General features: G+C 62.5%; 54 protein-coding genes and 7 pseudogenes (2 of these 61 running past the window's edge). 34 read left to right on the top strand and 27 right to left on the bottom strand.

The features are described 5' to 3' along the window. Together ACFQJB_RS05370 and menD are read left to right on the top strand one after the other, a co-directional pair. Positions 1 to 1,374, top strand: partial view of a histidine kinase N-terminal 7TM domain-containing protein gene (locus ACFQJB_RS05370; protein WP_379724794.1) — the 3' portion only. It extends 315 nt beyond the left edge of the window; only the last 1,374 of its 1,689 coding nucleotides appear in the window; its start codon lies beyond the left edge, outside the window; its stop codon occupies positions 1,372 to 1,374. Between the two features lie 48 nt (positions 1,375 to 1,422). After that, a complete protein-coding gene (gene menD, locus ACFQJB_RS05365) occupies positions 1,423 to 3,177 on the top strand; it encodes a 2-succinyl-5-enolpyruvyl-6-hydroxy-3-cyclohexene-1-carboxylic-acid synthase (RefSeq protein ID WP_379724791.1) in 1,755 nt (584 codons plus the stop codon). 1 nt (position 3,178) lies between these two features. Here menD and ACFQJB_RS05360 read toward each other — a convergent pair whose 3' ends face one another. Then, positions 3,179 to 3,571 (bottom strand): SHOCT domain-containing protein, encoded by a 393-nt coding sequence (locus tag ACFQJB_RS05360; protein WP_379724788.1) that lies wholly within the window; start codon positions 3,569 to 3,571, stop codon positions 3,179 to 3,181. Between the two features lie 138 nt (positions 3,572 to 3,709). Here ACFQJB_RS05360 and ACFQJB_RS05355 point away from each other — a divergent pair, with 138 nt between their 5' ends. Continuing rightward, on the top strand, positions 3,710 to 4,153 hold the full coding sequence (locus ACFQJB_RS05355; RefSeq protein WP_379724785.1) for a hypothetical protein: 444 nt from the start codon (positions 3,710 to 3,712) through the stop codon (positions 4,151 to 4,153). Between the two features lie 146 nt (positions 4,154 to 4,299). On the opposite strand, the gene ACFQJB_RS05350 is transcribed toward ACFQJB_RS05355, so the two are convergent. Then, positions 4,300 to 5,643: a hypothetical protein gene (locus tag ACFQJB_RS05350; RefSeq protein WP_379724782.1), complete on the bottom strand. Its 1,344-nt coding sequence runs from the start codon at positions 5,641 to 5,643 to the stop codon at positions 4,300 to 4,302. Continuing rightward, positions 5,636 to 7,213: an AAA family ATPase gene (locus tag ACFQJB_RS05345; protein ID WP_379724779.1), complete on the bottom strand. Its 1,578-nt coding sequence runs from the start codon at positions 7,211 to 7,213 to the stop codon at positions 5,636 to 5,638. The genes ACFQJB_RS05350 and ACFQJB_RS05345 overlap by 8 nt, the downstream gene beginning before the upstream one ends. 460 nt (positions 7,214 to 7,673) lie before the next feature. Between ACFQJB_RS05345 and ACFQJB_RS05340 the strand changes: the two genes are divergently transcribed. The 3 genes from ACFQJB_RS05340 (at position 7,674) to ACFQJB_RS05330 (ending at position 9,234) form a co-directional block, all read left to right on the top strand. After that, positions 7,674 to 8,444, top strand: a complete 771-nt coding sequence (locus ACFQJB_RS05340) for a hypothetical protein (protein WP_379724776.1) — start codon at positions 7,674 to 7,676, stop codon at positions 8,442 to 8,444. A 172-nt stretch (positions 8,445 to 8,616) separates the two neighbouring features. After that, a complete protein-coding gene (locus ACFQJB_RS05335) occupies positions 8,617 to 8,901 on the top strand; it encodes a DUF433 domain-containing protein (RefSeq protein WP_379724773.1) in 285 nt (94 codons plus the stop codon). 6 nt (positions 8,902 to 8,907) lie between these two features. Beyond that, complete coding sequence (locus ACFQJB_RS05330; RefSeq protein ID WP_379724770.1) at positions 8,908 to 9,234, top strand: DUF5615 family PIN-like protein; 327 nt, start codon at positions 8,908 to 8,910, stop codon at positions 9,232 to 9,234. Positions 9,235 to 9,295: 61 nt separating this feature from the next. Here ACFQJB_RS05330 and ACFQJB_RS05325 read toward each other — a convergent pair whose 3' ends face one another. The 5 genes from ACFQJB_RS05325 to ACFQJB_RS05305 all read right to left on the bottom strand — a co-directional run bounded on the left by ACFQJB_RS05325 (position 9,296) and on the right by ACFQJB_RS05305 (position 13,447). Then, positions 9,296 to 9,679 (bottom strand): ArsR/SmtB family transcription factor, encoded by a 384-nt coding sequence (locus ACFQJB_RS05325; protein WP_120103117.1) that lies wholly within the window; start codon positions 9,677 to 9,679, stop codon positions 9,296 to 9,298. 96 nt (positions 9,680 to 9,775) lie between these two features. Beyond that, entirely contained in the window at positions 9,776 to 10,705 is a 930-nt protein-coding gene (locus tag ACFQJB_RS05320) for a permease (RefSeq protein WP_379724767.1), read from the bottom strand. 6 nt (positions 10,706 to 10,711) lie between these two features. Beyond that, positions 10,712 to 10,954, bottom strand: a complete 243-nt coding sequence (locus tag ACFQJB_RS05315) for a thioredoxin family protein (protein ID WP_379724764.1) — start codon at positions 10,952 to 10,954, stop codon at positions 10,712 to 10,714. 539 nt (positions 10,955 to 11,493) lie between these two features. Further along, positions 11,494 to 12,555 (bottom strand): glycosyltransferase family 4 protein, encoded by a 1,062-nt coding sequence (locus ACFQJB_RS05310; RefSeq protein ID WP_379724761.1) that lies wholly within the window; start codon positions 12,553 to 12,555, stop codon positions 11,494 to 11,496. Positions 12,556 to 12,574: 19 nt separating this feature from the next. Then, positions 12,575 to 13,447, bottom strand: a complete 873-nt coding sequence (locus tag ACFQJB_RS05305) for a hypothetical protein (protein ID WP_379727964.1) — start codon at positions 13,445 to 13,447, stop codon at positions 12,575 to 12,577. Positions 13,448 to 13,563: 116 nt separating this feature from the next. On the opposite strand from ACFQJB_RS05305, the gene ACFQJB_RS05300 reads away from it, so the two are divergent. Genes ACFQJB_RS05300 through ACFQJB_RS05280 form a run of 5 tightly spaced genes read left to right on the top strand, consistent with a single transcriptional unit; the run spans position 13,564 to position 17,884 of the window. Further along, positions 13,564 to 15,519 (top strand): aldo/keto reductase, encoded by a 1,956-nt coding sequence (locus tag ACFQJB_RS05300; protein WP_379724758.1) that lies wholly within the window; start codon positions 13,564 to 13,566, stop codon positions 15,517 to 15,519. 48 nt (positions 15,520 to 15,567) lie between these two features. Continuing rightward, on the top strand, positions 15,568 to 15,951 hold the full coding sequence (locus ACFQJB_RS05295) for a DUF7475 family protein (protein ID WP_379724755.1): 384 nt from the start codon (positions 15,568 to 15,570) through the stop codon (positions 15,949 to 15,951). Then, complete coding sequence (locus ACFQJB_RS05290; protein WP_379724751.1) at positions 15,944 to 16,741, top strand: CDP-alcohol phosphatidyltransferase family protein; 798 nt, start codon at positions 15,944 to 15,946, stop codon at positions 16,739 to 16,741. The genes ACFQJB_RS05295 and ACFQJB_RS05290 overlap by 8 nt, the downstream gene beginning before the upstream one ends. 25 nt (positions 16,742 to 16,766) lie before the next feature. Then, positions 16,767 to 17,276: a metal-dependent hydrolase gene (locus ACFQJB_RS05285; protein WP_379724749.1), complete on the top strand. Its 510-nt coding sequence runs from the start codon at positions 16,767 to 16,769 to the stop codon at positions 17,274 to 17,276. 50 nt (positions 17,277 to 17,326) lie between these two features. Beyond that, positions 17,327 to 17,884, top strand: a complete 558-nt coding sequence (locus ACFQJB_RS05280; protein ID WP_379724746.1) for a phosphatase PAP2 family protein — start codon at positions 17,327 to 17,329, stop codon at positions 17,882 to 17,884. Between the two features lie 8 nt (positions 17,885 to 17,892). Here the strand turns inward: ACFQJB_RS05280 and ACFQJB_RS05275 are convergent, their stop codons facing one another. Both ACFQJB_RS05275 and ACFQJB_RS05270 read right to left on the bottom strand, forming a co-directional pair. Then, complete coding sequence (locus tag ACFQJB_RS05275) at positions 17,893 to 18,879, bottom strand: zinc-dependent alcohol dehydrogenase (RefSeq protein WP_379724743.1); 987 nt, start codon at positions 18,877 to 18,879, stop codon at positions 17,893 to 17,895. A gap of 33 nt (positions 18,880 to 18,912) precedes the next feature. Then, entirely contained in the window at positions 18,913 to 19,689 is a 777-nt protein-coding gene (locus tag ACFQJB_RS05270) for a GTP cyclohydrolase III (protein WP_379724740.1), read from the bottom strand. Between the two features lie 93 nt (positions 19,690 to 19,782). Between ACFQJB_RS05270 and ACFQJB_RS05265 the strand changes: the two genes are divergently transcribed. Beyond that, positions 19,783 to 20,586 carry an HAD-IIA family hydrolase gene (locus tag ACFQJB_RS05265; protein WP_379724737.1) on the top strand — a complete coding sequence of 268 codons (804 nt, stop codon included), beginning with the start codon at positions 19,783 to 19,785 and terminating at the stop codon, positions 20,584 to 20,586. Positions 20,587 to 20,631: 45 nt separating this feature from the next. Here ACFQJB_RS05265 and ACFQJB_RS05260 read toward each other — a convergent pair whose 3' ends face one another. Next, complete coding sequence (locus ACFQJB_RS05260) at positions 20,632 to 21,354, bottom strand: metal-dependent hydrolase (RefSeq protein WP_379724735.1); 723 nt, start codon at positions 21,352 to 21,354, stop codon at positions 20,632 to 20,634. An 86-nt stretch (positions 21,355 to 21,440) separates the two neighbouring features. On the opposite strand from ACFQJB_RS05260, the gene ACFQJB_RS05255 reads away from it, so the two are divergent. The 6 genes and pseudogenes from ACFQJB_RS05255 to ACFQJB_RS05230 all read left to right on the top strand — a co-directional run bounded on the left by ACFQJB_RS05255 (position 21,441) and on the right by ACFQJB_RS05230 (position 25,455). After that, the gene (locus ACFQJB_RS05255) at positions 21,441 to 22,181 is read left to right on the top strand and encodes a fumarylacetoacetate hydrolase family protein (protein ID WP_379724732.1); all 741 of its coding nucleotides are present in this window, start codon (positions 21,441 to 21,443) and stop codon (positions 22,179 to 22,181) included. A gap of 44 nt (positions 22,182 to 22,225) precedes the next feature. Continuing rightward, positions 22,226 to 22,489, top strand: a complete 264-nt coding sequence (locus ACFQJB_RS05250; RefSeq protein WP_379724729.1) for a type II toxin-antitoxin system HicB family antitoxin — start codon at positions 22,226 to 22,228, stop codon at positions 22,487 to 22,489. 89 nt (positions 22,490 to 22,578) lie between these two features. Further along, a pseudogene (gene hisC / locus ACFQJB_RS05245) lies at positions 22,579 to 23,666 on the top strand (histidinol-phosphate transaminase). A 32-nt stretch (positions 23,667 to 23,698) separates the two neighbouring features. Further along, on the top strand, positions 23,699 to 24,265 hold the full coding sequence (locus ACFQJB_RS05240; RefSeq protein WP_379727962.1) for an adenylate kinase family protein: 567 nt from the start codon (positions 23,699 to 23,701) through the stop codon (positions 24,263 to 24,265). After that, a complete protein-coding gene (locus ACFQJB_RS05235; RefSeq protein WP_120103137.1) occupies positions 24,262 to 24,864 on the top strand; it encodes a CDP-alcohol phosphatidyltransferase family protein in 603 nt (200 codons plus the stop codon). Before ACFQJB_RS05240 ends, ACFQJB_RS05235 begins: the two co-directional genes overlap by 4 nt. Before the next feature lie 48 nt (positions 24,865 to 24,912). Further along, complete coding sequence (locus ACFQJB_RS05230; RefSeq protein ID WP_379724726.1) at positions 24,913 to 25,455, top strand: multiprotein bridging factor aMBF1; 543 nt, start codon at positions 24,913 to 24,915, stop codon at positions 25,453 to 25,455. Between the two features lie 11 nt (positions 25,456 to 25,466). Here ACFQJB_RS05230 and ACFQJB_RS05225 read toward each other — a convergent pair whose 3' ends face one another. Further along, positions 25,467 to 25,904 carry a DICT sensory domain-containing protein gene (locus ACFQJB_RS05225; RefSeq protein ID WP_379724723.1) on the bottom strand — a complete coding sequence of 146 codons (438 nt, stop codon included), beginning with the start codon at positions 25,902 to 25,904 and terminating at the stop codon, positions 25,467 to 25,469. Between the two features lie 439 nt (positions 25,905 to 26,343). Between ACFQJB_RS05225 and tpiA the strand changes: the two genes are divergently transcribed. Further along, complete coding sequence (tpiA, locus tag ACFQJB_RS05220; protein WP_120103140.1) at positions 26,344 to 26,988, top strand: triose-phosphate isomerase; 645 nt, start codon at positions 26,344 to 26,346, stop codon at positions 26,986 to 26,988. Between the two features lie 12 nt (positions 26,989 to 27,000). Here the strand turns inward: tpiA and ACFQJB_RS05215 are convergent. The 4 genes and pseudogenes from ACFQJB_RS05215 to ACFQJB_RS05200 all read right to left on the bottom strand — a co-directional run bounded on the left by ACFQJB_RS05215 (position 27,001) and on the right by ACFQJB_RS05200 (position 31,061). After that, positions 27,001 to 28,823: pseudogene (locus ACFQJB_RS05215) on the bottom strand (helicase HerA domain-containing protein). A 75-nt stretch (positions 28,824 to 28,898) separates the two neighbouring features. Further along, a pseudogene (locus tag ACFQJB_RS05210) lies at positions 28,899 to 30,310 on the bottom strand (DNA polymerase Y family protein). A gap of 96 nt (positions 30,311 to 30,406) precedes the next feature. After that, positions 30,407 to 30,514, bottom strand: coding sequence for a pentapeptide repeat-containing protein (locus ACFQJB_RS05205; RefSeq protein ID WP_379727960.1), 108 nt, complete (start codon positions 30,512 to 30,514; stop codon positions 30,407 to 30,409). Between the two features lie 25 nt (positions 30,515 to 30,539). Beyond that, a complete protein-coding gene (locus tag ACFQJB_RS05200; RefSeq protein WP_379724720.1) occupies positions 30,540 to 31,061 on the bottom strand; it encodes a pentapeptide repeat-containing protein in 522 nt (173 codons plus the stop codon). 129 nt (positions 31,062 to 31,190) lie between these two features. Between ACFQJB_RS05200 and ACFQJB_RS05195 the strand changes: the two genes are divergently transcribed. The 3 genes from ACFQJB_RS05195 (at position 31,191) to ACFQJB_RS05185 (ending at position 33,429) form a co-directional block, all read left to right on the top strand. Then, positions 31,191 to 31,814: a hypothetical protein gene (locus tag ACFQJB_RS05195; RefSeq protein ID WP_379724716.1), complete on the top strand. Its 624-nt coding sequence runs from the start codon at positions 31,191 to 31,193 to the stop codon at positions 31,812 to 31,814. 86 nt (positions 31,815 to 31,900) lie between these two features. Beyond that, positions 31,901 to 33,148, top strand: coding sequence for a hypothetical protein (locus tag ACFQJB_RS05190; RefSeq protein ID WP_379724713.1), 1,248 nt, complete (start codon positions 31,901 to 31,903; stop codon positions 33,146 to 33,148). Then, positions 33,112 to 33,429, top strand: a complete 318-nt coding sequence (locus ACFQJB_RS05185) for a hypothetical protein (protein WP_379724710.1) — start codon at positions 33,112 to 33,114, stop codon at positions 33,427 to 33,429. The genes ACFQJB_RS05190 and ACFQJB_RS05185 overlap by 37 nt, the downstream gene beginning before the upstream one ends. Positions 33,430 to 33,468: 39 nt before the next feature. Here the strand turns inward: ACFQJB_RS05185 and ACFQJB_RS05180 are convergent, their stop codons facing one another. Both ACFQJB_RS05180 and glyA read right to left on the bottom strand, forming a co-directional pair. After that, positions 33,469 to 33,855: a hypothetical protein gene (locus ACFQJB_RS05180; protein ID WP_379724708.1), complete on the bottom strand. Its 387-nt coding sequence runs from the start codon at positions 33,853 to 33,855 to the stop codon at positions 33,469 to 33,471. Positions 33,856 to 34,019: 164 nt separating this feature from the next. Further along, positions 34,020 to 35,266 (bottom strand): annotated as a pseudogene (gene glyA / locus ACFQJB_RS05175) (serine hydroxymethyltransferase). Between the two features lie 194 nt (positions 35,267 to 35,460). Here glyA and tbsP point away from each other — a divergent pair. After that, a pseudogene (gene tbsP, locus ACFQJB_RS05170) lies at positions 35,461 to 36,275 on the top strand (transcriptional regulator TbsP). A gap of 47 nt (positions 36,276 to 36,322) precedes the next feature. Then, a pseudogene (locus tag ACFQJB_RS05165) lies at positions 36,323 to 38,043 on the top strand (YcaO-like family protein). 29 nt (positions 38,044 to 38,072) lie between these two features. Here ACFQJB_RS05165 and ACFQJB_RS05160 read toward each other — a convergent pair. Further along, positions 38,073 to 39,074: a mechanosensitive ion channel family protein gene (locus tag ACFQJB_RS05160; protein ID WP_379724705.1), complete on the bottom strand. Its 1,002-nt coding sequence runs from the start codon at positions 39,072 to 39,074 to the stop codon at positions 38,073 to 38,075. Positions 39,075 to 39,222: 148 nt separating this feature from the next. Between ACFQJB_RS05160 and trmB the strand changes: the two genes are divergently transcribed. The 3 genes from trmB to ACFQJB_RS05145 are packed head-to-tail and all read left to right on the top strand — an operon-like array spanning position 39,223 to position 41,073. Continuing rightward, positions 39,223 to 40,272 (top strand): HTH-type sugar sensing transcriptional regulator TrmB, encoded by a 1,050-nt coding sequence (gene trmB / locus ACFQJB_RS05155; RefSeq protein ID WP_379724703.1) that lies wholly within the window; start codon positions 39,223 to 39,225, stop codon positions 40,270 to 40,272. A 49-nt stretch (positions 40,273 to 40,321) separates the two neighbouring features. Continuing rightward, positions 40,322 to 40,903 carry an ATPase domain-containing protein gene (locus tag ACFQJB_RS05150; protein WP_379724700.1) on the top strand — a complete coding sequence of 194 codons (582 nt, stop codon included), beginning with the start codon at positions 40,322 to 40,324 and terminating at the stop codon, positions 40,901 to 40,903. A 5-nt stretch (positions 40,904 to 40,908) separates the two neighbouring features. After that, complete coding sequence (locus ACFQJB_RS05145) at positions 40,909 to 41,073, top strand: hypothetical protein (protein ID WP_379724697.1); 165 nt, start codon at positions 40,909 to 40,911, stop codon at positions 41,071 to 41,073. A 77-nt stretch (positions 41,074 to 41,150) separates the two neighbouring features. Here the strand turns inward: ACFQJB_RS05145 and ACFQJB_RS05140 are convergent, their stop codons facing one another. The 6 genes from ACFQJB_RS05140 to ACFQJB_RS05115 all read right to left on the bottom strand — a co-directional run bounded on the left by ACFQJB_RS05140 (position 41,151) and on the right by ACFQJB_RS05115 (position 45,981). Then, the gene (locus ACFQJB_RS05140; RefSeq protein WP_379724694.1) at positions 41,151 to 41,717 is read right to left on the bottom strand and encodes a DUF7344 domain-containing protein; all 567 of its coding nucleotides are present in this window, start codon (positions 41,715 to 41,717) and stop codon (positions 41,151 to 41,153) included. Positions 41,718 to 41,809: 92 nt separating this feature from the next. Beyond that, positions 41,810 to 41,980 carry a winged helix-turn-helix domain-containing protein gene (locus ACFQJB_RS05135; RefSeq protein ID WP_379724691.1) on the bottom strand — a complete coding sequence of 57 codons (171 nt, stop codon included), beginning with the start codon at positions 41,978 to 41,980 and terminating at the stop codon, positions 41,810 to 41,812. Beyond that, on the bottom strand, positions 41,977 to 43,665 hold the full coding sequence (locus ACFQJB_RS05130) for a hypothetical protein (protein WP_379724688.1): 1,689 nt from the start codon (positions 43,663 to 43,665) through the stop codon (positions 41,977 to 41,979). The genes ACFQJB_RS05135 and ACFQJB_RS05130 overlap by 4 nt, the downstream gene beginning before the upstream one ends. After that, complete coding sequence (locus tag ACFQJB_RS05125; protein ID WP_379724685.1) at positions 43,662 to 44,027, bottom strand: signal peptidase I; 366 nt, start codon at positions 44,025 to 44,027, stop codon at positions 43,662 to 43,664. Before ACFQJB_RS05125 ends, ACFQJB_RS05130 begins: the two co-directional genes overlap by 4 nt. A gap of 18 nt (positions 44,028 to 44,045) precedes the next feature. Beyond that, on the bottom strand, positions 44,046 to 45,179 hold the full coding sequence (locus tag ACFQJB_RS05120; protein ID WP_379724682.1) for a DUF5305 domain-containing protein: 1,134 nt from the start codon (positions 45,177 to 45,179) through the stop codon (positions 44,046 to 44,048). 145 nt (positions 45,180 to 45,324) lie between these two features. Continuing rightward, entirely contained in the window at positions 45,325 to 45,981 is a 657-nt protein-coding gene (locus tag ACFQJB_RS05115) for a CheF family chemotaxis protein (protein WP_120103153.1), read from the bottom strand. A gap of 125 nt (positions 45,982 to 46,106) precedes the next feature. Between ACFQJB_RS05115 and ACFQJB_RS05110 the strand changes: the two genes are divergently transcribed. From ACFQJB_RS05110 to ACFQJB_RS05080, 7 genes are all read left to right on the top strand, one after another. After that, the gene (locus tag ACFQJB_RS05110) at positions 46,107 to 46,304 is read left to right on the top strand and encodes a dodecin (protein ID WP_120103154.1); all 198 of its coding nucleotides are present in this window, start codon (positions 46,107 to 46,109) and stop codon (positions 46,302 to 46,304) included. Positions 46,305 to 46,385: 81 nt separating this feature from the next. Next, on the top strand, positions 46,386 to 47,252 hold the full coding sequence (locus ACFQJB_RS05105) for a response regulator (RefSeq protein WP_379724678.1): 867 nt from the start codon (positions 46,386 to 46,388) through the stop codon (positions 47,250 to 47,252). Then, entirely contained in the window at positions 47,239 to 49,638 is a 2,400-nt protein-coding gene (locus tag ACFQJB_RS05100; RefSeq protein ID WP_379724675.1) for a GAF domain-containing protein, read from the top strand. The genes ACFQJB_RS05105 and ACFQJB_RS05100 overlap by 14 nt, the downstream gene beginning before the upstream one ends. Before the next feature lie 94 nt (positions 49,639 to 49,732). Beyond that, positions 49,733 to 51,310 (top strand): cryptochrome/photolyase family protein, encoded by a 1,578-nt coding sequence (locus tag ACFQJB_RS05095; RefSeq protein WP_379724672.1) that lies wholly within the window; start codon positions 49,733 to 49,735, stop codon positions 51,308 to 51,310. A gap of 291 nt (positions 51,311 to 51,601) precedes the next feature. Then, positions 51,602 to 53,131, top strand: a complete 1,530-nt coding sequence (glpK, locus tag ACFQJB_RS05090; RefSeq protein ID WP_379724670.1) for a glycerol kinase GlpK — start codon at positions 51,602 to 51,604, stop codon at positions 53,129 to 53,131. Positions 53,132 to 53,205: 74 nt separating this feature from the next. Continuing rightward, on the top strand, positions 53,206 to 53,481 hold the full coding sequence (locus tag ACFQJB_RS05085) for a ubiquitin-like small modifier protein 1 (RefSeq protein WP_379724667.1): 276 nt from the start codon (positions 53,206 to 53,208) through the stop codon (positions 53,479 to 53,481). A gap of 59 nt (positions 53,482 to 53,540) precedes the next feature. Then, on the top strand, positions 53,541 to 54,071 hold the full coding sequence (locus ACFQJB_RS05080) for a DUF5817 domain-containing protein (RefSeq protein WP_379724664.1): 531 nt from the start codon (positions 53,541 to 53,543) through the stop codon (positions 54,069 to 54,071). Between the two features lie 18 nt (positions 54,072 to 54,089). On the opposite strand, the pseudogene hmgA reads toward ACFQJB_RS05080, so the two are convergent. Both hmgA and ACFQJB_RS05070 read right to left on the bottom strand, forming a co-directional pair. Next, positions 54,090 to 55,315 (bottom strand): annotated as a pseudogene (hmgA, locus tag ACFQJB_RS05075) (hydroxymethylglutaryl-CoA reductase (NADPH)). A gap of 75 nt (positions 55,316 to 55,390) precedes the next feature. Then, on the bottom strand, positions 55,391 to 55,607 hold the end of the coding sequence (locus tag ACFQJB_RS05070) for an alpha/beta hydrolase (RefSeq protein ID WP_379724661.1). It continues 758 nt past the right edge of the window; the window shows 217 of its 975 coding nt (coding positions 759-975); its start codon lies off the right edge, out of view; it ends in the stop codon at positions 55,391 to 55,393.

The raw sequence follows: 55,607 nt of genomic DNA, 5'->3' as shown, positions 1-55,607 counted from the left end.
ATCCCGGTTGTGCTGCTGTTCGTGCTCTCGTGGTTCAACCCCGGGGAGCTGATCTATACTGTCGACGCACCCTATCAGACGAGTGAGATCCTCGTGCCGGCCGAGCCCGGCTCGATTCGGCTGCCGCTCAATATGATCGGGAGCCCGCTGTTGGTGGTGATGGCAGCCGGGTTGGCGGCCGGGGAGTTGATTCGGGCGACGACAACGATACGGCGGCTGCAAGCCGGAACTGTCATGCTGTTGATCACCGCAGCGATGGTTCCCGGGCTGATGAAGGTGTTCGAACTGGTGCCGCCGTATTTCGATCCGACGCCGATCGGCTGGTCGCTCATGGGGCTCGTGGTGGCGGTGACGATCAAGCGATTCGACCTGTTTCGGCTCTCGCCGAACTCGTTGCGTCGGGTCGTCGACGCGCTGACCGATCCGGTTGTCGTCGTCAACTCCGAGGGGATCGTCTCGGATGCCAACGAGGCGGCTTCCGAGGTCTTTCGGCTCGACCTCGGAATGGCCGTGTCGGCATTCAGCGAGGCAAATCCGGCACTCAGACCGGTGTTTGATGGTACTGAAACGCAGGTCGAACTGACCACTGGTGCCACCGAGCGGGTGTTTGATTACCGTGAGCTACCCGTCCCACAGGGGTATGGTACGACCGGTCGCATCCTCTATTTCAGCGACATCACCGAGCAGGCCGACACCGCCGAGGCGCTGCAGGCCAAAACCGACCGGCTGGACGCATTTGCCAGCCGCGTCAGCCACGACCTCCAAGGGCCGATCACGGTGGCAACAAGCTACGTTCAGATTGCCCGGCGGGCCGACGACCCGGCTGACGCGCTCGATGAGATCGAAACCGCACTCCAGCGCGCTGAAACACGGATTCAAGACATTCTTGCCATGGCACGAAGCGGCCAACAGCCAGCCCGTGAGTCGGTCGCCCTCGACACGGCAGCACACAAGGCCTGGGCGATGGTGACGACCGGTGACGCGTCGTTGGTCGTAGCAACCGACGCCACGCTCAGTGCGGATTCACAGCAGTTGTCGCGACTCTTTGAGAACCTGTTTCGCAACGCCGTTGAGCACGGCGGCGAGGGGGTGACCGTCCGGGTCGGGACGACCGATGGGGGCTTCTATGTCGCCGACGACGGCGTCGGCATCCAAGCCGACAAACAGGCGACGATCTTCGACGAACGGGTGAGCCATGACGCCGACGGCACCGGCTACGGGCTGGCGATCGTTCGCGATATCGTCACCGCCCACGGCTGGACGATCACCGCGACTGAGAGCACGGACGGCGGGGCACGCTTCGAGATCAGCGGTGTTGGCGTCGATACGGCTGCGTCAACGGCCGCTGATGACCACGGGCAACCGGCAGAGTGAGCGTCCGAACACGCCGGACATATGAGCGTCGACCCCGACATGTCGGCCATGACTGCACCGAACCGGAACACGCTGTGGGGCCGGGCGATCGCCGCCGAACTCGCCCGCAGCGGCGTTCGTACGGTCTGTGTCTCGCCGGGGAGCCGCTCGACGCCGCTGACGGTCGCCGTCGACGACCACGAGGAGCTACAGACGATCTCCGCGCTCGACGAGCGGTCGGCGGGCTACTTCGCCTTGGGGCGGGCCCGCCGCACGGGCGAGGTGACACCGCTGATCTGTACCTCCGGGACGGCCGCCGCCAACTACCATCCCGCGGTTGTCGAAGCGAATCAGGCACGGGTGCCGCTGCTGTTGCTGACGGCCGATCGACCGCCGGAGCTGCGGGACTCCGGGGCGAATCAGACCGTCGATCAGGAGAAGCTCTACGGCGACGCTGTCCGGTGGTACAAAGACCTCCCCGAGCCCGCCCCGCGGGAGCGCGCGCTGCGGTCGCTGCGAACCGATATCTGTCGGGCGGTTGGCACGGCCGAGGGGACGCCCGCTGGGCCGGTGCATCTGAACGTCCCCTTCCGGAAGCCGTTGGAACCGACCCCGGTCGAGGGCGACGTGCCAACCGATCTCGACCCGTTGGCAGCACTCGGTCGCGACGAAGAGACGCCGTTTGTGCGGCGAACGAGCGGCGAGCCACAGCTTGATGACCGTGACCTGCGACAGCTTGCGGAGACGCTGTCGATCGATCGTGGGCTGCTCGTCGCCGGGCCGGCCGATCCGCCGGGGCTCGACCCCGAGGCCGTGACAGCGTTTGCGCATGCGAGTGGATTTCCGATTCTCGCTGATCCGCTCTCGGGGCTGCGGTTCGGCGGCCATACCCGTGTCGCGCCGGTGATCGGCGGTTACGACGGGTTTGTGAACACCGCAGTGACCGAGGCGTGGCCCGATCCCGAGGTCGTGGTGCGGCTGGGCGCGTCGCCGACTTCGAAACCGCTGCGAAAGTATCTCGCTGGTGTCGATGCGCGGCAGGTGGTCGTCGATCCCGCGGGCGCGTGGCGCGAGGCGGAGTTCACCGCGAGTGATCTCGTCGTCGCCGATCCCGACCGGCTCTGTGGCCAGCTTGCGCAGGTGATTCGGGGCGGTGGGGCAGCCGAGTGGCGGGATCGCTGGGAGACCGCGGAGGCGGCCCAGCAGGCCGTGAGCGAGGCGGCCGCCGATCGACTGTTCGAGGGCGGGATCGTCGCCGACGTGGTCGCCGGGCTGCCCGATCCGGCGACGCTGGTCGTCTCAAACAGCATGCCGGTGCGTGATCTCGATCGGTTTGGTGCGGCCGGGACGACATCGATTACCGCGCTTGGCAACCGTGGCGCGTCGGGGATCGATGGGATCGTCTCGACGGCACTGGGCGCGGCCCACGGGACGACCGACGACGTGACGCTGGTGATCGGCGATCTGGCGTTCTATCACGATCTGAATGGGCTGTTGGCTGTCGGGCGCGCGGAGGTCGACGCGACGGTCGTGGTCATCAACAACGACGGCGGCGGGATCTTCCATAAGCTGCCGATCGAGAACTTCGAGCCGCCGTTTACGCGGCAGTTCAAAACGCCGCATGGGCTGGACTTCGAGCCCGCCGGCGAGCTCTACGGGCTGGGCTTTTCGCGTGTTGAGAGCCGTGAGGGGTTCCGAGAGGCCTACGCCGCGGCGGCCGACCGCGAGGGCAGCGAGATCATCGAGGTTGTTGTCGACGCCGAGGACAGCCACGCGATTCGGGATGAGTTACAGGCCGAAACAGTTGGGAAGCTGATCGAGTAGGCTACTCCTCGATCGGTTCGGGATCGGTGGTCGCCGACTGTGGCGCGTCGCCGACGTCGATATCGGCCGTTGCGACGGCCTCGTCAGCATCAAGTAGTTCGCTGAGTCGGCGTTCGAACTCGGCGTCGGAGAGCTCCCCGGCAGCATACCGGTGTTTGAGCTCCTCGATCGCCGCGCGGTCGGTTGGCTCCGCCCGGCGGATCGCCAGCCATCGCCAGCCGATCCACAGCGCGAAGGCGGCGTTTGTGAGCCCGGTGGTCAGGATGAACACCCAGCGGGAGACGTACCCGCCGAGGTACGCAAACCCCGTCAGCGCCATGAGGTCGGCGGCGAGTACAAACCACAGGCCGATCATCAGATCGGTGATGAGGCCTTCGTCTGGGTCGACAGCCATCGATGGGTCGGTATTGTGACTGCCGGCAGATTACTGCTGTGATTGCCACACCGGCACCCGGTTGAGGGTGTGGCGAGAGCCTGGCGGCGCAGCGCGGTCGGTGACAACAGCTTATAGCCGCCAGCCACAACGATCGGTATGGACGCGACGGAAACGATCTATGAGGGTGAGGCGGGGTCGGTACACAGCTCGGCGGATGTCTCGGTGTACCTGCCGGACTCGCTGTCGATGCCGGTGCCGAAGGCACTCCCGCAGGCGGTCAGTCGGAGCTTAGAGACCCCTGAGGGCGCGGTGCGGCTGGCGACCGATCCCGAGGCCGCTCGATCGCATCCGATTCGGGCGACGCTGTTGGCGGTGCTGTTCGAGCGGCTGCCGGCGTTTCGGTTTCGGCATTCTGATGCCTCGGCGACCAGCCCCGAGACCGCGCGGGTGCCGGTACAGGTCGCCGCCGCCGGCGACCGCCCGCTGGCCTGCTATCTCGCCGTCCAGGGGTTCAGCGACGCCCAGATCGCCGCGGTGATGGGCCTCGATGAGTCGACGGTGGCGACCGCGATCGATGAGATTCACGAGCAAGCGAAGTAGCCGGATTCTCATTTTTCGATCAATTGACGGAGCCTCAATCAGCGTGAGACGAATCGATAACAGCGCGGTCAGGGAGCTGTATCAGGGCGACAGTTCTATTAGAGCGAGATGTTGGCCAAAGCTACCGAGTGGCTACCCAAAGATAACTACAACAATCTGTCTAAGATTACTGGCAGAGAATCAGCGAGTTCAGAAGCTTGTAGAATTCTAATCGTGTCTTGATCTTCAATTGGTGCCGTCGATCGGCTTTCGAAATCTTGGACTACGAGCACACCGTTCCAACCCGATCCAAATGGGGTATCAGGGTCAAACACTAATTCGTTTTCTTGGCGGAGGAATGCGAGATATTCGAGTGTCTCGGTTACGCCTTTTTTCACTGTTTGCTCGCTGGTGGAGTTTTTGACCTCAGTGATCAAGTATTCGTATCCTTCCTCATGTTGTACTTCGAGTATGATAATATCAGGTCGGTTGGTTTGCAGTTGGAACCCTTTGTCAGTAAAGTAGTTCTCAACGATTTCTCGAGCCTGACGGTCTATCTGTTCTGACCGGGTCAGTTCGGCATCCTGTTTTTCGATTGGCTCGGGAACAAACGAGAGGTTTCGGTCATTGGCAGAGCTATCGTGGTACAACACGACATCGGTACCATCCTCGCTCTTTATCCGAGCGACCTCTTGTTTTCCAGATTCAATCGTTTTGACGGAGGTTTCGCTTTGCTGGTACTCCTCAATTGATTCAACATACTGGAACAGGACGTAGAGTTCGAAGAGTGTTTCCTCGTCCTCAGGCGTAATCAGCGTCTCTTCCAACAATTCCCTGAGAGCGTCCGGATTGCTTTCTCTGGCTCGTCTATGATCCTGCAACAACGAAGCAGCCTCTCGATAGACATCGCTACGCGACATGGCTGCTGTCTGAATCATTCGGTCTGTCGGCTCGTAGGTCTCGGGGTCACGAATACGCTTGATGTGGACGTTCCGTTCAAACAACTCTCGCATCTGCTCAACGAGCTCAAGGTTCTCCTGCCAGCGATCAGTTACCCATTCGTATTCCTGTTTGAGATACGTCTCACACTCCTCCAGAGTCGTGTAAATGATCGACAGGAGACGTTTGAGAACGATATTCTCGTCAATGTCATAGCTTTCGTGACGGTTGTCACAGACAAATAACGACGTATCGCCCGGTGCCTGCGAGGAGCGTTGTTTCATCGTCGAAGTCCAATCGATTTGCCCGGATATCTGTCCTCGCGTCGTCTGTTGGACGTTCTTCGTCTGTGTCTTGATACTCCGGAGTCGAGACGGGAGTTGGTCTACGAAATCGACGACTGCTGGTCGAAGAAGAAAATGAAGGTCAACAAGCGCGTCGAAGCTCTCGAAACGTTCATCCAGCCCTGTCGGTTTGAGTTGTGTCGTGACGTGTTGTTCAGAAATCTCTCCGTGCATCACATAGGCAAACAAATCCTCCGAGACAGCATCGATGAGTTCGGATCTATCCATCGATTTCTATCTGTAGCATATCACGGCCGAGTTCGCTGAGTCGACTGGAATCAACAGTATCGATCTGAGAGAGTTGTTTGACGGTCGCTTCTCGGCGAGGTGACCCTTCGAGTTGAGGCAGGACGTAGTTACCCACTGCGTCGGTGACAGCGCGTTCAGTGGTTCGAGAGGGTGAGTTCATGATGCCATCCAGCATGTCTCGAACGATGGCAGGACCGATTTTGCGGTCGCTCCGGCCGTCATTGAGTCTGAGCCAGATTTCAGACACAGCATCGAGCACATCTTCATTCGCCGGTCTGGACAGATCCATCCCCCAAGCGTCTGCGTAATGTTCGAGCAGGTCGATTCGTTCTGCTCGGGTTTCAGGCACTTGTGGGGCATCGACATGAATGAACGAAAACCGCCGCATGAAGGCGTACGACAGTTCGTACAATGAAGTCTTATCGTAGGTGTTCATCGTCGCCAGCAATCGCCACGAATTGGGCATGATATACTCGTGGGGTGCTGGTGTTCCGGAACTGCCGTCAGCCTGTTTGACAACGATCTCGTTGCCATCTCGGCGATAGGGCAATTGTACTTCCTGTCCGGAGAGAAGTGTGAATAACTGCCCGAACGCTTTGTCGATATCAGCGCGATTGATCTCATCAATTACCAAGAGTTCGTTCTCTTGAGTACCATCTTGTTTGAACCGCCGTAGCACCTGCCCAGTCTCGAACGAGAGATTCTCCCCGTCTGTCTCTGTTGGCATGTAGCCACCAACAGTCTCGAAGGTCGACCAATCGGCTGTGGCTGTCGTCATCTCATAGCCAGAATAGGTGTCGTTGTGAGATTTTACGAGCGAATGACAGACTCGTCTAGCGATTTCAGTTTTCCCTGTTCCGGGCGGCCCGGTGAAGATGACATGCTTACCAGCTTTGAACGCTGATTCGATTTGTTCAAGAATCTCGTTTCCGCGGTTGTCCTGAAAATACAACCCATCGAGAAGTCCCTCGTCTACGAGATCGAAATCCGGCGTACTGTGAATCTCGATATCTGTTATCGTCTCCGTGATTTCGGTCTGAGTCGAACCAGTTTCTCCGGAGGCTAACGCTTCTACAGAACCATACTTTCCGCGGATGCCACCAACGCCCATCTCGTTGAGCGGACTGAATCCAAGTGGATAGGAACGGTCGTATCCTGCAAGGTTGTGAATCTCTTCGGAGGATACGTTCATTTCGGTCGGTGGTGCAAGATAGATTATTCTATCCCACGGATCATCCTCGAAGTTCGACCAGACATCTCTACCGAGTGCCTCATTCTGTTCTGTACCGAGAACCCTCGCAGAGTACGTATACGTTCCATTACGGTAGAAAAACAGGTAATCCCCCTGTTCAATATTTTTCCACGTACCAGCTACCGACGGTTTTGTTCCCCATAATCGAATGACCTCATCAAATGCGTCCGGTGGCTGCTCAGTATACTGACGGACACGATCGGCATCGATACCATCCAAAACGCTGTTTTCGACGTTTTCTAGCGCGGCATCATTGCCATACGGTGCTAGAAAGACCTTCGGCCCATCGTATCCCATTAGCCTTCGATTCGTCAATCACCGTTAAATAATATTTGCTGCGAGGATTCAAAACTGAAGACGATTCCACCCTGCATGTGTTCGTGACTGAACTCACAGGGTATCGATGTCGACACTGCGTTGGAAAAGTGGGAACTGGGGTCAAAGAGGAGCCGAGTAGCTGGAAAGTGTATTCTGTTTGCCTAAGTGAGAACAGTGACTGCGGTACCGAGAGAATTGGAACGATTTTTCGTAGCTCTGTGAGCCATACGGATGAAATGAACGAACGCGCTGAGAAGTTAGTCAAAGCAGCGGCCATTGAGAAATAGCATCCGCGAGCGTAGCGAGCGGTTCACTGCCGACCGCAGGGAGGCAGCACTTTTTATCCAGCTTTTTCAAGGAGCGGTGGCCGGAGGCGACCCGACGCAGAAAAAGATGGGATTGAAGCAAATCCCGCATCCACAATGACACACCAAATCGTATGCACGCCGACACCCCAGCGTTCGACCGCGAGACAGTCCGGTCGATCATCGCGGTGCTGACACAGCTCAAAAACACCGACACAGCAACGGGCCACGACGACCTGCTCTCGGCGGCCATCGCCCGCGTCTGGGCATGCTACGACGGCGAGCCATTCGCGGTCGACACCGAGCCCATCACGGCCACCGATGTCGAAACCGCCTACACCGCCCTCACAGCCCACAGCCCGACCCAGCAGGACGCACAGGCCTACCGCGAGTCCCACGGCACGCCACACCCCGACATGCCACTCAAAGTCGGTGCCGAGTTCGTTGATACCGCCTCCCGGTACCGGATCGGCAGTCTCCCGTCGTTTCGCACCTGGAAGGCGATCTACAGTCTCGATGGGACGGTGATCGCCGAGCGCGCCTACGACCACGAGGACGCGATCGCGCTCCGCCCGGTGATCGACGACGTGCGATACACAGCGACGGCAACGAAGCGAGACGCCGACGGCACCGTGCGGGTTACCCTGAAAGAACGCCCGTTCCGACAGGATATCGATGTCTACATTCACGACCACACAGCCGAGACCGTGACGATCGAAGGCCACGATGGCCCAAACGTCCCGAGCGAAACCCACCCGATCAGCACACTGGAAGCCGCCCTCGACAGCGAGGGAGCCGACGACACCGAGATCCGCGTCACCGAATCCCTCGACGACGTGGTTGCGTTCATCGACGATCACGGCTGGGAATACGACGCCGCCGATGATGTCGACCTCCCGGAGTGACGGGAGCACCCGTGTTGGCGACGGCAGCCAGTATACGCACGAACCGACCGCGTCACTCGGCTGTCGCAGTTGTGTCCCGAACCGTGTTGCTGATACCGCGTCACCCAAGCCAGCAGCGCAGTCTGGTCGCTGTTCCCCGAGTATTTTATCGCTACAGCCCCTACACGGTTCTATGAGCACTGGTATCGAGATCGTGCGAACGCCCGATATTCTCCACGGCAAGCCACGAATCGACGGCACACGGATCGGCGTCTACACACTCGGGGCCGCCGCCGAGTCAGGTGCGAGCGTCGACGAGTTACTCGCCGAGTATCCCACGCTCGACCGCCCGCAGATTGAGGCTGCCATCGAATACTACGAGTCCCACCCCGAATTGATGGACTACATCCGGATGCAGAAGGCAGCCACTGAGCAAGCGATCGCGGCCGAGACTCACACCCCCGACACCGACGGCTAAGTGTCGATGCGGGTGCTGTGTGACCAGATGGTGAAAGCGTCGTACGTCGCTGTCCTCGAAACTGAGTCCACCCACACAGTCGACCGCGTTCGGGATGTTCTCAGGCCCACTGCGACCGATGATGCGATCGCCGCCTACGCAACAACTAACGACTGGGTCGTTCTGACTGCTGACGATGACTTTTTCGACGAGACAGTCCCACACGGGCTCTGTTATTACACAGACAGCGACCCACCCCCACCGCGAATCCTTGTTGAGGCAATCAACGCCATTGATACGGCTTACGACGATCCCGCTGCTATCACTGAGTGGGTTCCCGACGGTTGGGTGTGAGTAGAAGCTATCCTCCGTATCAGTAGATGATTGCCCGGTGGTAGGTTTGGAGTGGCTGTGCTCACTCGCCGTCGGGGTCGCCGAATGCAGCCGCGAGATCCAGCAGTTGCAACACGGCTGTATCACCGATCCGGTAGTACGTCCATTTTCCCTGCCGGCGTTTTCTGACGATTCCTGCGTCGGCGAGTTCCCGGAGGTGGCTGGCGACCGTCGACTGTGGCGCATCAAGGACGACCTGGAGTTCACACGCACACATTTCGCCATCGCGGAGGGCATCGAGAATCCGAACCCGAGACTCGTTGGCCAACGCTTTGAATACCGTCAGCTGGGCGTCGACCTGCGTCTCATCTGCGGCGAGGTCAAATAAGGAGGTCAATCGCTCATCGGGGTTCTCATAGAGGCGTTCGAGGGTCTGACGTGTTGATTCCGGGACGGTGTCTGTCATACTCAGATGTGTGTCGACGGCGGTTGTGTTTGATTCGATACTGATCGGGTCGGGCTAAAAGCGTTTGTGACCGTGACCGGGGTGGTCGACGGCGACTCAGAGCACGATGTTGAACAACAACCCGATCACCAGGATCCCCGATGCAAGCGTGCCCGCGTAGGCGGCGATCAGCTCCTTTTGCATCACCTTCTTGAGGATCATGAACTGCGGCAGCGAGAGCGCGGCCACCGACATCATAAACGCGAGGCCGGTGCCGATCGGCAGCCCCTTGCCGATCAGCGATTCGACGACCGGGATCACCCCGAGGATATCGGTGTACATCGGCACGCCGACGGCGACCGCGCCGACGACGCCCCACTGCCCCGAGAGGTAGGTCTCGACCAGCTGTTCGGGAAGGTAGCCGTGAATGAGCGCGCCGACCCCGACGCCGACAATGACATACGGGATGATCTCGACGATGATCTCTCTGGCCTCAACGTAGGCCTCTTCGAGCCGCTCGCGTCTGGTCGGCTCGTCGATCTCGACCCCCGAATCGCCGAACTCGAAGTCGTCAACGTAGCGGTCGAATCCGAGGAGGGTGAGCGAGTAGCCGCTTGTCATTCCGATGGCGATCCCGCTGACCGCATACAGCGCGGTGAGCTCAAAGCCGACAACTCCCGGTAATACGACCAACGCAGCCTCGTTGATCATCGGCGACACTGCCAAGAACGTGATCGTGATGCCGAACGGAATGCCCGCGCCGACCATCCCCAGAAAGATCGGGATCGTCGAACACGAACAGAACGGTGAGACGATCCCCAACAGCGCGGCCAGTACGTACCCGGTAACGGCTGTCTTCCCGTCAAGGTACTCGCGGATCTTCTCCGGCGGGAAGTACGTCCGAAGGTAGGTGACGGCGAAGATCACGGCCGTCAGAATGGCGAGAATCTTCAGCGTGTCGTACACCCAGAAATGCGCGGCGGCTCTGGCCGCGCCGGTAAGTCCGATGGTGTCGACAACCCACGTTGCAAACTGCTCGAAGACCATTCCGGGTTAGACGTGCTCCGTGATGATCGATTCCAGTTCGGCTTCCGACGGTGTTGAGCCGGCAAACACGATCTCATCGTCGATTGCGAACCCTGGCGTCGACATAACACCCTTCTGTGCCAACTTGGTCATATCTGGTTCCTTCGTTACGTCCGCATCGATGTCATTCCGATCGACGATCTCCGCGGCCGTTTCCTTAAGATCCGTACAGTTGCTACAGCCAGAGGGGCCGTAGACGGTGATATTCATTGTGTCACCCCACGAACGGCAAGTCCTGTGAGCCAACTACTCGGAGAACTATCGGTTGTTTCCGGGCTGATTCGTCGATCGATTCCCATCGCAGTACCGCTGGACGCTGCCATACATATCGATAAAAATCGATTTGTATTAAATACGTTTCGGTAAAATTCGAATCGTATCTGACCCGCCATCTTTGCTCAAGTTGGTAGATGCGATCTACCGACAAAGTAGGAGAGCTAAAAACGGCTGAATACGTGGAAAAGCGACCTTCAGACGCATTTTTTCACTGAGGTTCGTTTCAGCCACGCACACTGTGTGTCCAGACAGGCAATCTAATCAATTTGCTGTCCACAATCAAACCGATATAATACGATGTATTTTTCCAGGTATCGCGGTGTCGGGTTCGAGAGTCGAGGAGTCATCAACCTCAACTCGTGACTACGGCGGCATGTGTTGTCCTCGCCGAGGCATCTCACGCATGCGTGGCTAGTAGCTACCTCGGCTTGTGAGCAAGATATCCAGCCGCTCGTACCGATGCCGACACATTCTCAGTCGAGGTCATCATCGATGATCGATTTGAGGAGCTTCCGGACTCGCGATGCCGTCTCCGTCCAGTCTGGTTGAGACTCGTATCGCTTGCGTGCAGCCTGGCCCATCGCCACCAGCCGCTCGCGGGCGGCCGCCAGCGTCGTGATCGCGTCGGCGACAGCGGCCACGTCGCCGGGGTCGACGAGAAACCCATTCTCGCCGTCTGTGACGATGTCGGTCGCGCCGCCTGCCCGTGAGGCGACCGCCGGCAGCCCGAACCCCATCCCTTCGAGATAGACGATGCCGTACCCCTCATACTGAGACGGCACGGCCAAGAGGTGATGCTCGCGGAACGCCGCGGCGAGGGCGTCGTCGTCGATCCCGCCGGTGAACGTGACACGCTCGCTCAGCCCGTGGTCGGCGACGCGGTCGTGACATCCCGAAACGTAGCCCTCGTCGACCGGGGTGCCGACGACCGTGAGTTCGGCGTCGCCGTTGGCGGCTGCCAGCCCGTCGATGAGCGTGTCGACGCCTTTTCGCGGCGTGATGTTACCGACGAACAGCACGCGGAGTGGCTCTTCGCGTGCACGTTCGGCGATCCGATCGGCTGTGATGGCTGGATCGAACCGGTCGCCGGCCGGCGGCGCGACGGCGGTTCGGTCGGCGTCGACACCGAGATCGGTGACGACATCGCGGGTGACGCTGCTGTTACAGACGACGCCGTCAACGCTCCGGAGATAGCGACGCTCGACCGCTCGATACAGCGGCCGCAGGCGTCGGTTCTCACTCGCTCGGAGATGGTGGACGATGCTCACAATCGGCGTCGAGAGCCGTTGGTTCGTCCACACAAGCGAGGGATGAGCGAGTTCGTCCTGCAGCAACACGTCGTAGTCGCCGGTGAGTCGCCGTCGCAGCCGGCGGGAGACGTTGTCGAGGAGGCCGCGGGGGTAGGATCGCCACGGCAGTTCGATGACATCGACGGTATCGCCGGCCGCTCGGAGTTCCGCGATGAGTTGCCGGTCGTAGTGAAAGCCGCCCGACTGGGTGTCGAGTTCGCCGTAGACGACGAGGCCGATCTTCATCCGTGATCCCTCCGTGGCCTCATTCGCGGTACCCCAGCGCGTCCAGTCGGTCGTCGGCCGTGTCGCCCCCGTAAACCCGACTCACCGGCAGCGACTCCGGCGGCTCCAGCGTCGGCGTTCGCGTCTGCTGGTCGGTAGCCCTCGTTTCCGCCCACGGAACGGTGATGAGCGCGGGCACGGGCGTTTCCATCGGGTGGCCGTACAGTCCCCACTCGCCAAAGAGGTTGCCGTGATCAGCCGTAATGGCGACTCGGCCGTCGACGTTCTCGCAGAGCGATTCGACCTCGCTGAGCACGTAGTCGAGATTCGCGCTGTAGGCTGCCCAGACACGGTCGACGCTGACCTCGTTCTGTCGCAGCGCGACCCACGGGTTCCCCGTGTTGCTGTGACTGCCAGCCCGCACCAGTCCGTCGTCGCCGTCGAGCGGATCGGGGACAAAGGGGTGGTGCGGTTGCATATAGTGGACGACGAGGCGGTCAGGCGCGGTTTCACGCGCAAGCGCGATAGCGCGATCCGTGACCGCCGCTGGTGGGATCGTGTTGTGTTCGTCGTCCCACGCGTATTTCCAGACCTCATCGAGGGCGGCGAAGGCGTCGGCATCGAGATAGCGATCCGTCCACGTGTTGGCAGTCACCATCACCGTTCGTTCGGATTCGGGGTGACCGCCGAAGGTGTTTTCGAGCCACTCCGAGGAGGAACTGCCGACCGAGCGGATCGAGCCGATGTCGGGAAGAAAGTCGTAGTCGTCGGCAACGGCGGCCAGCAGGTCGGCTCGACAGCCATCAAGGACGACCAACACGTCCCACGGCCGCTCGAAGACGTTCGTCCCGTACGGCAGCCGCCGGCCGACCGCCTGGATGGCTCGCAGATAGGCCGTCCCGAGCCGGCTCATTCCCGGTTCTACCACGGCGGGATTTCGGCCGAGACTGTCAAAACCCCATCGGCGAGATCCCGGCCCAGCACCCACCATCCCAAGGGAATTTTACCCCTCGCGCGTGCGGTGAAAATGTGCACTGTCTGTTCGTCGGTGCGGGCTCGATTGCGTCGTCGTACGCCGACGGCCTCGCCAAGTCTGAGCTCACGCTGGCCGGCGTCTGCGATCTCGATGCCGACCGCGCCGAAACGCTCGCTGCCGACCACGACTGTCCCGCCTTCGCCGATCTCGATGCTGCCCTCGACGCACTCGACGCGCCGCTGGTCGTCAATCTAACGAGCCACGCGGCCCACGCCGCAATCACCCGAACCGCCCTCGACGCCGGCCGCCACGTTTACTCGGAGAAACCGCTCGCCCTCGACGGCGAGACGGCCGGCGAGTTGGTTGAGATAGCCAGCGAGCGGAACCTCGCACTTGGCTGCGCACCGGCGTCCGTCGATGGCCCGACCCAACAGCGCGCCCGCCGCCTGCTTGGGGAGGGCCGACTTGGGCCAGTCCAGTTGGCCTACGCCCACGCCCACGTCGGTCGGGTCACCGACTGGCACGACCGTCCCGACTCCTTTCTGTCTATCGGGCCACTGTACGACGGCGGGGTCTACCCGCTATCGCTGCTGGTCGCGTGGTTCGGCCCCGTCGACCGCGTCCGGGTCGCTGACAGCCTCAACCCCTGGCCCGAGCGGGAACCCAAACAGCCCGCAGCTGACAGCCATGTCGAGTCGACGCTGGCGTTTCGAGCCGGCCCGACAGTGCGGCTGACAGCGAGTTTCTACGCGCCGCACCGCAGCCGGGAGTTCTACGGGCTGGAACTCCACGGCGACGACGGCTCGCTGTCTCTCGACAACACCGGCCGAATGGAACCCGAATCTGAGGCCGTCCAGTACGGCGGTCTCGGTCGGTCGTACACGACCGTCCCGCCGCAGTCGCCGACCGACGCCCGCGGCTATATCGACGCTGTCGACGACCTCGCGGCGAGCGTCGCTGCCGGCGAGCCGGATCGCCGAACAGCGCGCCGCGGGGCCCACGTCGTCGCCGTCTGCAACGCTATCGAGACGGCTGCCGCAGAGGGTGGCCCGGTCGATGTTTCGAGCCACGGAGTGACGGTTCCGGACGAGACGCAGTCGACGGCGACGACCGCCAGCGATGACCACCCGCTGTCGGTGCCGCCGATTGGGTTCGGCTGTTCGCGCTACCGCGGCGACGAGTACGTCGACCGCAAGGCGTCGATTGCGACCGCCCTTGACGCGGGCTATCGCCTACTCGACAGCGCGGAGCTGTACGGCAACGAGTTCCGAATTGGTGAGTTGCTGGCCGCGCCGGGGTCTCCGGATCGAGACCACCTGACGATCCTCGGAAAGGTTTGGCGAACGAACCACCGACAGGAGCACCTGCTGGCGGCCTGCGAGGGCAGTCTCGACGAACTCGGGATCGACGCCTTCGACTGCTATATGTTGCATTGGCCCGAGGCGTGGGCCCATCAGGGGCGGCTGGATCGGCTGGCCGAGAAACCGGTCGACGAACAGGAGGCCCTGACATTTCCGACCGACGACGACGGCGAGATCCAGACGGCCTCGATCCCGCTCGCGGAGGCGTGGGCGAATCTGGAGACGGTCGTCGAGCGGGGTTGGGCTGAGACGCTCGGCGTCTGCAACGTCTCGCAGCCGCAGTTAGAGACGATCCTCGAATCGGGGTCGATCCCGCCGGCTGTCATCCAAATCGAGCGGCATCCTTACCAGCCGCAGTCTGAGCTTGTCGAGTTCTGTCGCGACCATGATATCGCTGTCGTCGCCCACTCACCGCTGTCGGCTCCGGGGCTGTTGGACGAGCCGGTATTGGCTGAAATCGGAGAAAAATACGACCTCTCGCCGGCCGGCGTCGTGTTGGCGTGGAACGCGACCCGCGGCGTCGCCCCGATCCCATCGAGTACGACCACCGATCATATTGTCGCCAACGCGGCCGCGGTGGCAACGCGGCTCGCTCCGGACGACTGCAGCCGGATCGAAGATCTCCGCGATCCCGAGTTCAGCCGCTAACGATCATTCCGCCGATACGATTATGTGGATTCCGGCCGGTGTAAACGTATGAGCACGGATACGAGCACCCTCTCGCCGGAACTCGGATCGCTGAACGCACTCGCCTACGTCGGCATTATCGCCGCCGTCGTCTCGGCGGTCATTCACCTCCGGCTCGGTGTCGGCTTCATCGACTCGACGCTCGGAATCAGCTTTATTCTGGCTGGTCTCGGCTTTTTTGGCGTGGTCGCTCTTGTCCTCATCAACTACCGCCGCCGGACGGTCTATGCGGTCGGGGTTCCGTTTACCGCGATCCAGATCGTTCTCTGGTACGTGTTCAACTTCGCTGCCGGCGACAAGGCGTTCCCGGCCGATGTCGGCACGCTCGGCGCGATTGATAAGGTCGCACAGGTCGTGTTGATCGCCGTGTTGATCGTCCTGCTTCGTGAGTGATCGCGTGCAGCCGTGGGCGCGAGCCGCATCCAGCCACGTTGCCGTCGGTCGTGTCGCCCTCCCGCTGCTCGCGGCCGCCGTGGTCGGTCTCGGAGTTGCGGTGTTGCTCCCGGCCGAGCCCGCAGCGTGGTCACCGGTGTCGCCTGCCGCTGTCGCCGCCGTGTTCGCCGCCGGACAGCTGTGGGTCGTCGCCCACAACACTGATGCCACAGAACTCGGCGAGGAGCCGATCGGCTATCTCTTCGGCCTTGCAAACGCGATAACCGAGCTTCGAAGTGGCCTCTACGGCGTCGTCGCCGGCCTTGCTGTCGCCGCGCCGATGGCGGCCGTCACGTGGCTGCCCGGTCTCTGCTACGGCGTCGGCATCGTCCTCGACAAACTCGACGGCACCATCGCCCGAACAGTCGGCCGAGAAACCGACCTCGGCGAGCGGCTGGACATGACCGTCGACACCGCCGGCTTCGTCGCCGCGCCGGTCGTCGCCGTGCTTTGGGGCCTGCTACCGTGGTGGTATCTGTCGCTGTCGGCGGCGCGGTACGTCTTCCTCGGGGTGCGGTGGCTGCGCCGCGCCCGCGGGCTACCGGTCTTTGAGCGACCCGACAGCGACCTCGGAAAATACCTCGCGGGCGTCCAGATGGTCTTCCTGACGGCCGTGTTGCTGCCGGCAGTCCCGACCGCCCTCGGCTGGCGGCTCGCGCCGGTCGTCCTCGCGCCATCGCTGGCGGTCTTCAGCCGGGACATTTTGGCGATCAGCGGACTGTATCCGGTTCGCGGAGCCAGGGAGGATTGAAGCCGGTCGCGGTCGTACGTCTCCCGTGCTCTTTCCGACTCACCTCGTCGTCGCCGCCGGCATTGGGGTCGCTGCGCGGCTCCGCGCCGCGTCGTCGACGAGAGGCACGTCTCAGCGACCGCTAGCTATCGGCTGGCTGGTCGTCGGGGCCGCGCTACCCGATGTTGTCGACAAACCGCTGGGGATGGCGGGCGTGACGGAGCTGTTTCACTCGGTCGGCCACAGCGCGCTCGTGCTGCCGGTGATGGTCGCCGTCGCTCTCGCCAGTCGGCGAGGGCTGGCACTCGCTGTCGGTTGGGGGTCGCATCTGTTCCTTGACGCGCTGCACGTCGTCATCAACGGCCGCCCGAGCGACGCGCTGTTTCTCGGCTGGCCGGCCGTGGTGCCGCCGAATCCGCCCGCGATCCCGCCGGGCGAGTTCATCTGGTTCTATCTCGGCAGCCCGTCGTTTTACCTCGAAGTGCTGCTGTGGCTGACCGTTGGCGCGCTCGTCGTGTGGTTACTGCGGCGCAGGGCCAGCGACACACCGAACTGAGTCGATGACGCCGGGGCTTTGTCGCTCCGGCCCGACGTGTCGCCAACACCATGACGGGAGTCCTCACTGAGGTCGGTGCGATGATCGTCGGCCTCGATCAGCTTGCCGCCGATCTGCTCGTCTCGATCCGTGACCCGGCAATCACGAAGGTCATGAACTCGGTGACCGGGCTCGGCTCGGCGACCGCAGCTGGCGTCGTTGTCGGCCTGTTCTATCTGGGCGACTGGCACGAGGAAGTCGCAACATCGGTGCTCGCCCTCGGACTCACCGGGCCCGTCGTCCTGATGCTGATGGGGCTCGTCCAGCGACCGTTTCCGGCGAATCCGGTCTGTGTCACGAGCGGCGAGATGGTCGCCCACTCGTTTCCGTCCGGGCACGCAGCCAGCGTCACCGTTTTTGCGCTCCTCGCCGCGCGCTCCGAGCGGCTCCCGCTTGCGCCCACGGCCGTCCTCGCTGCAATGATCGCACTCTCGCGGATGTATCTCGGGACGCACTACCTCTCGGATACGCTCGCCGGCATCGGAATCGGTGCGGCCGCGTTTTTGGTGGCGACGCGCTGGCTGACCGATAGCCGGCAGGCGATTGTGACCTACATCCAAAACCGGTAGCAAGCAGCTTAGTACGTGAGGACGACCTGCAACACTGACTCCGAGCGGTCGTCAAGCAGTTCGTAGGCGTCGGCCGCCTGCTCGAAGGGGATTCGGTGGCTGATGAGTCGCTCACAGTCGAGGCGGTCGAGCCACTCGACGGCGGTGTCGAACCGCCGCTGGCGATCCCAGCGGCCGCGACGGGCCGGGTCGATCGTGCTCACCTGACTGGAGACGAGTTCGATCCGGTCGCGGTGGAACGAGCCGCCGAGGTCAATAGGGGCCTGTTTTTCGCCGTACCAGGAGCCGACGACGACCCGACCGTCGTAGCCGACGGCGTCGATAGCGTCGTTGAGGACGGCCGGCTCCCCGGAAAGTTCGACGGCGAGATCACAGTCGCTCAGTTCGGCTGCGGCGTCGTCGGGTGTTAGCGTTCGATCCGCACCCATCGCCCGCGCCGCCTCACGACGGCCAGCGAGTGGTTCGACGACGACGAGCTCATCGAGCGGGAACGCCGACAGCAGCCGGGTCGTACAGAGGCCGACGACACCGGCCCCGAACACGACGACCGACTCGCCGAGCCGCGGTTCGCTGTCAAGCACGAGGTTGGTCGCCGTTTCGACCGTCGGCAGCAGGCTGCCGTGAGCGGGCGAAACGTCCTCGGGCAGTGGTACGAGGTCGTCCGGGTCGGCCGTAAACTGGGTCTGGTGGGGCCGAAAGGCGAACACCGACCGATCCAGCCAGTCATCGGCCACGTCGCTGCCGGCAGCGACGACGGTGCCGGCGGCGGCGTAGCCGTACCGCATCGGATACTCGAAGGTGTCGTCGAAGGCTTCGATGTTTTCGTCGACCGGGAGATCGGTCGGCATCTCGTCGCGGTAGACGAGTAACTCCGAGCCGGCGCTGATCGCGGAAGCATCGGTCGCGACGACGACCTCGCTGGGATCGGGATCGACGCTGACCGGGCGATGATCGACTGTCTCTGGGCCAGTGAAATACAGTGCGGTCTCGCTCATAGGCGGGAGGGCGATCGAGCGGGGTGGGGCATCTCAGTCGTCTCCGGTCGCCGCCTGTGGGTGGTCGAACTCAACGATCGTCCCCTCATACCGGCAGTCTTCGAGGGCGTGTTTGGCGGCGTAGCCCGCGTCGTGGGCGGTCGTGCCGCGGCCGACACCAACCTTCAGCTCAACGCCGACGTCGTCTTCAACGTGATCGATCGCCTCACGATAGGCCTCCGGCGACAATTCGGGACAGACGGCGATGATGTTGTCGCCGCCGACGAAGAAAGAAAGCGCGCTGTGGGCCTCACGCATGTACTCCATCAGCGAGGCGTAGCTGCGCTCAATATGGATGAAAGAGTCAAACTCGTTGAGTTGATCGGTGTATTTGCCCGTCGCATCGTTGACATCGAAGTGGGCGATATGTGTCGTGGCGTCGGCATCGGTACTCAGCGGCTCGCCGGCGAGTACCTCGGTACGACCCTCGTCTTGGGCACTGCCAGCGGCTTGAATTTGCTCGGTTGCCGCATCGAGGGCGGCCGCCGGCGTCTCGGCGGTACCGATCCCGAGGCTGACGGTGACCGGATACCGGTTGCGGACACTTTCTTGGAGGGCTTTGTGGCCGGCGCGGCCGATGCCGTTGGTGACGGCGATCATGTTGTCGAACCGGCTGAAGAAGACGTAGCCGCCGCGGCTGCCGATAAACTGGGCGAGGTCGGCAAACAGCCGGGACTGCATGGTCTGGAGATCCATCTCCCGGCGTGGCTCGGGGGTAACCGTCCACGGCCCGTAGTTGTCGATCTGAATGAGAGTCAGCTGGGTCGTCACGCCGATTCATACGTGTCGCTACAGTTAGTGTCTTTCCGTTAGTCGAGGGCGGCGAACCGAGTGTTTCAATTCGGTACGGCGGCGAGACTACCCATGAGCTATCAGGGGATCGTCCTCGATGTTGATGGCACGGTCGTCCGGGAGGCAGCACCGATCGACGGCGCCGCCGAGGGACTGGACGCCGTCGACGATGCGGGGCTCCGACGAGTCTTCTGTTCGAACAATCCCACTGAACGACCCGCGGCCTACGAAGAACGGTTCGCTGAGGCCGGCTTTACCGTCTCGGCCGATGAGGTGTTTACCGCCGGGACGATCACGACCGACTACCTCCAAACCGAACACGCCGACGAGCAGGTGTTTCTAATCGGCGAGGACGGCCTCCGAGACCAGCTCGTCGACGCCGGGCTGTCGCTGACGACCGACCCACGAGCGGCCGATGTTGTCGTCGGCTCCCTGTCGACAGAGTTCGGCTACGAGACGCTCTGTGAGACGATCATCGCCATGGCCGACGAACCCGCCTTTGTCGGCACCGACCCGGATACGGTCATCCCGCAGGATGGCCCTGACCGCCCAGGCTCGGGGGCGATCATCCACGCGATGGAAGGCGTTATCGACCGATCGGTGGATGTGATCTGTGGCAAACCCTCAGCGTACGCCCGCAAAACGGTACTTGACTACCTTGGTGTCCCCGCCGAAGACTGTCTCGTCGTTGGTGACCGACTCAACACCGATATTCAACTCGGCGCGGCCGCCGGAATGACGACGGTGTTGGTGACGACCGGGATCATGGATCGATCGGCTGTGGCGGCGTCAGCAGTCACACCTGACTACGTCATCGACTCGCTGGCCGAGCTTGCGGCGATCATCGAGGAGACGGCCGAGCGATACGTCGCCTGAGTGTAGATCGCGCTGAACGCGGATCTCGTGACTGCAGCCCTATCGTTAGTCGAGAACGACCGATTCCTCGCCGTCGAGGATGTGGGTTGTTGCCTTGCTGCCAGTCGCTTTTACCTCTCGTTCCCACTCGTCGGTATCGACCTCGATCGGTGGGAACGTGTCGTAATGCATCGGGAACGCGTGTTCTACATCGAGCCAGTCGACAGCGATAGCCGCCTGCATGGGCCCCATCGTGAAGTGATCGCCGATCGGGACGGCGGCGGCGTCGGGTTCGAGATACGGCCCGATCACGTCTTTCATCTCGCTCATCAGCGCAGTGTCGCCGGCGTGGTAGAACGTCGTCGACTCGCTGTCGGCGACCTGCGTTGGGTTGGTGTCGCTGATGACGAAGCCGGCGGGCATCCCGCCCTCGTACTCGTGTTCGGTGTTGATCCCGTTGGTGTGGTCGGCCCGTACCATCGACACGAAGGCGTCGTCGCATTCGACGGTGCCGCCGAGGTTCATGCCGATGGCGTCCGTAAAGCCGAGTTCGGCGCTCGCGTAGCTGACGATTTCGGGGGTCGCAACCAGTGTTGCGTCGGTGAACTGTGCGGCGTTGCCGATATGGTCGGCGTGGCCGTGGGTGAGCAACAGGTAATCCGGGGTATCAACGTCGTCGGCTGTGAGTTCGCTGTGTGCGTTGTCGAAGAAGGGGTCGATCAGCAGCGTTGTGTCGTCGACAGTGACGTGCCATGTGGAATGCCCGTGATAGGTGAGTTCGAACGACATAGTCACGCGATACTACCGTCAGCAGGCATATAAAATTCGGCCGCGGTGACCACAACACGTTTTTGCTCACCACCACGACAGCCGGTATGCACCTTGTCCGCTTCAGCGATCCATCGGGTACCATCCGACAGGGCACCGCTACCGAGGATACCGTCGCCTTCGGCGATCAACAGTACGCCCGCGACGATGTCGACCTCCTCCCGCCCTGTGAGCCGACGAAGCTCATCTGTGTTGGCCGCAATTACGCTGACCACGCCGCCGAGCGCGATTCGGCTGTGCCGGATCGCCCGCTGTTGTTCCTCAAACCGCCGAACGCCGTCGCCGCCCCGGAGTCGACAGTGACGCTGCCGGCCGGCAAGGAGCGGATCGACTGGGAGGCCGAGTTCGCGGTCGTCATCGACGAGCAGTGCCGCAACGTCGCCGCGGACGACGCCCTCGATGTCGTTCGCGGGTATACCTGTCTCAACGATATCTCCAACCGCGACGACCAAGACCGCGAACAAAACTGGGTTCGCGGGAAGGCCTTCGACAACGCCGCACCGCTCGGTCCCGTGGTGGCAACGCCTGACGAGGTCCCCGACGACGCCAGCATCGAACTTCGGGTTAATGGTGAGGTCAAACAAGCTTCAGCCATCGATCAGTTTTACTTCTCAGTCTCGGAGCTGATCGCAGAGATCACCGAGTACATGACCTTAGAGCCGGGTGACGTAATTTCGACAGGGACGCCGGCCGGCGTCGGCGCGCTCTCAGATGGTGACCATGTCGAAGTTGAGATCGAGGGGATTGGGACGTTGGAACACGACGTTGCGATTCCCGACAGCGATTGATCGGCCCCCGAAGCGTTTTGATTCATGCCGAGCTACTAACTCGTATGGAACGAGCCGATTCGGGCGATTCGGATGCTCGAACTCGGGAAATCCGTCTGCTGAAAAATCCGGACGGTCGGTGGACAGCTCGTGATCTTCGCGTCGGGGTGACCGCACAAGGCGAGAGCCGTCAAGAAGTCCTCGACAATCTCGACGCCGTTGTTGCGGCGGTCGACGGTGAGGGTGGAAAGACGCCAACTGACGAGGAGATTCAAGAGCTCGGCATCGATCCCGAGGTCGCTCGTTCGCAAAGCAACGCGCATCGATAGGCAATAACAATCACCAAGTTGACAAGCCGACAACCGCCCAATCGAACCCGTGTAAGCACGCTTAAGGCCCGCGGGCCGCTCCCTCGGGTATGCAACCACGGGATCTCTCCGCGACCAGCCCGTACGTCCCAGGGCGGGGGATCGAGGAAGTCGCCCGCGATCTCGGGCTCGATCCGGCCGACCTCATCAAACTCTCCTCTAATGAGAATCCACACGGCTCTAGTCCGAAGGCTGTCGACGCTGTCCACCAGCAGGCCGACGACGGCCTCCATGTCTACCCAAAGGCGTCCCACACCGATCTCACCGAGAAGCTCGCCGCAAAGTGGGGCGTCGCCGACGAGCAGATCTGGGTCTCCCCGGCGCGGACGGCGCGATCGATTATCTCTCCCGCGCGATGTTGGAACCGGGCCAGTCGGTGCTCGTCCCCGATCCAGGCTTTTCGTACTACCGGATGAGCACACGGCACCACCACGGCGAGATCAACGAGTACGAACTCTCGAAGGCCGACGGCTTCGCCCAGACGGCCGACCTCGTCCTCGACTCGTACGACGGCGAGCGCATCATCCACATCACCTCGCCACACAACCCGACCGGCAGCGAGTGGACGCGCGAAGAGATCCGGACGCTGCTGGGTGAAGTCGACGACGAAACCCTCGTTGTCGTCGATGAGGCCTACGGCGAGTACTCCGATGAACCGAGCAGTATCGGTCTGCTGGATGAGTTTGAGAACCTTGCTGTCCTCCGAACATTCTCAAAAGCCTACGGCCTCGCAGGCCTGCGAATCGGCTACGCGGCCGTCCCTGAGTCGTGGGGCGACGCCTATGCCCGCGTCAACACACCGTTTGCGGCCAACGAGGTCGCCTGCCGCGCCGCGCTGGCGGCCCTTGATGATGATGCCCACATCGAGCAATCGGTCGACTCCGCTCAGTGGGCCCGCGAGTACATGCAGGAGAACCTTGAGGCCCCAACCTTCGACAGCGCAGCCAACTTCGTGTTGGCCGACGTTGGCGATGCCAGTCGCGTCGCCGAGGCCAGCCAGCGCGCCGGCGTCATCATCAGAGACTGCAGCAGCTTCGGGCTGCCCGGCTGTGTCCGGATCTCCTGTGGCACCCGCGAGCAGACAAAAACCGCTGTCGAGACGCTCAACGAGATCGTCGCTGAGGTGACGCCGACGTGACAGAGGAGCCGACCTCGACCGATGACCCAATGATGACCGACGACGCGACGACAACTGCATCGACAGCCAGCGACGACGTAGCCGAAACACTGGTTGTCACTGGCACGCCCGGCACCGGCAAAACGACCGCAACCGAACACCTCGCCGGTGACACCGACGCGGAGATCATCCATCTCAACGACGCGATCCGCGAGTTCGATCTCTACAGCGAGCGCGACGCTGAGCGTGACTCGCTGGTGACCGATCTTGACGCCGTCAGAGCGCATCTCGGTGAGTGGCGTGGGATCCTCGAATCACATCTCGCTCACCATATTGAGGCCGACCGCGTTGTCGTCCTTCGGTGTGAGCCGAGCGAACTCGAAACCCGGCTGCGTGATCGCGGCGACACCGACGCCAAAGCCCGCGAAAATGCCGAAAGCGAGGCCCTCGATGTCGTACTCTCGGAGGCGGTCGACCAACACGGCGCCGAAGCTGTCTACGAGATCGACACAACCGACCGTGAGCCGAGTGAGGTAGCCGCCGAGATCGCCGCCGTCCGCAACGGCGACCGCGAGCCGGATGCCGGCGGCGTCGACTTCACGGGGTATCTCGTCGGATGACACTCGATCGACTTCGACCGGTTGCCGACCGGCTGCTGACGCCGTTTGTCACCGGGGCCGACAAAATCGGGTTGACGCCGAACAGCGTCAGCGTCATCTCGCTTGGGGTCGCGGTCGCCGCGGCTGTGGCCTTCGTCATCGCCGATCCGCTGTTCTACGTCGCTGGGGCTGTCTTCGTCTTCGCCAACGGGTGGCTGGATCTGATCGACGGCGCGCTCGCTCGCCGGCAGGAGACCGCCTCTGCCGGCGGCGATCTGTTGGATCACGTGATCGACCGCTATGCCGATCTGACGATCATCGGCGGCCTCGCGGCCGGCGTCGGCAACTTCGCGCTTGGCTTTCTCGCTGTGACCGGCGTGTTGATGACCTCGTATCTCGGCACGCAGATCCAGGCGGTCGGCCTCGGGCGGGCTTACGGCGGCCTCGTCGGGCGGGCCGATCGGCTGGCGTTGATCGGCCTGACTGCTGTCGCGGCTGCCGTCGTCAGCGACCCGATTGTGGCAGGCTACGGGGTTGTTGCGTTGCTTCTGGCCTTCTTTGCGATCATCGGCCATATCACCGCCGCCCAGCGGTTCTGGGGCGCGTGGAACGATCTGTAAGTCGCCGACGGCGCATGCTTTATACCGGGGGATACGGTATCGGTGCGTATGGCCCAATGTGAGATGTGTGGTGCCGAGCAGTCGTCGCTCACCACCACAAAAGTCGAAGGGGCGAAACTGGAACTCTGTGACGAGTGTACGGAGTTCGGGACGGAGGTCAAAACCGAATCCTCGTCGTCGGGATCGAGCAAGTATTCGACCTCCAGCAGTAGCTCCGGCGCTTCGGGCGGGAGCAGCGGTTCCACGTCGACAGGATCGACGGGCAACTCGGGTAGCTCCTCGAATCAACGCCGGAAGGACATGTTCGACGACATGGACGAGATCGCCGGCGATTACGACGACCGCATCCGGGAGGCCCGCGAGGGTGAGGGCCTCACCCAGGAGGAACTCGCCAACAATCTCAACGAGAAGGCGAGTCTCATCCGAAAGCTCGAACGCGGCGACGTCCTGCCAAGCGACGGTGTCCGCAAGAAACTCGAATCGGCGTTCGATATCACGCTCACCGAGGGAGCCGATGTCGACGACACCGAGTGGTCAGGCGAATCCACCGGGTCGATGACGCTGGGCGACGTGGTCGAACGGAAGGACTGATCACGGTCAACTCAGACGACGTGTGAGTCCTCGTCGGCGTCGAGATCGGCCGTCGTTCCAACATCGCCGTAGTTGCCTTTGAGGTAGCCGATCAGGTATTCGACGGTTTTCGGATCGTACGTCCAAAAGCCGTAGAACTCCCGGTCGCCGCGCTCCTCGGCTAACAGCGCACACATGTTTTCGTCGACGCCGTCGCCGTCGTAGGCGACAAACCAGGTCTTCTGAATCTCCTCGTCATTTTCAATGTGGAGGGTGAAGTGTTCGTGATCCGGCACGACCGGGCTGTCGTTGACCGGTGCAGCGTAGGTGTGTACCGACAGCGCGGTGTGTTCACCAAGTTGGTTGTAGGCGTCTGTCTGGCCATCCAACACTGAAAGCGTCTGAAACCCAGCGTGGAGTTCCCCGCTGCCGATCCGCCAGGCGCGATCCTCGATCTCCCGGGAGGCCATAAACATCTCCTCAATCGAGTAGGAGGTAAACAGCGTCTCATCGAGGTGATCAAGGATCGGGCTTCGCTCGACGCCCGTTGCTGTCGACTGCTCTGCCGCTGGGGGCGGTAGATGTCGTCTAAGGAAACCGCGGTCACAAAGGCATCCTCGCGGCTGAGGATCGCAAACTGTTCGGGCTCCTCCGGAAGCGTCCGGGTATCGATAGTGAGATGTCGATCCTCATACTGTTCGCGGAGGTCGTCGACGACGGAATCAGGTGTGTTGACGACCGTCAGCGTCATCGTGCGGGCTTCGATATCCGCGATGAGCTCTCGCAACGACATCCCTACTACCAGCCACCTTACCACGGGAGGTATTTGATAATTTGTGAACAATTCTGACAGGTCGGGCCGGCGGCCGAAAGATGAAGCTATATCACCCCGGCGACAAACCATGAGGTATGTTCATCTTGGTGAACCTGAAAGCGTATCCGTGTGATCCGATCGAAGTCGCCACCGCCGCCCGCGATGTCGCCGAGGACGCCGGCGTCCGCATCGCTGTCTCGCCGCAGGCCGCCCACCTCGAATCCGTCGCCGACACCGGCGTCGAAACGTGGGCCCAACACGTTTCGCCGAACGGCTACGGTAGTTTCACCGGCAGCACGCTCGCGGAGGCCGTCGCCGAGGCCGGCGCGGAAGGGACGCTGCTCAACCACTCGGAAAACCGCCGCAAGCTCGCCGACATCGACGCCGCGGTACGGGCCGCCGAACGCGCCGGCCTCGAAACCTGTGTCTGTGCAAACAACCCAGATCAGATCGCCGCCGCCGCGGCCCTGCAGCCGGATTCGGTCGCCGTCGAACCGCCGGAACTCATCGGCGGTGATGTATCGGTCGCCACGGCCGATCCGGATATCGTCACCGACGCTGTCGCCGCCGCTGGCGGCGTTGACGAGGACGTCGACGTTTACTGTGGTGCAGGAATCTCAACGGGCGACGACGTAACGACCGCCGAAGAGCTCGGTGCCTCGGGGATCCTGCTGGCCAGCGGGGTCGCCAAAGCCGACGATCCGCGGGCCGCCCTCGAAGATCTCGTCTCCGGGCTCTAAGCGACGGTCGCCTTATTCTGGCTCGGACACATCATCGAGAAAGCTGGCTTCGACTGACTGTACCATCGTCGCCAGCTCGCTGTCGGTGAGCGTATCGGCGTAGGCCTCCCGGATGAGTTCTGGGATCGCGTACCGGTAGCGGCCCTCACCAACGTGGCGAATCAGCTGTGACTGTCGGAGCGGCCGGTTGCGGCTGTAGGCGAGTTGGTGGTCGTCGTCGCCGCCGGCCGCGATATGCGCTGAGACGGGGTCGCTTTCTTCATCCTCGCGGTAATGTTCTAACATCCCAACCGATCGCAGCGGCAGGTCGGCGATGCGGTCTTTGAGTTCTGTGACGACCGCCTCGCGGGTGCCGTGTTCGACTGCCTCGACGAACTCCATGGCCTCCTCGGCGATGTCGCTGCGGGTGACGGTACCGAACCGCGTCGACGTGGGCGCGCTCCCACCGGGCGACCCTGTGGTTTCCTCGGGGCCAGTTACCTCCGAGGGATCGACCGGCTGGGGATCGATCGGGGCCGAGCCGTCGTATGCTGTCTCGTCCGTGCTATCGTCGTCACTGGTCGCCTCGTTGGCAATGGCCTCAGCCGCCGTGGCGTCGTCTTCTGCGGCTTCGGCGACCGCGTTGGCGAAATCAGCCGGCGTGAGATCATCGCCGAAGACGCCGTCGGCCGTCATCTCAGCCCCGCTTGTCTCGGTGTCAGTCGTCGCGCTGTCGGCGGGGGCTGTGTCAGCCTCCGAGTCAGCGGCCATGTCGGTGGGCTCATCTGGGCCGCGGTAGGCGGCTTCGGATCGCTGCAACATCGCTTGGGCAAACTGGTCGGCCATCCGGCTCAGGTCGCGGGCTTCCTCAAGTTCGCGTTCTGGTTCCTTGATTCGGGCGTCCTTTTTATCAAGCTCTTGACGGAGGTCAGCCAACTCGCTTTCGCGGCGGGCCTTTTCGTCGGAGATCTGAGTGAGTTCAGAGACCAGATCGTCGCTGACCGATTTGAGCTCCGGCTGTTCGATATCCTCAAGGCCGGGGTTGCCCCGGCGTCGAAGGTTTCCTTGCGGTGGAACTGCACCCGGCGGATATCGTCTGACCAGTCGGCGACAAGGAAGCCCTCGCCGTCAGCCAACTCCTCGACGGCGTCGGCGTACTCCGAGCCAAGAATGCGCCCGACGACTTTGGTGTCGTTGCGCCAGGTGAGCCGGTGCCAGACGAGCCAATCACACTGCGTGATGAAGTCCTTCTTCACATCGGCCGGGCGCTGGCTGATGCCGACGATCCCGAGGCCGTGTTTCCGGCCGCGTTTGCCGATCTTGATCAGCATCTTGCCGGCCTCGCCCATCCCGCCCTGTTCAGGGATGTACTCGTGGCACTCCTCGATGACCAAGAGGAAGGGCTTTTTCAGCTTCTTTTCTTTCGCAAAGAGGTGGCGGGCGGTCTCTAAGAGCAGTTCGTTGGCGTCCTCGTCGTCGAGATACCCCGATACGTCAAGGATGATCGGGATGTTCTCTTCGAGGGCCAAGGAGGCGATCTTCTCGGCATGATCGGCGGTGACCTGGATATCGCATTCCTCGTCGGCCCCGACGTGGAGGATTTCGTAGGCTTCCTTGAGACCATAGTACTCCCCATCACTGTCGACGATGAGGACAGGGAAGTTGTTATCAAGGAGATTTTCCAGCATCACCGAGGCTGTGTTTGATTTCCCGCTGCCGCTTTTGCCTGTGATGAAGCCGCGGCCCGTGAGGAGATCGACGACCGGCAACTCGACGGCTGTCCCGGGGGCGATGGCGTCGGTGCCGCCGGGGCCAGCACTCACGTCCGCGACCGTGATGGTTTCCTCGCTGCTCATTTACCTATTCGTCTGTGTGAGCCCACATAGTTCCTGTTGTCGGTTGTGTCGGTGGTGTCAGCCGGCTGTCTGACGTTAGTCGAACGATCCGAGCGAGGACTGCCCGTCGTCGTTCGTGGTCGGTCGTGTTGGGCCATCAGTGCCCCCACCGTCGCTCTCGTCGTCGACCCAGTCAGTGAGTTGGGCGTCGATGTCGACAGCGTGCTCAACAGGGGCGGGATTCGCCCAGTCGCTGTCGGCGTCGATATCGGCGGCGTCGCCAGCAGACTCACCAGCAGCGAGGCTTGCGGCGTCGAAGCCATCAAGTCTGGCCTGCTCACCCGCGGCAAAGCTGAGATTCGAGACCCGAACGCCGAGTTTGCGAACCGGTGTGTCCGCAAACTCTTCGAGTAACTCAAGGGAGATCGCTTCGACAAGGTCGGGGTCGTCAACCGGCCCGGACAGCGAGGAGGCACGCGTGTTGACATCGAACGGCGGGGTGACGACCTTGATCCCGACGGTCTGGTACATCGCGTCGCGGCTCCGGGCGCGGGCGGCGACATCGGCTGCAAGCGCACTGACCCGCTCACGTTTGGCCTCTGGATCCTCGGTCGCCTCGGTGAACGCCGACTCTCTGGAGAGACTTTTCGGGCGACCGGTTGGTGTCACCTCGCGGTCGTCGTCGCCACGGGCGCGAGCGACGAGTTCCCGGCCGCGCTCACCAAAGCGATCGACAAGGACGGTCGGATCGGCGGCCGCGAGGTCGCCGGCGGTCTCGATGCCCATCTCGGCGAGTTCGCGCTCGGTCACCGGCCCGACGCCGTGGATCGCCGCCACCGGCAGCGGCCCGAGAAAGGCTGCCACCTCAGCGGGCCGGACGACAGTCAGCCCGTCGGGCTTGTCGTGATCGCTGGCAACCTTCGCGGTCGCCATATTTGGGGCGACGCCGACGCTGCTGGCACGCCGACCTCGCGGCTGATCCGCTGTTTGACATGGCGGGCGTACCCCTCCGCGATCGTCCGGGTGTCGTCGGCATCACTGTCGTCGCTATCGGCATCGCCGTCCGCGTCGTCGACGAGGCCCCAACTCGTGCGGTCGGTCACATCGAGATACGCTTCGTCGATGCTGACCTCACGGACAACGGCGGCGCAGTCATGGAGAATCTCCTTCACGTCGCTGGCGACTTCCTCGTAGAAATCGAGGTCGACAGGGCGGTAGTGGCCGGCCGGTTCCGCGTCGGTCTCGGCAGCCCGCGGGAGCGACTCAAGGGCCTGACTGATCGGTTGGGCACTCTCGATCCCGTGGTCGCGGGCCTCATAGCTCGCTGTAGCGACCGCGCCATGGGGTTCGCCGGCCGCATAGCCCATCCCGACGACGAGGGGCTCGCCACGGAGCTCGGGCTCACGGAGCCGTTCACACGACGCATAAAAGCAGTCCATATCGACATGGAGGATGATCCGCGCGTCGCCGTCATCGCTGTCGGCGTCGGTGAAGGCGTCGAACGTCATGGCGAAAGCGTCCCCGTTTGGTCTGCGTTCAGTCCCGTCGTAGCCACTGCTAACGAGTGATTCGACAGCCACCAGCAAGAGCGTGACGGCGGGCGGTCACTGGCTGGCCCACAGCGTCGCCTGCGTGAGGGTCGTGCCGGTGAGATCGGCATCCTCGATGTTGGCGTCGACGAGCACCGCATCGGTGAGATCGGCATCGGTCAGATCAGCCCCCAGAGGAAGGCATCGGTCAGATCCGCCCCGGAGAGGTCAGCCCCGCCAAATTTGTCTGCCACAGCAGGGAATCGGTCAGATCGGCATTCCTGAGATCAGCCCCGCGGCAGTCAGCCCGACTGAGCCCAGCATTGTGGAGATCCGCGCCTCGGAGTGTCGCCTCGCCTAACAGGGCCCCGCCGAGGTCGGCATTCGTCAACGTGGCCCCGGTCAGATCGGCACGGGTGAGGTCGGCCCCGGTGAGCGCGGTATTCGCCAGTGGCACCGCCGTCCCGAGCTGGCAGTCCCGCAGGATCGCACCATCAAGCAGGTGGGCGACGGTGCGGTGCTGTGCACGCATCGCCGGCGACGGGCAGGCCTCGGCCAGCGCGGTCGCTGCCTTCGGTGTTCGATCAGCATGCCAGAGACAGCGATCGGCGTCGGCCAGCGTGGGCCGGAAGCAACACGACTGGTGGATCGGCCGGCCGGTGGCGACTGCCACGCGATCGCAGTCCCGCGGCCACGCGTAGCCACATCGCTCCGCTGGCACCCCATCCATACCACCCCCACGACGGCGCTCCGAATAAAGCCCGCTGATCGACGGCTATGCGACGCCATGGGGTGTGAGTCTCGGGTAAGGTATACTACTAAGTACACTCGTTCGGTAGCGAATGGTAATGACAGAGCGATGGAGCCGATAAACAAAGACGATATCACGGTAACGAAGTCGTACAAGGACTTCGACGACGGCCCGGCCGGCATCGAGTACTACATCCGGTTGTGGTCGCCGGGGCCGAAGACTGTCACCATCCGGGAGCCGATCCCGGCTGCCGCCGATGCCAACCGCGTCGCCTCCAGAGCCGACGACGACCTGGCGTGGACGATCGAAGACGACCAGCTCGTCTTCAGCACCCGGATCGACAGCGACGGGGTTCGGACCGCCTACACCTACGAGGGGGCGTTGAAATCGAACCTCAGCGAGTGGATGCAGGAACCCGAGATCGAGATCACCGATCCCGACGGTGCCGCCGACATCGACGACGAGACAGCTGCGGCGACGGCAGCTGCGACTGACGCATCGAGCGACGTCGACAACGAAGGTACTACCGCGGAGCCCAGCGTCGATGTCGACGGCGAGGAAGATGGTGATGACGATGTCGAGGAGCTGCTGATGACGACAGCGATATCGAGGCGGACGCCGATAGCGAGGCGACCGCTGTCGACGACGCGGCGGTCGATACCGACGACGAGACGGTCGACACCGACGACGAAACAGACGGTATCGACGATGAAGCCGATCGTGATGAGGTAACTGACGCCGAGACAGCGGCCGACGTTACCGAGGAGTCGGCGTCGCTCACCGACGACACTGTCGAGTTAGCGACCGATGCCGAGCCGTTGCATCCCGACGACGCGCTGATCGACGAGGCCGAAGCCGACGTGCTTCGCGTCGTGCTCAACAACCCGGAGCTGTCAAACGCCGAGGTCGCCTCGCAAACCGACACCCGGGTCGCCTTCGTCAGAGACACCCGCGATCAATACGAGGCCGCCGTCGAACTGCCACCCGAGGCGCAGACTGACGAGGCTTCGACGGCCGAGCAGGCCGATTCGACGACCGACGACGTATCGCCAGCCGAAGACACCACCGCAACTACCCAATCTATGACCGACGACACAGCCGACACCACCGACGACGCACAGTCCCCGGACGACGAAGCTGACGCTACCGAGGAGTCGAGTGAGGCCGACGCGGCCGCAACTGAGACCGAGGAGTCGACAGCAACCCACGACGAGGCGTCGCCCGATGAGGACACGGCCGAAGAGCCGGCTGACGACGCAGCCGCCGACGAATCGGACGACGAGGAGGAGCCCGCCGAGGTGCCGGCTTCAACAGCTGATGAGGAGCCTGCACTGTCCGACAGCGACGAGGCCGATGTCGTCGCGGCAGCCGAACGCGCCGAGTCAGCGATCGGGCAGGAACTCCTCGACAGCATCAACGGGATCAAGGAAACCGTCGAGAAGGCCTCCGTCGGCAGCGGCCAATACGAGGCCCGCATCCGGCGGCTGGAAACCGAGTTGAGCAAGCTCCAGGCCTACACCTCGGCCTTAGAGGAGTTCCTCAGCGAGAACGGCACGGGCAGCGAGATCATCGAATCCACCCGCGAAGAGCTCGCTTCGATGCAGGCCGATGTCGAAGCCCTCCAGTCAGAGACGCGCTCGCATGAGACGGCGTTGACCGAACTCAAAAACGACGTCAACGAGCTTGAAGACGAGCTGTGGAGCAACAACAAAACTATCGACAGCATCGAATCCACGCTCGAAACCCACCGCGGCGGGATCGATGCGGTACAGGATCGGGTCGATGCGATCGACGAGGAGATCGATACCGTCGAGACAAATCTGTCGGACGAGCTTGACGCCCACGCCGAGGAGATCGAGGGACTCGACGAGACAACCGACGCTCACGACGCAGCGATCGACGCCCTAGAGGAGACAACCGCCAACCACGGCGAGTCGATTACTGACCTTGATGAGACGACAGACGCCCACGACGAGGCGATCGACGCCCTGAGGAGACAACCGCAGACAACGAGGCCGACATCGCCGATGTGTCAGCGGAGGTCGACGGTGTCGCCGACTCACTGAGCGACCTCAGCGAGGAGGTCGACGCAGGCTTCGAGGCGTCCGATGATCACCGCGCGGAGTTGGCGGCAACACTCGATGAACACGCCGAGGAACTCTCTTCGCTGTCCGCAGAGATCGAGTCCATCGGCAGCGACGTGGCGACGCTCGAAGACCGGCTCTCCGAGGAGGGCGATGTCGGCGAGCGCATCAGTGATATCGAAGGCGAACTCGACGATCTCTCACAGTGGCGGAAGAAGCTCCAATCGACGCTGCTGGGCGGCGACACCGGCGGCGACTCATAAACGCTCAGAAACACAGTTTTCAGCAGTTCTCGCGCGCTGTTATCCTCGGTGTCGCTCGTGAATAATCGAGCGAGCGATCCGGACGGCGGCCTCAAGATCGGGATTTGATCGCACGTCAAAGGCCTCGGTTTCGGCGCGAACGACAAACGTTTGGAGGGCCTCGACTTCTGCTCGTTCTAACAGGGAGGCTGTGATGTCGCCACGCTCGTAGGCCTCGGTGAGTCGGACGACCGGATCGTGGTGTTCGAGATCAAGATCGAACTCGAACCCACCGGCGTGATCGACAGTGCCGTCAGCCTGAGCGTGTGATGCCGGCGTCGACTGTGATGGCGATGCCTCATCGGTTGCCGAGAGCGGTACCTCCTCAGGTGGCGGCGATGAATCGCCGAGTGAGCGGTCGCCGGTGGAACAGGATGTGGAACTCATAGCTGCGACGTGATCAGCGTGCGAAGACGCGGTGTCGCCGCCCGACTCCCCCATGGGCTGGCCGACAGGTGCACGCTGGAATACACGTCGAGTAAAATAGTGGCTCAGTAATAAGAACCCGTCAGACGCAGGTCAGACGCCGGGGGTGGACAGCGTCGGTCAGGTTACTCGTACAGCGGATAGGCCGCACAGAGTTCGTCGATCCGCTCGCTGACCTCGTCGATGACGCGCTGGTCGTCGTGGTTGTCGACAACGCGGTAGATCAACTCACCGACCTCGGCGGTCGCTTCTTCATCGAACCCGCGGGTCGTCAGGCCGGGCGTCCCGGCGCGGATGCCGCTGGGGTTGAACGGCGAGCGTGTCTCGCCCGGCACGGTGTTGGCGTTGAGGACGATCCCGGCCTCAGCGAGCGCGTCTTCGGCCTCGCCGCCCGGCAGATCAGGGTGTGATTCGCGGAGATCAACAAGCACGAGGTGGGTGTCGGTGCCGCCGGAGACGACCTCGAAGCCGTGGTCGGCAAACGTCTCAGCCAGCACGTCGGCGTTGTCGACGACCTGTTGGGCGTACTCCTCAAAGTCTGGCTGGAGGGCTTCCTTGAAGCCGACGGCCTTGCCGGCGATGTTGTGCATGAGCGGGCCGCCCTGTCCGCCGGGGAAGACCGCGTTGTCGATGTCGTCGGCGTGTTCCTCGCTGGTCATCACGATACCGCCGCGACCGGCACGGATCGTTTTGTGGGTCGATCCCGTCACGAAGTCGGTGACACCGACCGGTGACTGGTGGACGCCGGCGGCGACGAGGCCGGTGATGTGAGCGATATCAGCAAGATGGTAGGCACCCACGTCGTCGGCAACGTCCTGAATTCGCTCCCACTCAACCTCACGCGGATAAGCAGAGTACCCCGAAACGATCATATCGGGATCGAACTCATCGGCCATCTCGGCGAGCCCATCGTAGTCGAGATAGCCGGTTTCGGGATCGACCTCGTACTGTTCGACCTCGTAGAACTGGCCGACGAAGTTTGCGGGATGGCCATGGCTGAGGTGGCCGCCGTGTGTCAGATCCAAGGAGAGGATTTTGTCGCCCGGGTCGAGGGTCGCAAAGTAGACGGCCTGATTAGCCTGGGTGCCCGAGTGCGGCTGGACGTTGACGTGTTCGGCCCCCAGAGCTCCTTCGCGCGGTCGATTGCGAGCTGTTCGACCTCGTCGGCGTACTCACAGCCGGCGTAGTAGCGTTTGCCCGGATACCCCTCGGCGTACTTGTTGGTCAGCGCGCTGCCCTGTGCCTCAAGTACTGCCTTGCTGACATGGTTCTCGCTGGCGATCATTGCCAACGTCTCTTCCTGCCGAGTATCCTCGCCGGCAAGGGCGTCTGCGACCGCCGAATCGACCGCACGAACCTGCTCGTAGTCCATACTGAAAGGGGGCCGCTCAGGCCAATAAGTGTGTCTGTACACGGTCAGCCCACCAGTTGATCGGGGCAGCAGTGTGGCCGACAACAGAGATTTATTAGCGCTGCCAGTCGCTTAATTTAGCCAAAAATCGAGTAATGAACGCTCCGCTCGTCGATAATATTAAGTGTTGCTTCGCCCCTAATTCGCTCAACAAGATGGCGTCGAACACACATACAGCAGACCGCCGAGAGCTGCTCACAACGACACTGACCGCGGCGAGCAACGACTGTTGGCTCATCGATCCAACCCCGAGACGATTGCGGCGGTTGTCGATGTCGCCAGCGACGCCGACTCGCTTCCCCGACTGCGGCTGTTGGCCGCCGAGGACGCGCTCAAAGCCACCTTCGAGGACTTTCTGGTCGCCAGCCGCACCGCGGATCTGATCGCCGACGATGCGCTTGCGGTGCGGACACTCGACGCGCCGACGGCGAACTCGCTGATTCTCACCGAGGAGGCGGTCACAGCCGTCGTCGCCGCCGGCGAACAGGTCGCCGGGCTCCGTACCGACGACAGCGAGTTCGTCGAAACAACCCGGGAGACCATCGCCGATCAGTGGGCAGCAGCCGATCCCTTCCGACTGCGAACCCCCGCGATCTCACAGATCCGAGCCACACTGGCCGAGGAGATCGGCGCAGCCATCCGCGAGGATTTCGATCAGCTGCTGGCCTCCCTTGAGACGGCTCGCGGCGACGGCGATGGCCTCGATGAGGTGACGATCTCACTGCTCATCGCCGCGAAAAACGAGGTGCTGCTGTATGACATCTCAAAGTGGGGTGAGGATGTCGGCATCGCCAGCAAGGCCACCTTCTCACGAACCAAGAGCCGACTGGAGGAGTCCGGCGTCATCACCACAGAGAAGGTACCGATCGACGTCGGGCGGCCGCGGCTCCGCCTCCAACTCGGCGACGACCGACTGCGGGAGGCCCCCACCGACACCCTCGCTGCCGTCGCCACAGATATACTCAGCTAAGCGGCCGGAGTCGACCCGTTTTTGCGTTGTGCCGTCATGGCCGACGTATGGAACTCGCGGTCTGCGGTCGCGGCCCCGCTGTCGACGCCATCGCGGCCGCCGCCGAGGATATCGACGGTACTGTCCGCCAAATCGAGCCGGCAGCCCTCAGCGACGATAGCACTTCGTTGCCCGCAACCGGGGCGGTCGTCGCCCCGACTGGCGCGGAAGTGTTTCCGGCGGCAACCGTTCATTTTGACCACTGGGTTGCTGTCGAGATCGGTGGTCTCGGCGGCTACCCGATCGGCGATATCGACGCGGCAGTGACGACATTTGGCCCTGATACAGCCTGTTATCGCTGTCTGACCCACCGAGTTGGTGCCCACGAGGACGCATCCGGTGAGAGTCCTCACGGCAATCGCAGTACGGTGCGGCTGGCCGGAGCTATCGCCGGCAACCGGCTCATCTCGCTGCTGGCTGGCGAGGCCACCGCCGGCACAATCAGAGAGCTTCCAGGCCCTGAGCGACACCTGCTGTCGGTGCCGGACTGTGACTGCGGGAGCGACGAGGGGCCTTCGCGGTCGCTCCCACTGACCCATCGCAGCGTCGACGTCGACGACGCGTTGACGCGAGCCGAGCGCGCCGTCGACGAGCGGGTCGGCCTCGTCACAAGCGTCGGCGAACGCGAGTCGTTCCCGGTGCCCTACTACATCGCCGATATCGCCGACACCACGGGCTTCAGTGACACAGCGGCCGCCGACTTCGCTGCCGGGGTCGACCCTGACTGGGATCGGGCCTACATGAAAGCGATCGGTGAGGCACTTGAGCGATACAGTGCTGGCGTGTATCGAACGCGAGCGGCGACCCGTGGGTCGGAACGAACGCTGGCTGCCCCAATTTCGCCGCGTCGGTTTGTGCGCCCAGAGGGATTCGACCACCCGGAGCCAGACCACCGGATCGATTGGATCGAAGGGCGATCGCTGCCGGACGGCGAGGGGTGTCGCTGCCGGCGGAGTTTGTCTGGTTTCCGCCGCCCACGCAGCGATACCGTCCGGCGATCACGACCGGGCTTGGCCTCGGAAACTCGCCGGTCGAGGCGGTGCTCGCGGGGCTGTATGAGGTGATCGAACGCGACGCGACGATGCTCGCGTGGTACTCGACGTTCGAGCCGCTGGGGCTGACGGTCGACGACGACGACGTTGTCGACGAGTTGACCAAGCGGGCACGGGCTGAGTCGCTGACTGTCACCCTGCTGCTTGTCACACAGGATATCGATGTGCCGGTCGTGGCCGCCGCCGTCCACCGCGACGGTGAGTGGCCCAAGTTTGCCGTTGGCTCGGGAGCCAACCTTGATCCGGTTTCCGCGGCGCGGTCGGCCCTTGCTGAGGCCCTCCAAAACTGGATGGAACTCCGGACGATGGGCCCCGAGATGGCCGCCGATCAGGGCGGCGCAATCGCCGAGTACGCGGAGCTGCCGGCGGCCGCCGAGTCGTTTGTTGCCCCCGACAGCCGGATTCCAGCCGAGAGGATTGGCGAGCCGGCGGTGACCGGTGCGGCTGAATTGAGGGCTGTTTGTGACCGGCTGTCGGCAGTTGATCTGGACGCCTACGCGGCGCGGCTGACGACCCGCGATGTTGACGCCCTTGGGTTCGAGGCGGTTCGGGCCGTGGTACCGGAAGCCCAGCCGCTGTTTACCGGAGAGCCGTATTTTGGGGAGCGCGCCCGTTCGGTGCCCGAATCAATGGGCTTCGAACCGCGGCTGGATCGGTCGTACCATCCCTATCCGTAGCGTCGGCGAACGCGGTCGTCAATCCCGGATTAGCTGTCGTCGGACGGTGAATCCGCAGCAACGTCGTCGACCGGGCTAGCCGGCTCGGCTGCTGGTGGCTCTTCTGAGTGGAGCTCACCCGGCGCAGGCCGTGAGCGATCATCAAAGACGAGTTGCCGGTGGGGGTAGGCCATCTCAAGGGTGGCCTCGGCGTCGATGAACCGCTGGCGGATCGCGGTGCGGACCGCAGATTCGACGGTGGCGATCTTGTAGGGTTTCGTTACCCAGTAGCGCAACCGAAGCAACACGCCGTTGTCGGCGAAATCAGCGATAAAACAGCCGGGGGTTGCGGGGTACCGCGCGCTGCCGACCCGGATATCCGGGCCGCCGTTGATCACGTCGTCGGTGTCTCGGGCGGCCAACTCCATCTGGCGGCGGGCCTCCGGGATATCGGACTCGTAGGTAACCAACACGTCAAGCGAGAGTCGGGTGCGTTCGTCCTCCGCGGAGTAGTTGGTCACATCCCGGTCGCGGACGTTGCCGTTTGGAATGACCAGAAACGTGTTGTCGAGGGTGAATATCTTGGTATAGCGGATCGTAATGTCGTCGACAAAGCCGCGGGTGCCGTCGTCAAGTTCGATCATATCACCGATCTCGAAGGGTTGGTCGGCCAACACGAAGATCCCGTTGAGCACGTTGCCGACGATCGGCGCGAGGATGATACCGACGACCGCCGAGAAGACGGTCACCGACAGGACGATGTTGCCGATCTGGAGGCCGACAAGCGAGCCGGCGACAATGAGCGTGAGGGCGATCGTGGTGGCGCGAACGCCGCCTAAGACGATCTGGGCGACGCTCTGGCGTTCGAACCGGCGGGCGATCGGCCGCCCCAGGAGGCTCACGAGCACCTTTGACAGCGAGACGCCAAGGGCGACAACGAGCAGCGCGGCGACAATCCGGTGGCCAGGGAACTGCAGCCACGCTGGCAGCAACGCCGTGGCCACCTCGGCGGCTGCGGCCTCCGTGGCTCCCGCCGGTTGGGTGGTCGTCATTGGCTGCACCTCTCCGCCGCGGCGAAAAAGACTTGTCCTCCGCGATCTCGCTGGCGGTCGACGCCGCCAACCTGAGGTACTGTGTTCCGAAACAAGGTGCAACTCAGCAAAGAGTAAATTTCATACACACGGGCGGTCAGAGGCCGGTATGGCAGACGACCTCCGGATGACGCTGGAACACGTCAGCGAGCGGTTCAATCTCGGCGAGTATGAGATCGACGCCTACCTCGCCGTCCTCGAACACGGGGAACTCACCGCCAGCGAGATCGCCGACCGTACCGACATCCCCCAACCCCGGGTCTACGATACGGTGCGCAGCCTCTCGGATCGCTCCCTCGTTGAACTGCGGGAGTCACGGCCGATGCAGGTCGTCGCCATCGATCCCGAAACGGCCTTCGGCGACCTCCAGTCGTCGTTTACCGAACTTGTCGACGAACTCACCGCCCGGTACACCGCGCCGGCCCGAGACACCGAGGCGGTGTCGTTGGTCAAATCGCGGGCGACAATCATTCGCTATCTCACCGAGATTATCGAAAGTGCCGAGTACGAACTTACACTGTCGCTGACGCCGTCGCTGGTGACAGAATTCGAGGAGACCCTGCGAGCCCAGATCGATAGCGGCGTCAGTATCGAACTCCTGGTGACGCCCGCCCGTGAGGCCCCTGATCCGGCGGACTTTGACTATCAGGCGGTCGCAACGACCGTTCGGGCCCGCGAAGGGATCACGACACCGGTGTTGGCGGTTGCCGACGGCACGGATTCGATCTATGCGACCCAGGATGCTCTCCGCGATGATCGGGATCGCTACGGCGTGATCTTCAGTCGCTCCGCGCTTGGCTTTCTGGTCTCGGGCTTTTTCGAGACCGTCCTGTGGACAACCGCCGAAACGCTGTCGACGACGCCGACCGAGCGGGCGTTTCCGCGGCGATACGCCTCAATCCGCCGGGCGGTCAAGGATATCCGAGACCTCGGGGGAGACTTCTATGCGACCGTCGAGGGACGAGATACCCAAACTGGTGAGCCGGTTGTGATCAGCGGGGCTGTCGAGGACATCGAGTTCCGCGAAAACGAATCGGTTGCCTCCTTGCTCGTCGACACCGGCGACGACGAGATCCGGGTCGGCGGGCTTGTCGCCGCCTTTGAGTCGATCGAGGGGCAGGCGATCCACATCGGTCGGGAATCACCACCCGAAGTATAGGCGCATCCGGGCCCCGGTGGTTATATGCGTTCACGGCAAATCGGCGGGTATGGTCGTGACCCCGCAGCTGCAACATATCTACTCACTCGGGCTGGCTGGCCGGGATCAGGTAAACCGCGCCTTCGGTGGTGGGCTGCCGACGGGCAGTCTCGTTGCGGTTGAGGGCCGCCATGGCTCCGGCAAAAGCACCCTGGCTGGCCGGTTTGCTTACGGCCTCTGTGAACAGTCCCATACGGTCACGTATCTCTCAACCGAACGCGAGTTTGGGCGCTTCCTTAGCCAGATGCGATCGCTGTCGTATACGGTTCAGAAATCGCTGCTTCGGCGGGATCTGTTGTATCTGTACGGTGATCTCAACGGCTCCACGAAGGACGACCAGCCGGAACTGCTCTCACGGCTGCAGGCCGCCCAACGGCTGTGGACGAGCGATGTCGTTATCTTCGATACGTTCAGCGATATCCTCCTGTATGATCCGACCGTTGCGTCGCTTGCGGCCAAGGGGGCTACCGTCGGGCTGTCCAGCGGATCCTCTCATTTTTTCGGCGGATCATGGCGACGGGCACCACGATCGTGCTGTTGCTCTCACCAAGTGGGCTGCCGCAAGAAACGCTGGAACCACTCCGTGCGGTAGCTGACGTGCTGCTCGATATCACGGTCGACAACTCCAGTGGCCGGCAGTACCGCTGGATCAACGTGCGTCGCTTCGCCGGCATGGGCCAACAGGTCGACGACCACATCGCCTTTTCGATCAGGCCTGGCACCGGGATTGTCATCGAAAATCGCAGTGTTGTAAGCCGGTAAGCCACGCCGAAGCGATCGGGGGTCGCTATGGAATCAGCGTGTGTTATACAGGTGTCGGGAAGCGAGCACGTGACCGATCACGACGGCTCATCGCCATCCGCAGAGAGCAGCTCTTCGTCGGGGTCGCCGAGGCTGACGCGCTCTGACTGGCTGAAATGAACGAGCGACGAGATCAGATACGCCGCCAACACCACCGCGGCCACAACGCCCATCGAAACACCCTCGGGCAACCAGCCAAGATAGCTGAAGCCGAGAACGACACCACCGAGGATACTCAACCCAAGGTAGTACACCGACCACGGCACCGTCTCCTCGGGGACAACTTCGAGATAGACATCGAGGTTCTGGGCTTTCTCAGTCGAGGCCAGCCGGTCGCCGTCGACGGTGATCAGCCCGGCATCTTCCAGCTTTGAGAGGTGATGCTGTTGGATCGAGGTGTAGACGCGCTTTCGCTCGGTTGAGGTGATCTCGGCGATCGGCTTGTCGTACTCCCAGGCGGCGACCTGTTCGGCGACATCTGACAGCGTTGTCTCGCCGTCGGCTTGATTGCAGGCATACAGCACATACCGGCGGCGGTGGCTGCTCAACACGCTGAAGAGGGTGTTTTTACTTTCGCGGGCATCGGGGGAAATGATCGAACTCATCGGACTGTAGCCGACACAACGGCTCTATTCAAGAGCGACAAACTGGAGCTACTTAACGATACTATATGCATACGACGGTGGACGCCCCCGTATTACTCCTCGACATCGTGGCCAGCCGATCGCAACAACTCGACACACCGCTCTCGGGGGTACGCAACATCGTAGGTGTCGGCCAAATACGTCTGTAACGCCGCCGGCGTCCACGTCTCGGTGTCGACATCGACGGCTGACGGTGCGTCATTGAGCGCAGTGACCACCGTCATATACTGTTCGTCGGTGAGACCGTCGCCGCCGCCCAGCGACATGAAGTCGTCGTGGGCGGTGAGATCGTCGCCACCCTCTCCCCAGTCGTCGCTGTCGTCGTTCCCCTCAGTGCCGTCAGCATCCCAGTTGTCGCTGTCCACGTCGTCGCCAACAGCATCCCAGTCGTCAACTGTGGCGTCGTGATCGACTTTCTCGTCGGCAGCATCAGCAGCGTCGGCATCAGCATCGACAGCATCGGGGGTCGACGACGTAGCAGCTTCCGGATCCCACAGCGTCTCCTCGGCGACTGGCTCCGCGGTCGGATCCCAGTCGTCGACATCGTCGGGGGATCCTCGTCGTCGACATCGAGGTTGTCGGCGATCTCACCGTCGCTGTCGCCGTCCTCGGGATCGCGCAATGGTTTGGTCTCGAAGGCGGATTCGAACGCCGACTGCAGTTCCGGGTCGACGACGGGATCATCGGCGTCACCAGGGCCAGTATCGGCGGCATCGGCCCCACCCTCGTCGACTGGTGGCTTATCGACCTCTGCGTCCGCTGATAGATGACCGGCCCGGCGCAGCAGTCGCTTACACTCCTCGCGTGGGTAGTCAATCCCGTATTCCTCGAACAGGTACCGCTGCAACAGCGGCAGCGACCACGACTCGGCGTCAAGGCCGGCCGCCTCGGGTGGCGCATCAAGCGTGTTGTTGACGGCGACCAGTTCCGAATCGGTGAGCGTTGATCGCGGGCCGTCGGCAGCCGATGACGTGGCAGACTCGCTCGTCGACTCGGTCGGCTCGGGTGGCTGCGGCTTTGGCCCGCCGGTGGTGTCATCGGAGCGCAGCCAGTTTGTCCCGCGTTTTGCGGCGTTTTCCGATGCGGCGGGTGGGCTGGGCGGGCCTGAGCCGACGTGCCGCAGCAGGAACGAGGGCATGATCCGCCGCAGTTCCTCGCCGAGTTCGAGTTCGCGTTTTCTGGAGCGCAGCCGGAGCCGATCGGTGCCAACCGTGGCCACAAACACCCCGACGACGATGCCGCCGACAAAGAGGTTGATCCCCGCGATGGCGACGATCGGATGGATCGCATGCAAACTGGCGATCAGCGACGGCGGCAACACAACCAGATACCGGTACTCACGGACAAACCGCAGATAGCTCCCGGTCTGATCGGGGGCTTGCATCGTGATAGATGTCTCTACCGTACTGCGTCTCGGGACGTAAATCTGAGATTCACTGACCGCAACGCCGTCGCTTGCGGCCTCCAAGAAGACCATCACCGGCAGGTGGCCGCTGTTTTGTATCGCGTAGGTCACCTCACTTTCGCCTCCGACGGGGATGATCTGTGGGTTGTCGGTCGGGGCCTCCGAGCTCAGGATCTCATACTGGTAGACACCGGAGGGCAACAGCATCGAGATATTGAGCGGGATGATAACGACCAGGGTGAGCACCGCGATCACGATGATGGCGTTTTCGAAGATGCCACCCCGCGTCCGGCTTCGCTGTCGTTTGTCGGTCGCGCCGGTGACCGTCCCGTAGACAAATAACACGAGGCCGGCGACCATCGCCACCGTTGACAGCGTTGTCACCTCGATATCGAGCCCCAAGGGAACGAGAACAACGTTTTGGATCGTGGTGCCGACCGATCGCACCGCGGTGACGGAGGCCCCAAGCCCCGGAATCACGACGATCCCATCGCCGACGGTCAACGCGACGGATTTGATCTGGCCCTCCGAGACGGGGGTTCATCCCCATCCTGATCGGTAAAGGGGTTGGCATCCCCCTGGGTGATATACCCCTCGTCGGTGATCTCGACGACGCGGTGGGTCGTCAGCTCACCCCCGCCGAGATTCTGCGACTCGAAGAGGATGACATCGCCGACCTCGGGATCATCCGCGATGACCGCCGGCACCGCGAGATAGCCATCGTTTGGCTGGAGGGTCGGCACCATACTTCCGGTTTCGACGAAGACGATCGCCGGCTGGCCGAGGAGTTGACTCACCAACAACAAGAGAATGAACCCGATCAACAGCCCGCCGGCGACGTACTGCAGGAACTCTGAGGGTTTCATCGAGGGACACCCGCCGGATCAGAACTCATACTCATCGAACTCGTCGATGGTCGTATCCGCGTAGCTCACCAGCCAGTCGCGGGCCGGGGAGTCCGGCTGGATGTAGATGTAGATGTAGGTGTCATCCAACACGGTGCTGACGCCCAACTGCTCGTCTTCGATGACGCGTTTGTTGGTGTCGATCGCGACGTCCACCAGTCCCTCTAAGGTGTCGACGAGGACGGTCTGTTCGTACTCCCGCTCGGAGGGGAACTCGCCGGTGGTGATCCACTCGGAGAACCGCTCGCGGGCCTGTTCGATCTCAAGGAGCTCCTCTTCTTCGTCGGTCAGTTCGGTGTACCCGGTGTACCGGAGTCCGACGATGACAACTAACAGCATAACGACCAGCCCAAAGGCGATAATCGAGCCGTAGGCTTGGAGCGGCGAGGGCTCCGCTAAGACCTCAACGGTCTCGAAGGACTCGTGTGTCTCATCGATGGTCTCGGCCTCCGCAACCCGGAACGTCGACGGCGAGACAACGATCGGCAGTTCGCTCCGGTAGGTCGTCTCGACGCTGTCGCTTTCGACAGTGCCGGACAGCTCCGAGACCGACACCACCCGCACGTCGACGATGCCTTCAGTCGCATCAAGCTGCTGTTCGACGGTGCCGATCGTTCGCAACACCTCGATGATGTTGACCGTAAAGTCGACGCGGTGGGTTTCGTCGGGCGAAAGCGTCTCGCTGTCGACAGCCAATGGCTCGGTGAGTTCCCAGTAGGTCTCGGTCATATTGCCGTTTTCCATCCGGCCGCCGCGGATCAGCAGATAGGTGTCGGTGGTAACGGCAACGCTGCCGCTGTCAGCGGTGTACTCGTAGCTGTAGGTGCCCTCCAACTGTTTTGAGAGCGCAGTGTAGTAGAGTGGCCGGTTACTTGCTCGGTCGCCGGCAGCAAACGGCAGGCTGTCGTTAGTGATCGGCGCGCTGTGGCTGTAGTCGGTTGACTCCGACCACTGTTCGGTCAGCCGCTGTTCGGTCTCGACGCTGGGTTCGAGATTGATCTGATACGCCCACCAGCCGACGCCGGCAGCCGCAAGAACCAGGATGATGATGAGCACGGTCGCCCACTCGTTGAGAAACGAGCGGATGCGAAGTGAGCGATCGATCTCTGCCATCTATTGACCCCATCGCACGGGCGTTCTCATTCGACAGCGATCGGACACCCGTCGCTCCGAGCGGCGGGGACGAGTCGATCGCTGGCGTCGCTGCATATCGCCATAAAGCACGCCGGCTGGTATAAGTGCAGTGCCTACACAACCCTTACAGCGTATCGTCGTCGATGCGCTCGCCAACAAGCATGTAGCCCCGGCCTGTGAGCATGCTGCCGATCCCGCCGCCGCTGATCAGGCCGGCCTCGCGAAGCGGCCCAAAGAGCTCAGTGATGTCGGCGGTCGATTTTTGGAGGATCGATTCGATGTCGATATCGCCGACAGCCGAATACAGGGTGACAAGCAGTTCGAGTTGTGCCGCAGAGAGGTCGACAGCCGCGATTGTTCGTCGCTGCTTGCGGTAGTATCGACGGAGGAACTGCGTGAAGAGTGTGTGTTCTCGGTCGTCCCAGACGCTAAATTCGGTTGTGTAGACGGTTGCCGGCGGATCGAGATGCCGAACCCCGACCGTCTCGACGCGCGTACCGTTGATCGTCCGGTGGCTCCGACCAACACCGATGATATCGGTAAACCTGATCCGGAGGGTGCCGACCATGCGGGCCAGCTTTTCGACGCGAATGGTGCGACGACTGATGGTGAGTCGACCGGCAGCCGGTGGCGTATCAAGCACCCGCCCGCCGCGTTTGGCCGGATGGATGACTCCGACTGGGGTGTCTGTCAGCGGGTCGGCGTCGGGTTCGCTGACGATCCACGGCGACTGCTCGACCAGCCGTGTCTGCTCGCCGCGGGGCTCCGGGGGTCGACGCATGCCCGATGGTCACCACCCGTCGGCCAAAACAGTACGGTCTGCGCTCGGTTCATGGGCAGTCGCTTGGGGTGAGGTCGGTGTTTGGGGGTGGCTTTTTAGTCACCGGCGTGAAAGGTTCTGTTGCAATGGTACACAAAAAGGTCACACTCATCGGCACCAGCACGGATAGCTTCGATGCAGCCGTCGACGACGCCATCGCTCGCGCCCGCGACACCCTGGAGAACCTCCATTGGGTTGAAGTCCAAGAGTTGGGCGTCGAACTCGCCACCGCCGACGATAAGGAGTATCAGGCGGAAGTCGAGGTCGCCTTCGAACTCGAATAGTCGCTGGTGGCGACGACTCACAGCCTCACAGACAACCACCCGCCCCAAAGTGATTTTACACCCGCTGTTCGTGGTACACCCATGAGCGACAGCGGGCCACTCGGCGATGCCGGTGCGTCCACAGCCTTCCGTGAGGCCGCAGCCCTCCTTGCTGAGCCGTGGCCACCGGTCGTCCTCCGAGCGTTGGCCGACAGCGACGGGATGACATTTGAGGAACTCGCTGCGGCACTCCCCGAGATTACCGAGGAACTACTCGGTGAGACGCTGTCAACGCTTGAGGCTACCGACAGTCTCGAACAGGTCAAGATCGGCCAGCATCCACCGGAGTTCGCCTACGTGCTGACCGATCGCGGCGCGGAGTTGGAGGCGATCTGTCGGCAGCTCGCCGACTGGGTCGATACCGCCCCCGAGGAAGAGCGGATCATCGTCGTCGCCGACGACGACCGACGGGTCGCAACGATGCATACCTCGTGGCTCTCCGGGGAGTATGCGGTACGCACCGCCCATGATGGCGATGAGACGATTGAGGAGCTCGGCCCCGAGGTCGACGTGCTCGTCCTCGATCGCCGGATGCCGGGGCGTTCCGGCGACGAGGTGTTGGCGTGGCTCCGCGAACAGGAGTATGACACCCGGGTTGTGATGATCACCGCCGAGGAACCCGGCGAGGATCTCTTTGATCTCGATTTCGATGAGTATCTGACCAAACCGGTGTCGGAAGCCGAGTTCAAGAGTGTTGTCGCCGACCTGATCGAACGGGGCGAGTACGATAGCCAACTGCAGGCGTATCTCGCCCGGCAGTCGACAGTCAGAGCGCTTCAGGCAGCTGAAGACGGGGATGCCGATGGCGTGAACGAGGACGACGCACCAACCCCACCCGACGAGGGCCGCCAGCCAACTGACGCCGATACCGATGGCTTCGAGTGGTCGGACTCCAATGGGAACTCATAGCACGATGCCTCCTGACGACACTTTCGTGCTCGGCGATGATGCGTCGATCGACGCGGTGCTCGATCGCATCGACGACGCCGTGTACGCCCTCGACACAGACTGGCGGTTCACCTTCTGTAACGAGCACGCCGCCGAGCTGCTTGCGTCAGACCCGGAGACACTGCTCGGCCAAACGCTGTGGGAGGCGTTTCCGGAAGCCGCCGAGGGCCTCGTCGGCGAGGAGTTTCGCACCGCGATGGAAACCGGTGAGATGACCCGCTTCGATATCTACTATGAACCGCTTTCGCGATGGTTCTCCGTGCGGGCTCATCCCAGCGACACGGGGCTCACCGTGGTCTTCCGTGATCTTGCCGATCAGGACGGCCATGACCTCGATTTACAGCGGAAACAGCGGCTCTTTGAGGCGGTGTTCGAGCAGACCGCAGACGCCCTGATCGTTGCCGACGGCGACCGCCGGATCACGGATCTCAACCCAACCGCGGAATCGCTGTTCGGCTATACGACCGAGGAGGTAGTCGGCCAGCCGGTGTCGACGCTGTACGGTGAGCCGATCGGCGAAGACGACGCCACCCAACCGAGCGACCAGCCCTACGTCCTCACCTACAAACGGGCCGACGGCACGACCTTCGAAGGCGAGACGCTCAGCACGACGCTGACCGGCCCCAACGGGGCGGCGTTGGCGACGCTGGCGTCGATCCGCGACGTGAGCAGCCGGATGGCCTACGAGCGACAGATCGAAGCCCGAAACGACGCCCTCCGACGGTTCCATGCGATCACGACCGACGAGGAACGTTCCTTCGAGGCAACCGTCGAGTCGATGTTGGCACTCGGGGTCGATTATCTCGATGTCGATATTGGCGTCTTTGCCAGCATCGACAGTGGCGACTACGCGGTGGAGGCTGCCGTCCCGGACAATGCGCCGATTACCGCTGGCGACAGCTTTGCGCTTGAGGAAACCTACTGTAAACCCGTCGTTGAGGCCGGCGAGCCTGTCACTTTCACCAGCGGCCCGGATGGCGAGGACGCCGACACATCAGCGTATGGTACCGACGGCTTTCAGACCTATCTCGGTGTGCCGGTTGTCGTCGACGACACGCCGTACGGGACGCTCTGTTTTGCCGCCCGAGACAGCCGACGCGAGGGCTTTAGCGACGGCGACACCGCCTTCGCCCAGATCGCCGCTCAGTGGCTTGGCTCCGAGCTTTCGAGCAACGCCTTCGAGGCCAAACTCACCGCGCTCAACGAGACCGCCAGACAGCTGATGGCCGCGGAATCTCGCGACGCAATCGCCGAGGTCACAGCCGAGCGAGCGGCGGCGGTACTCGACCTGCCGCTCACCGGCATCTGGTGGTACGATGACGACCGCGAGGCCCTCGTGCCGGCGACCCAAACGGCGGCAGCCGCCGAATTGATCGACGACCAGCCGACGTTCCACCAAGGTGACGCCGTCGCGTGGGAGGCATTCACCGACGGTGAGACCCGTGTATACGACGACCTCACCGCTGCCGAGGCGTTGCACAACGACGAGACGGTCTTCGGCTCGGAAGTGTTGGTGCCACTCGGCGACCACGGGATCCTTGTGACCGGTGCGACGACAGCGCATGCGTTCTCGGAGACCGATCGCACGCTGATCGATGTGTTGGCAGCGACGGTCACCGCCGCCCTCGATCAGGCCGAACGCGAGGCGGTGCTGCGGGAGACACAGGCCGAACTCGAAGCCGCAAACGAGGAACTCGCACTGTTGAATCAGGTTGTTCGCCACGATATCAAAAACGACGTGGCAGTGATCTTAGGCCACGGCAAAAGCCTCGCCGACCAGCTTGATGAGTCGACGGCCGACTCCCTCCAGCCCGTGTTGCGGGCTGCGACCCACATCACCGATATCACCGAGACAGTCGGTGAGTTCCTTGACGTGATCGGCGGCGACGCCGAACCCGCACTGGAACCGATTGACCTCACCGCAGTGTTGACCGACGAATGCCGAAAAGCCCGCCGCACCTACGAGGATGCTGACATCCAAATCGACGATGGGTTTCCGACCGGGGTTGAGGTTGCGGCGACGGAACTGCTCTCCTCGGTGTTTCGAAACCTGATCACCAACGCGATCACGCACAACGACAAATCGACACCCGAGGTGACGATCAGCGGCGAGGAGCGCGGCGACAGCGTCGTCATCCACGTTGCCGACAACGGCCCCGGCATCCCCGAGGATCGCCGCCAAGAGATCTTCGGCCGCGGGGAACACGGGTTAGAAAGCCCTGGCTCGGGGATCGGGCTGTATCTCGTCGATACCCTCACCGACATCTATGACGGCGACATCGAGATCACCGACAACGAGCCCGAGGGCAGCGTGTTTACACTCACGCTCCAGAAAGCGTCGTCGTAATCGACACGGTCGACCCGGACTGATTCCAACCGGTCGCAGCGACTCGGTGGTATCACGGCTACACGGCTAAGTGTGCGGGCCCACTACCAGAAGTATGCAACAGCCGATCGTCGGCGACCCGCCGGACTACTCGCTTCGCGATACCGACGTGCCGTGGGTGCTGGGGACACAGCTCACCACGCGATCCGGGCCGATTGCGCGAGCACCCGAGGGCTCGCCGGTGCTCATGATCGAGGCCCACGACTTTGCGGCGCGGAAACCGTATCACCACCACAAGCTGACACTCGTCTTTGCTGCGATGCGACACTTTCGGGATCGACTCCGCGACGCCGGCTACGAGGTGATCTACATCACGGCTGAGAGCTTCGCCGACGGGCTGGCGACGTTTTTCGACGACTACCCAGAGGCACGGTTGGTGGCGATGCGGTCGCCAAGCTACGGCTCCGAACGCCGGTTTCGGGAGTTGATCGAGGCCGCCGACGGCGACGTGCGATTCGTTGACAACGAGTTGTTTGTAAGCACCCGACAGGCTTTCGACGAGTGGGCTAACGCCGATCCCGACGACGAGACACCGACGTTCAAACATGAATCGATGTATCGGTGGCTGCGCCGCGAGACCGGGGTGTTGATGAACGGCGACCAGCCGGTTGGCGGGGAGTGGAACTACGACGACGAGAACCGTGAGTTTCCCGACGAGACGTGGACAGCCCCGCCGACGCCGTCATACGATCCCGACGAGCGAACGGCCGAGACGGCCGCGTGGGTCGAGGACACCTTCGAAACGTGGGGGAACACCTCAGTTGACAACTTCCCGTGGCCGGTCACCCGCGAGCAGGCCTGCGACGCACTGGATCGGTTTCTCGATGAGCGACTCGGCGAGTTCGGTCGGTATCAGGATGCGATGCGAGCCGATGACTGGGCGATGGCCCACTCCCTGCTCGGCTCATCGATCAATCTCGGACTGTTGCATCCGGTTGAGGTCATCGACGCGATTACTGACCCCGACGAGTCCCGTGATCTCCCGCTCAACGCCGTTGAGGGCTGTGTTCGCCAGATACTCGGCTGGCGGGAGTTCATGCGACATGTCTATCGGCATGCGATGCCAGCCCTCGCAGAAGCCAACCAACTCGATGCGACTGCGTCGCTGCCGGCATTCTACTGGGACGGCGACACCGAGATGGAATGTCTCTCACAGACGATCAGTGAGGTTCACGATCGCGGCTACTCCCATCACATCCAGCGGCTGATGGTGTTGGCCAACTTCGCCACGCTGTGGGGTGTCGAACCCAGCGAACTCAACGACTGGTTTCATGCGACCTACGTCGATGCCTACCATTGGGTGACAACACCGAACGTGATCGAGATGGGCCAGTACGGCCACGGCGTCTTCGCCACGAAACCCTACGTCTCCTCGGCCAACTATATCGACAAGATGTCGGACTATTGTAGTGACTGCAAGTATTATAAGACGAAGACGACCGGCGAGAACGCCTGTCCGTTCAACGCGTTGTACTGGGACTTTCTTGATCGCAACGAGGAGCAACTTCGGAGCAACCACCGCATGGGGCTGATGTATAGTCACGTTGACGACAAACAGGAAAGCGAGGAGATGGCGTCGATCCGCGAGCGTGTTGCCGAGCTTCGAACGAAGGCTGCTGATGGGCGGCTCTGACCAGCGGATACGTGATAATTGTCATATACGAGGTGGCTAACATATCGGACACGCATTTATTTGCACCATTTGCGAGCTCAAAATGGATGTATATATGATTATAAATAGCCTTTTCTCAGTTTTAGCAGAAATTAACATACAAATATAAACATGATATATCCTAAATGATCATGCTTATACCGGTGGTTTCTGTACTGACAGTATGGCTCGGGCGCACCCGGTGACACCCCATCTCAACGCCGAGTGGCTTCACTGTCACCATGCTGCCCGCCATACTACCAGGTGAGATCTATGACAGACACATACGTTGGGTCAATCGACCAAGGGACGACCGGTACCCGCTTCATGGTCTTCGACCATGACGGGAATGTTGTATCGCAAGCCTACGAAAAACACGAACAGATCTATCCGGAGCCCGGCTGGGTCGAACACGACCCGATGGAAATCTGGGAGAACACGAAGCTCGTCATCAACGAGGCCCTCGACAAAGAGGGACTTGATGCCGAGCAGCTCGAATCGATCGGGATCACCAACCAGCGCGAGACCACGATTATCTGGGATGCCGAAACCGGCAAACCAGTACACAACGCCCTCGTCTGGCAAGACCGTCGTACGACCGATCGCGTCGAAGAAATCCAGGAAGCCGGCAAGGTAGAGGAGATCCGCGAGAAGACCGGTCTCGAATGTGATGCGTACTTCTCGGCGACGAAAGCCGAGTGGATCCTCGACAACGCCGACCCGATTAAGCTTCAGCGATCGCGGCCGGAAGACGTCCGCGACCGCGCCGAAGACGGCGAGCTCATGATGGGCACCCCGGACACGTGGGTTATCTACAACCTTACTGGCAACCACATCACCGACGTGTCCAACGCATCCCGCACGATGCTCTACGACATCAACGAGCTCGAATGGGACGACGAACTCCTCGACGAGTTCAACGTTCCCCGAGAGATCCTGCCCGAGGTTCGTCCGTCTTCGGACGACGAGACCTACGGTTCCACGGACGCCGACGGCTTCCTCGGTGCCGAAGTGCCCGTCGCGGGTGCCCTCGGCGACCAGCAGGCCGCCCTGTTCGGCCAGACCTGCTTCGACGCCGGTGACGCCAAGAACACCTACGGTACCGGCTCGTTCATGCTCATGAACACCGGCAACGAGGCCGTCAGCTCCGATCACGGCCTCCTCACCACCATCGGCTTCCAGAAATCCGGTGGCGACGTGCAGTACGCCCTCGAAGGCTCGATCTTCATTACCGGTGCCGCGATCGAGTGGCTCGAAGACATGACGCTCATCGAGGACGCTGCCGAGTCCGAAGAACTCGCACGCAGCGTCGACTCGACTGACGGCGTCTATGTCGTCCCAGCGTTCACTGGTCTCGGTGCACCCCACTGGGATCAGCGCGCACGCGGGACGATCGTCGGCATGACCCGTGGTACCCGACGCGAACACATCGTTCGCGCCACGCTCGAATCCATCGCCTACCAGACCAAAGACGTCGCCGAAGCGATGGTCTCCGACGCCGACATCGACCTGTCGAGCCTCCGCGTCGACGGCGGTGCGGTCAAAAACAACTTCCTCTGTCAGCTCCAAGCCAACATCATCGGCACGGAAATCGTCCGCCCGGTCGTCGACGAGACGACCGCCCTTGGCGCGGCCTACGCCGCCGGCCTCGCCGTCGGCTACTGGGACACGGTTGACGAACTCCGCGACAACTGGCAGGTCGACCGACGCTTCCCACAAGACCCCGACGCAGACATCGAGGTCAACTACGGACGCTGGAAGGACGCCGTCGAACGATCTGAAGACTGGGCACAGGACGAGTAAGCCGTCCCGAGCTTCGTTATTTTTTGCTGCGGTGTCGACGAAACGCTGATACAGCAGTATACCGACCGTCACGTATGCGCTGGAAGCTGTTTGCGGATCTCGCCGAACGCGCCGGCGACGACGAGATCGACGTCTCCGTCGACGACAGCGAACCGACCGCCGGTGATGCGCTCGACGCGCTGTTGGCCGAGTATCCCCAGTTAGCGGATCGGGTGTTCACAGCCGACGGTGACCTCGAATCCCATCTCAATCTGCTGCGGAACGGCGAGAACGTCAGCGACACCGGCCTCGCCACGCCCGTCAGCGACGACGACGAACTCGCGTTGTTTCCGCCGGTCAGCGGTGGGTAACCGAACGCTGCCGCACCGCGACCCACAAACTCAACACGGTACACCGAGACGACCATCATATGTACGCGGTCGTTGGCTGCAACAACTGCAGTATGCTGTGGCTCCTTACTGATCCTGAGTGCGCGGACTCCGCGACGTGCCCACGGTGTGAGCGGACGCACCAAACAAGCAAGCTGAAACGGTTGTTCGAATCCAAGGATCGATCGGCAGCCAGAGAGGCCCGATCAGCGTTGCTGGCGAAAAAACAGGGTGATTCCGCAGCCTTCGCTGATGTCGCCCACGTCTCCGAACTCGAAGCGCAGGCCGAAGACGCCGGCATCGATGACCGCGAGTATCTGGAAGCGTCCGGGATCGATACCGACAGCGTCGCCGCCGCGGGCGAGACAACACGCGAGACAGCAAGCTCACACGACGAGATCGTTCGGGAAGCCGTCCGCGAGGCCGGCGGCGAGGATCGACCGACAGAGAGCGAGATCATCGACTACGCCGCCGATCGTGGCGTGCCGGCGGGAAAAACGAGCAAACTTCTCGAAAAACTCTGTCGGGTGGGTGACGCCTCAGAAAGTCGCGGTCGGTATCGACTCCTGTAGCTGCTGGGAGCCTGCCAATTATCGCCCAAGCGATTCGTGGGCACTCGACAGATGCCGCGAGCCGAGCGCGGCGAGCAGGGAGAGTTCGCCCGCAGTGCGCCGACCGCAATCGCCTCCGCCAGCGCGTCGGCGTTGCTCCCGGCGGGGTCGCCACCGCCGCCGACGCCAAGGATGTCGAGGGCTTCCGACTGCGTTGGGAGCTTCGTCCCGCCGCCGACGGTGCCGACTTCGAGACTCGCCAGCGACACCGACATGTAGAGGTCGCCGTCGTCGGTCTCCTCGGCGGTCGTAATCGCGTTCGCCCCCTCGACGACCTGGGCTTCGTCCTGGCCGGTCGCCAGGAACATCGCCGCGACCGGGTTGGCGACGTGGGCGTTGAATCCGAGCGCGCCGGCTTTCGCCGAGCCGAGGAGATTCTTTCGGGTGTTGATCTCGGCGATGGCTTCGGGCGTGGTATCGAGGGTTTCGACGACGACCTCGCTGGGGACGACGACATCGGCTGTCACCGAGCGGCCGCGGCCCTCGACCGCGTTGATCGCTGCTGGCTTCTTGTCCGTACAGAGATTCCCCGACAGCGCAACCAAGGAGGCGGCCGTCTCATCTTCGACGACCTCACAGGCGGCCTTCGTGGCGATGGTGACCATGTTCATCCCCATCGCGTCCTTCGTGTCGTACTGGAACCGGAGATAGACGTTGTTACCGACGACGTAGGGCGTCACGTCCTGTAGCTCGCCGTGGTTTGTCGTCTCCTCGGCAGCCTCACGCAGGGCAGCTTCGTTGTCCCGAACCCACTCGACGAGCGCGAGAGCTTCGGCCACATCGGTGACGCTGAACACCGGCGCGCGGGTCATCCCAGCTTTCGTCACGCGGGCGGTCGCACCGCCGGCCTTGTTGATGACCGAGCAGCCACGATTGACCGAAGCCAACAGCGCGCCCTCAGTCGTCGCCAACGGGAGATAGCGTTCGTCGTCCAGTGCGGCCCCGTTGATATCGACCGGGCCGACGACGCCCAGCGGCACCTGTACAGTGCCGATCATGTTCTCGATGTTTGGTTCGGCGACCGCCGCCGGGAAGCCGTAGTCGCCGATGGCCTCACAGTCGGCGTCGGCAGCGGTTTCAACGACCTGCCGGCGAACGGCGGCAGCGGTGTCGGAATCAGTGTGGTCAGTCAGTTCATGAAGGCGGAGCTCGCCGGCCTCGACGCGCTCGGCGAGGGCGGCCACGCGGTCGGCGTCTGCGGTCATAGGGAGGCCTGCGGGCGGCGGTTGCTAAGGGTTGTCGGTTGTCGCTGTCGACGGCGACAGCCGGTCACCGCACGATCACTGCCGGTGGTCGACTGTCGCCCGGAGGAAGGTGAGTTGGTGACCGACAACGGTCTCGAAGTCCGCATCGAAGACGCTCATGTGGTCGGCCGGGAGTTCGATATACGTCGATTCTGGGATGCGGTCGGCCACGGCTTCGGGGCCTTCGGCGGGAACGATCTGATCCCGACTGCCTCCAATAACGAGCGTGGGACAGCGAATTTCGTCGGCGGTC

The sequence above is a fragment of the Halonotius sp. GCM10025705 genome (assembly GCF_042662885.1).
Lineage (GTDB): Archaea > Halobacteriota > Halobacteria > Halobacteriales > Haloferacaceae > Halonotius > Halonotius aquaticus.
This window is presented reverse-complemented; position numbering and strand designations above follow the sequence as displayed.

Excerpts from the sequence above, each read along its gene's own strand:
- menD (WP_379724791.1), top strand. The coding sequence starts at position 1,423 with ATGACTGCACCGAACCGGAACACGCTGTGGGGCCGGGCGATCGCCGCC.
- ACFQJB_RS05360 (WP_379724788.1), bottom strand. The coding sequence starts at position 3,571 with ATGGCTGTCGACCCAGACGAAGGCCTCATCACCGATCTGATGATCGGC.
- ACFQJB_RS05355 (WP_379724785.1), top strand. The coding sequence starts at position 3,710 with ATGGACGCGACGGAAACGATCTATGAGGGTGAGGCGGGGTCGGTACAC.
- ACFQJB_RS05350 (WP_379724782.1), bottom strand. The coding sequence starts at position 5,643 with ATGGATAGATCCGAACTCATCGATGCTGTCTCGGAGGATTTGTTTGCC.
- ACFQJB_RS05345 (WP_379724779.1), bottom strand. The coding sequence starts at position 7,213 with ATGGGATACGATGGGCCGAAGGTCTTTCTAGCACCGTATGGCAATGAT.
- ACFQJB_RS05340 (WP_379724776.1), top strand. The coding sequence starts at position 7,674 with ATGCACGCCGACACCCCAGCGTTCGACCGCGAGACAGTCCGGTCGATC.
- ACFQJB_RS05335 (WP_379724773.1), top strand. The coding sequence starts at position 8,617 with ATGAGCACTGGTATCGAGATCGTGCGAACGCCCGATATTCTCCACGGC.
- ACFQJB_RS05330 (WP_379724770.1), top strand. The coding sequence starts at position 8,908 with ATGCGGGTGCTGTGTGACCAGATGGTGAAAGCGTCGTACGTCGCTGTC.
- ACFQJB_RS05325 (WP_120103117.1), bottom strand. The coding sequence starts at position 9,679 with ATGACAGACACCGTCCCGGAATCAACACGTCAGACCCTCGAACGCCTC.
- ACFQJB_RS05320 (WP_379724767.1), bottom strand. The coding sequence starts at position 10,705 with ATGGTCTTCGAGCAGTTTGCAACGTGGGTTGTCGACACCATCGGACTT.
- ACFQJB_RS05315 (WP_379724764.1), bottom strand. The coding sequence starts at position 10,954 with ATGAATATCACCGTCTACGGCCCCTCTGGCTGTAGCAACTGTACGGAT.
- ACFQJB_RS05310 (WP_379724761.1), bottom strand. The coding sequence starts at position 12,555 with ATGAAGATCGGCCTCGTCGTCTACGGCGAACTCGACACCCAGTCGGGC.
- ACFQJB_RS05305 (WP_379727964.1), bottom strand. The coding sequence starts at position 13,447 with ATGAGCCGGCTCGGGACGGCCTATCTGCGAGCCATCCAGGCGGTCGGC.
- ACFQJB_RS05295 (WP_379724755.1), top strand. The coding sequence starts at position 15,568 with ATGAGCACGGATACGAGCACCCTCTCGCCGGAACTCGGATCGCTGAAC.
- ACFQJB_RS05280 (WP_379724746.1), top strand. The coding sequence starts at position 17,327 with ATGACGGGAGTCCTCACTGAGGTCGGTGCGATGATCGTCGGCCTCGAT.
- ACFQJB_RS05275 (WP_379724743.1), bottom strand. The coding sequence starts at position 18,879 with ATGAGCGAGACCGCACTGTATTTCACTGGCCCAGAGACAGTCGATCAT.
- ACFQJB_RS05265 (WP_379724737.1), top strand. The coding sequence starts at position 19,783 with ATGAGCTATCAGGGGATCGTCCTCGATGTTGATGGCACGGTCGTCCGG.
- ACFQJB_RS05260 (WP_379724735.1), bottom strand. The coding sequence starts at position 21,354 with ATGTCGTTCGAACTCACCTATCACGGGCATTCCACATGGCACGTCACT.
- ACFQJB_RS05255 (WP_379724732.1), top strand. The coding sequence starts at position 21,441 with ATGCACCTTGTCCGCTTCAGCGATCCATCGGGTACCATCCGACAGGGC.
- ACFQJB_RS05250 (WP_379724729.1), top strand. The coding sequence starts at position 22,226 with ATGGAACGAGCCGATTCGGGCGATTCGGATGCTCGAACTCGGGAAATC.
- ACFQJB_RS05240 (WP_379727962.1), top strand. The coding sequence starts at position 23,699 with ATGACCGACGACGCGACGACAACTGCATCGACAGCCAGCGACGACGTA.
- ACFQJB_RS05235 (WP_120103137.1), top strand. The coding sequence starts at position 24,262 with ATGACACTCGATCGACTTCGACCGGTTGCCGACCGGCTGCTGACGCCG.
- ACFQJB_RS05230 (WP_379724726.1), top strand. The coding sequence starts at position 24,913 with ATGGCCCAATGTGAGATGTGTGGTGCCGAGCAGTCGTCGCTCACCACC.
- ACFQJB_RS05225 (WP_379724723.1), bottom strand. The coding sequence starts at position 25,904 with ATGGCCTCCCGGGAGATCGAGGATCGCGCCTGGCGGATCGGCAGCGGG.
- tpiA (WP_120103140.1), top strand. The coding sequence starts at position 26,344 with ATGTTCATCTTGGTGAACCTGAAAGCGTATCCGTGTGATCCGATCGAA.
- ACFQJB_RS05200 (WP_379724720.1), bottom strand. The coding sequence starts at position 31,061 with ATGGATGGGGTGCCAGCGGAGCGATGTGGCTACGCGTGGCCGCGGGAC.
- ACFQJB_RS05195 (WP_379724716.1), top strand. The coding sequence starts at position 31,191 with ATGGAGCCGATAAACAAAGACGATATCACGGTAACGAAGTCGTACAAG.
- ACFQJB_RS05180 (WP_379724708.1), bottom strand. The coding sequence starts at position 33,855 with ATGAGTTCCACATCCTGTTCCACCGGCGACCGCTCACTCGGCGATTCA.
- ACFQJB_RS05160 (WP_379724705.1), bottom strand. The coding sequence starts at position 39,074 with ATGACGACCACCCAACCGGCGGGAGCCACGGAGGCCGCAGCCGCCGAG.
- trmB (WP_379724703.1), top strand. The coding sequence starts at position 39,223 with ATGGCAGACGACCTCCGGATGACGCTGGAACACGTCAGCGAGCGGTTC.
- ACFQJB_RS05150 (WP_379724700.1), top strand. The coding sequence starts at position 40,322 with ATGGTCGTGACCCCGCAGCTGCAACATATCTACTCACTCGGGCTGGCT.
- ACFQJB_RS05140 (WP_379724694.1), bottom strand. The coding sequence starts at position 41,717 with ATGAGTTCGATCATTTCCCCCGATGCCCGCGAAAGTAAAAACACCCTC.
- ACFQJB_RS05135 (WP_379724691.1), bottom strand. The coding sequence starts at position 41,980 with ATGACGGTGGTCACTGCGCTCAATGACGCACCGTCAGCCGTCGATGTC.
- ACFQJB_RS05125 (WP_379724685.1), bottom strand. The coding sequence starts at position 44,027 with ATGAAACCCTCAGAGTTCCTGCAGTACGTCGCCGGCGGGCTGTTGATC.
- ACFQJB_RS05120 (WP_379724682.1), bottom strand. The coding sequence starts at position 45,179 with ATGGCAGAGATCGATCGCTCACTTCGCATCCGCTCGTTTCTCAACGAG.
- ACFQJB_RS05115 (WP_120103153.1), bottom strand. The coding sequence starts at position 45,981 with ATGCGTCGACCCCCGGAGCCCCGCGGCGAGCAGACACGGCTGGTCGAG.
- ACFQJB_RS05110 (WP_120103154.1), top strand. The coding sequence starts at position 46,107 with ATGGTACACAAAAAGGTCACACTCATCGGCACCAGCACGGATAGCTTC.
- ACFQJB_RS05105 (WP_379724678.1), top strand. The coding sequence starts at position 46,386 with ATGAGCGACAGCGGGCCACTCGGCGATGCCGGTGCGTCCACAGCCTTC.
- ACFQJB_RS05100 (WP_379724675.1), top strand. The coding sequence starts at position 47,239 with ATGGGAACTCATAGCACGATGCCTCCTGACGACACTTTCGTGCTCGGC.
- ACFQJB_RS05095 (WP_379724672.1), top strand. The coding sequence starts at position 49,733 with ATGCAACAGCCGATCGTCGGCGACCCGCCGGACTACTCGCTTCGCGAT.
- glpK (WP_379724670.1), top strand. The coding sequence starts at position 51,602 with ATGACAGACACATACGTTGGGTCAATCGACCAAGGGACGACCGGTACC.
- ACFQJB_RS05085 (WP_379724667.1), top strand. The coding sequence starts at position 53,206 with ATGCGCTGGAAGCTGTTTGCGGATCTCGCCGAACGCGCCGGCGACGAC.
- ACFQJB_RS05080 (WP_379724664.1), top strand. The coding sequence starts at position 53,541 with ATGTACGCGGTCGTTGGCTGCAACAACTGCAGTATGCTGTGGCTCCTT.